The organism is Streptomyces sp. SLBN-8D4, assembly GCF_049739545.1.
Taxonomy (GTDB): Bacteria; Actinomycetota; Actinomycetes; order Streptomycetales; family Streptomycetaceae; genus Streptomyces; species Streptomyces canus_C.
In genome coordinates this window covers 1135764-1192076 of sequence record NZ_JBMGQC010000001.1, presented here as the reverse complement: position 1 = coordinate 1192076, position 56313 = coordinate 1135764, and the positions used below count along the sequence as shown (strand labels likewise).

Sequence of the window (56313 nt, the reverse complement as noted above, 5' to 3'; positions counted from 1 at the left end):
CGGCACCACCGCCGCACGCCACCTGCGCGCCCTCGGCCACACCGGACCGGTCACACTGATCGGTGCCGAGGAGCACGGCGCGTACTCCCGCCCACCCCTGTCCAAGGCGGTCCTGAAGGACCCATCCGCCGACCGGACCCTGGGCCTGGCCCTCGACGGCCTCGACGCCGACGTCATCCGCTCGCCCGCCGTCGCCGCCGACACCCGCCGACGCTCCGTCACCACCGCCGACGGCCGCCAGATCGACTACGACGCGCTGATCGTCGCCACCGGCGCGGACGCCCGCCGACTCGCCGCCCCCGGACAGCGGGGCGAACTCGTCCTGCGCACCCTGGAGGACGCCCGCCTGCTCCGCGCCCGCCTGGCGGACGCCGGTTCGGCGCTCGTGCTCGGCGCCGGTTTCCTCGGCATGGAGGTGGCCGGCGCCTGCGCCGCCCGCGGCATCCCGGTGACCGTCGTGGACGCCGACCGGCCGCTGGAACGCATCCTCGGCACCCACCTGTCCGCCGAGATCACCGCACGTGCCGCAGCACACGGCATCCGCTTCGTGCAGGCCACCGGCTTCGCCACCCTGACCGGTGACCCCGTGGGCGGCGTGGCGCTCCCGGACGGCACCGAGCTCACCGCGGACCTGGTGGTCACCTGCGCCGGAGAAGTACCGTGCGTCGGCTGGCTGACGGGGACGGGCCTCGCCGGCCGCCTCGGCGTCGGCATCGACCAGGCCTGCGCCACCACCGTGCCCGGCGTGTTCGCCGCCGGTGACGTCACCTACCTTCGCGGCGACGGCACACAGCCCGACCGGCGTGCGCCCTTCTGGTCCAACGCCGTCGCCCAGGCCAGGACCGCGGCGGCCTCGGCACTCGGTCTTCCTCCGCCGGGATCAGCGCAGGACGACTACTTCTGGACCGAGGTCGCCGGTCTCACCGTCAAGATCGTCGGCCGTCTGCCGCTCCTCGGTGAACCGAGCACGGTGCAGGGCAGCGTGGCCGACGGACGCGCACTGCTGACCTGGAGCCATGCCGACGGAACGTCGACGGCGGTCGCCTACGGACTGCGCAAACCGGTCACCGCACTACGGGCCTTGGCCGCCACCTCGCTGCCGCCGTCACCGTGACGGCGGCAAACACACAGAGGCGCTGTCAGGTCACGTTCCGCCCGGCCGGAGCCATGAGAACAGGGCGCGGCGGCCGGACAGAGCAACCGGCGCGCCGTCCGTTGCCGAGGCCCGCCGGGAACTCGGTCACGGCCACGGCAGCGGAAGATGACGGAATACTCCACGGGCCGGCACGTCGACAGCTCCGTCAACGTGCACATCATCCCCGGTCTCGGATCTCGGAACCTCAACTCGGTCACGCTGATCGTGATCGGACGCTTCCTGGACGAGCTGGAGAGGGACGGGGTCGGGCGCGGGAACGTGTACGTGAGGGAGGCGCTGCGGGCAGCCGACGAGTTCCTTGCCCTTGAGATCGTCATGATGGTGGGTAGCGGCCTGCGCAATGGCGAGGCCGATCGAGAGTGGGCGCGAAGGGCGGTCGCCTCGCGTCGGGGGCTCCATAAGGCTTCAGCCGAACGACGGCCCGGTTGACGGCGTCCGTCGCGCGGTTTCCGGCGCGATCGGGTACTCAGGAACGGTGAACGAGGACGCGACCGACCCCTTCGTGCATGTCCGGGGCGCCGGTGAGAACAACCTGCGGAACATCGATGTCGACGTTCCGCGGGACGCGATGGTCGCCTTCACCGGCGTCTCCGGTTCGGGCAAGTCCTCGCTGGCCTTCGGCACGCTCTACGCGGAGGCCCAGCGGCGCTACTTCGAGTCCGTGACACCGTATGCCCGACGGCTGTTGCAACAGGTCGGCGCACCGCACGTGCAGGAGATCACCGGACTGCCACCGGCCGTCGCCCTGCAGCAGCGACGCGGCTCGCCCAGCTCGCGCTCGACGGTCGGCACCATCACCACGCTGTCCAATCTGCTGCGCATCCTGTACTCCCGCGCCGGCACCTATCCGCCCGGGGCCGCACGGCTGGAAGCCGAGTCGTTCTCACCCAACACCGCGGCCGGCGCCTGCCCGAACTGCCACGGACTGGGCGTCGTGCACGACGTCGCCGAGGACCTGCTCGTCCCGGACCCCTCGCTGAGCATCCGCGAGGGGGCGATCGCCGCCTGGCCGGGCGCCTGGCAGGGCGCCAACCTGCGCAGTGTCGTGAACGGCCTGGGGATCGACATCGACCGACCGTGGCGCAGGCTCAGGAAGAAGGACCGGGACTGGCTGCTGTACACGGACGAGCAGCCCTCCGTGTACATCGAGCCGGAGGAGGACCGCATCGACTACGGCTACCAGGGCAAGTTCTGGAGCGCCCGCAAACACGTCATGCACGTCCTCGCCGACTCCAAGAGCGAGAAGATGCGTGAACGGGCGCTCCGGTTCGTCAGGAGTGTGCCCTGCCCCGAGTGCCACGGCAGCGGACTGCGGCCCGAGGCGCTCGCCGTGACCTTCGCCGGACGTTCCATCGCCGAGATCAACGCGATGCCGCTCACCGAGGTCGTGGCGCTGCTGCAGCCCATCGCCGGGCGGTCCGAGGCCGACGCCACCACGTCGACCGCCCGATCCGGGGAGACGACCGAGGTCGCGGTCCGGATCTGCGGCGATCTGGTCGCGCGGATCGACGTACTGCTCGACCTGGGCCTCGGATATCTCAGCCTCGGGCGCCGCTCCACGACCCTGTCGCCCGGCGAGGCGCAGCGCCTGCGCATCGCCACCCAGCTGCGCTCGGGGCTGTTCGGCGTCGTCTACGTCCTCGACGAACCCTCCGCCGGCCTGCACCCGGCTGACGCGGAACCGCTGCTGGACGTGCTGGACCGCCTCAAGGCGGCGGGCAACTCGCTGTTCGTCGTGGAGCACGACATGGACGTCGTACGGCGGGCGGACTGGGTGGTCGACATCGGCCCCGGCGCGGGCGAGGGCGGCGGACGCGTGCTGTACAGCGGCCCGGTCGCCGGTCTCGAGCGGGTCGATGAGTCGGCCACGAGCCAGTACCTGTTCGGGCGCGCCCAGCCGCTCGACCACCGTCCGCGCACACCGCACGGCTGGATGCACCTGAGCGGCGTCTCCCGCCACAATCTGCGCGACGTCTCCGTCGACGTACCGCTCTGCGTCCTGACGGCGGTGACGGGCGTGTCCGGTTCCGGGAAGTCGACGCTGGTGACGCAGGTGCTCGCCGAGGTCGTCCGCGGCCACCTCGGACTCGCACCCGAGGAACCCGACGAGGCGCAGCTGGAGGTCGACGTCCAGGACGCGTCGGGGGTCGAGTCGTTCGACCGGCTGGTCCTGGTCGACCAACGGCCCATCGGCCGGACTCCCCGGTCCAACCTGGCCACGTACACGGGGATGTTCGACGCGGTGCGCAAGCTGTACGCGGCGACGGACGAGGCCAGGGCGCGCGGCTACTCGGCCGGGCGGTTCTCCTTCAACGTGCCCGAAGGGCGGTGCGAGACCTGCCAGGGCGAAGGATTCGTCGCGGTGGAACTGCTGTTCCTGCCCGGCACCTACGCGCCGTGCCCGACCTGCGAAGGCGCCCGGTACAACGCCGAAACGCTGGAAGTCACCTACCAGGGCAAGAACATCGCGGAAGTACTGGCGCTGTCCGTCGACGCCGCCGCCAAATTCCTGTCCGCCGTCCCGGCCGCCTCCCGCAGTCTGGAGACGTTGCGCGAGGTGGGGCTGGGGTATCTGAGGCTGGGCCAACCCGCGACGGAACTCAGCGGCGGTGAGGCGCAACGCATCAAACTGGCGACCGAACTGCAGCGAGCCCGCCGCGGGCACGCGCTCTACCTGCTCGACGAGCCGACGGCCGGGCTGCACCCCTCGGACATCGCGCTGCTGCTGCGACAGCTGCACCGGCTCGTGGACGCCGGCAACACGGTCGTCCTCGTCGAGCACGACCTGGACACGATCGCCACCGCCGACTGGGTCATCGACCTCGGGCCGGGCGGCGGCGACGCGGGCGGGCGGGTCGTCGCGGCGGGCCCGCCGGCCAAGGTGGCGAGGGTCCGCCGCAGCGCCACCGCGCCCTATCTCGCGGCCCGGCTCGCGCGCTCCTGACGACAGAATCGCGATCGCGAATCCCCGAGCACCTGCGGCGCGATCCGCCGGGTGGTCTCGCGCACCAGCGCGGTGCGCGAGTACGCCGACTTTGCGGCAACCGGGGGACCCGACCTGCCGCGGCAGTCCCGCAGCCCGGCGTGAGCGGTTGCCTGTGACTGAATGACCCCATGCACTTTGTGATCGCGGGTGGACACGGAAAGATCGCGCGCCGGCTGACCCGGCTGCTCTCGGCGCGCGGCGACAACGTCACAGGGCTGATCCGCAACCCGGACCATGCCGACGACCTGCGCGCGGACGGCGCGGAACCGGTGGTGTGCGATCTGGAGCGTGCCTCGGCGGACGAGGTGGCCGGCCACCTCGGCGGCGCCGACGCGGCACTGTTCGCCGCAGGCGCCGGACCGGGCAGCGGCGCGGCCCGCAAGCAGACGGTGGACCGGAACGCGGCCATCCTCCTTGCCGACGCGGCCGAGCGCGCCGGGGTGCGCCGCTTCCTGGTGATCTCCGCGATGGGCGTGGGCAGCCCGCCGCCGCCCGGCACCGACCCGGTGTTCGCCGCCTACCTGAAGGCCAAGGGCGAGGCGGACGCCGACATCGCCTCCCGTCCGGGACTGGACTGGACGATTCTGCGCCCGGGGCTGCTGACCGACGACCCCGGCAGCGGCCGCGTCACGCTCGCCGAGCACACCGACCGCGGCCAAGTACCGCGCGATGACGTGGCCGCGGTGCTCGCCGCCCTGCTCCACGAGGCCAGGACCGCCCGGCGCATTCTCGAGCTGATCAGCGGGTCCACCCCGGTCGAGGAGGCGGTACGCGCCGTGGCCGGCGGCTGACGCCGCGCAAGGACACCTCGACGTAGTTGTGAGGGAAGGTGCCGGGGCCGTCGTAGTGGCGTTGCGCGGCTCTCTGGCACTGTCACCGCTTCCTGGCCCGGCTGCCGTCCAGCAGTCCGTGCAGGTGCGCGGCGGCGTTCTCGATGTCCGCGTATTTCTGCTGTGCGGCGCGTACCTCGGCAGAGAGCACACCGCAGCGGTGGACACGATCGAAATCGCCGTAGGGGAACTTGTACCGGCCCTTGGTCTCCTCTCCCATCTCGTCATCGATGCCCAGGTACCACCTGGCGTACTCGTTGAATCCGTGTTCCTCGAGGTAGGCGTTCTCGTCCGCTGCCGAAGGCCGGTGCTCGCTCCACTCGTCCCGGTCGTCCAGGACGATCCGGCCCTCTTCGGTCAGTTTCCTTGCGTGGTTGAACGCCCTCGGGTTCAGTTTCACCGTCATGCCGTTCACCGCCCCATCGAAACAGTCGTGTTCAGAGGTCGGCTGCTGCCGCCCGGATATCCTGCCGCGCCTGCCCCATCAGCTCGTCCAAGTCGCCGGCCTCAGGAGCGAGTTCCCGCGCGCGGGGCGCGATCTGCTGCAGCCATGCCGCAGTGGCCAGCGCCAGTTCGACGGCCTCCCGGGTCCGCTCCTCGCCGAGCAGTTTCTCGACCTTGAAAGCAATGCTCGCGAGCGTGTCGTCATCGGTGGCAGGCACCAGGTAGGGCTCCAGGCCCGGCGGATACGGTGTCCGCTCCCGGTACTCACGCATCGCGGTCACGACCGCGGGCACCGCGCTGTACTCGTCGAGGAGGCCCATGAAGACGTACAGGCGGGCCACCAGCCGTGGCAGGCCGGGGTGCCGATCCAGCCAGGCCATCAGCTCACGCTGATCACCGAAGTGGTCCGTGATCTGCGACATCGCCTGCGCGACCCGGCTGGGCAAGGTCCAGTGGAAGGGCAGCAGCCGCGCCACCTGATGGGCGAGCGCCGCCTCGCCCTCCGCGTCCAGCGTGCCGGCGACGAATTCGGCGACCTGCCTGTGGTCCAGTCCGTAGCCGGCCGGAGCCGCCCGGTCCTGTGAGCTCTGCGACGAGTCGTGGCGCAGACGCAACAGCTGTGTGCCGATCTTGCTCAGTGTCCGGTTCCGCATCGTTTCTCCCAGCGCTCGCGATGTGTTCTTCATCGTCCGGAGAGCTCATGCGCTGCTGATCCGGCGGGTGCCGGATACTCCGCCCGGCTTGCCGGGCCGGTCCGGCAGCGCGTAGCGGCCGTCCGGCAGGTGGCGGGCGCGGGACTGCCCGACGGCCTCCGCAAGGCCCCTGCGAAGCGCCCGGGTCCCCACGACCGGCCATGGACGGCCTGCTTGAGCCCTTCGCGCGTGGCGGGAAGCCGCGCCCCGAACTGCGCGGCGCCGTCGACGGAGAGCCGGTTTCGTAGCCGGTGCAGGAAGGCACGCAGTGCGGCGTACGAATGCTTCCGGCGTTCCTTGGGCCAGCCGTTGGCCTCCTCGTTTCGTTGCCGGAGCGCTCGACGGTTCTGGACCGTTGTCCCGCACCGCCGGGCTCCTCGGCTCAATGACCGCCGCTCTCGTTGATCTCGGCGTCCACCCCTCCGGACGAAGGCGTCGTCGGTCTCTGTGACGTCCGCGAATGGGGGCCACGCGGCTGCGGACGTGACGCCGCCCACCGTGGACTCGAGCAATCCGTTCATCCTCCTTCAGTGGTTCGCCGGCCGCCATCGCCTGCTCGACCCACGAACGCAGGACGTGCGCGGTGCCGCGCAGGCCGCCGGCGAGGTCGCGGGCGACCTGTCCGCGGGCGCGCGGGGCTGACCATGCGGCAGGGGCCGCACCAGGTGGCCCACACCGGGTTCCTACCGGTGCACACGGGGAGCCCCTCGTCGAGCACTCCCCAGGGTCACGAACCGGGTGGCTCCACGCCTGCGTCTGGCGAGTCAGGAATGCACAGGTCCAGTCGCCCCACGGGTACGAGAGAAGGGATGATCCACACATAAGCCGGCCCGTGAGCGGCTACGCGACATGCCGCTCGGTTCCCCTGTTCGGCACTCCGGACGAAGTCGAGATCCTGCGCCTGGCCATGGCCCACATAGCCGCCGTGGGGCCATACAGCGCCGAGGCCGGATACCTCAAGGTGGGCGGCGGCCCGGTCCCCAGTCCAGGGGACGGGCAGATGCCTGCCTTGGCCGTGAGCCGGAGGGTGCGGGAGCCGGCCGGGCGGGACGGCAACGTGACCGGACCCCGCAGGCCCTGGGGCCCCGGGGATACCGCGTCGCCACCATCGATGCGCACCGCATCGGGTGCGCACTGCACGGCGGCGGTGTGGACCGACTGCCGCACGGCATGCACCAGGCGCCCACGGCGGCGCGGTACTGATGCGCACCAGCCTCGTGATGCACCGTGAGAGCCCGCTCCGGATACTCGGGAGGACGTTTTCGGCGAACCGGATGACGGTGTTGACGATGCCCCGGATTGCGCTGGGGACCGTGTCCACTCCTCAGCCGCTTGAAGCACAAGCCCCTCCACCCCGGCCGCCGTCCACGCCGGCCAATCCGGCGTCAACGTGAACGGCGCCGCCAGGCCGCGGTCCGCGAACGACGCCTCCAGCGCCGCCCGAACGGCCGGCCGGTCAGGTCGTCGCCTCGGTCGACCACGTCGAAGGCCACGAAGCGCGCCCGCCACTCGTGCGGTGCCTGGGGGACTCGTCCCGCGTCCGGCGAGCCGCTGCCGCAGCCGCTCGAACGCGGCCTGTCCCGCTCCCGCACCCCGGCTCGCCATGGAGAGCGCGGTCGACCGGCTCGTAGGTCAGCCCAGCACTTCTTCGATCGGGGCGTCGGCGTCCACGTAGCGCACGAGCTTGCGGTTCGCGAATTCCACGAGGCCCACGTCGCCGAGTTCGCGCCCGTAGCCGGAGCGCTTGATGCCGCCGAAGGGCAGCTCCGGTCGGGACGCGGTCGGGTGGTTGATCCATACCATGCCCGCCTCCAGCCGGTCCGCGACTCCGCGAGCACGTTCCGGGTCGGCGGCGAAGACCGCGCCTCCCAGGCCGTAGGGGGAGGTGTTGGCCAGTGCCACGGCCTCGTCCTCGTCGGCGACCCGGTAGACCGTGGCGACGGGGCCGAAGAGCTCTTCCCGGTAGGCCCGCATGTCCGGTGTGACCTCGGTGAGAAGGGTCGGCTCGACGAAGGCACCCGGCAGGTCGGGCCGCCCGCCGCCCAGCACCACCGTGGCTCCCTTGTCCACCGCGTCATGAACCTGCTCCATCAGGAGTTCGGCCGAGGCCTCGGAGGACAGCGGGCCGAGCGTGGTGGCGGGGTCGGCCGGATCTCCCGGTTGCACCTCGCTCATCCGGTCACGCAGCCCGGTGAGGAAGGCGTCGTAGACGTCGGCAAGGACGATGAAGCGCTTGGCCGCCACGCAGCACTGCCCAGTGTTGCCCATCCGGCCGAGGAACGCGGCGTACACGGTGCGCTCGAGGTGGTGACCGTCCAGCACGACGAAGGGATCACTGCCACCCAGCTCGAGGACGGACTTCTTGACATTACGGCCGGCGATCTCGCCCAAGCTCACACCCGCCCGCTCGCTTCCGGTCAGTGACGCTCCCTGCACTCGAGAGTCATCGATAATTTTCCCGACGTCTCTGCCCCGCACGAAAAGATTGGTGTAGACCCCGCTCGGCAGACCCGCATCCGTGAACAGCTGCTCAAGTGCCAGTGCGGACTGGGGGCAGCTGCTCGCGTGCTTGAGCAGGATCGTGTTGCCGAGGACGAGGTTCGGACCCGCGAATCGGACGACCTGATACAGCGGGAAGTTCCAGGGCATCACACCGAGAAGGACGCCGACCGGCTCGTTCACCAGCACGGCCGTGCCCTCGGGCACCGGCAGGGCTCGTTCTTCCAGCAGCTCGGGACCGTGCTCGCCGTAGTAGGTGAGGATGTCGGACGCGAGGTCGACCTCCGCACGGCTCGAGTTGATCAGCTTGCCGACCTCAAGGGTCAGGAGGTGCGCCAGTTCCTCCTTGCGCTCCCTCATGAGCCGGCCGGCGCGGTGCACGAGGGCTCCCCGATCGGCCGTCGACCGGGCACGCCAGTTCGGAAAGCTACAGTGCGCCGCGTCTATCGCGCGCCCTACGTCCTCCGTGCTCAGCGCCGGGAACTCACGAACCCTTTCGCCGGTGTACGGGTTGACCGTGGCGATGGGGCTTCCCTGGGCAGTGACATGGGCGTCCATGACGCCTCCCTGGAGTCGGGGCACCTCGGGTTTCCACGCCCGGACCCGCTCACACGTGCTGATTCGTCCCATGCCACGGCAAGCTGTGGCACCTGGGTCCTCCATGCGAACGCTTGAGCGACACACCGGCAGTGGGAACCGATCGACCGCACCGAGGGCGGCACCTCAACTGGTCCCTCATCCCCATCGTGGCGGGCACCGTGATCGAAACCTCCTTCATGGCCACAGCACTCGGCCCAGACCCGCAGCTGGGGGCTGCCCCACCGGTCGCGGACCAAGTTCTGCTGCGTCGGCGCTCTCATGGCGTGGCTCTTTGCCCTGTGTGCAATACGACGAGCTCAACATGGTCGGCGAGGCCCTGCACACCACGGAGCGCGGAGGCGCCAAGGTGTGGGTAGTCGTGGTCACCGCCGTCCGTGCGCGGGCGCGGGCCGGGTCAGCGTGGCAGGCTTGCAGAGGGTCCGCGCCGTTCGTCGCAACACAGCAGCGAAGGAGGACGACGCATGGATGAGCAGGAATTCGCACATACCGTCGCCGAGCGCACCGGACTGGGCCGGCAGGAGGCGGCCGACCTTACCTGGGCCACGCTCGAGACGCTGGCCCACAGGCTGAGCCCCGGGGAGGCCAGGGACCTGATCACCGAGCTCCCGAAGGGCCTCGCGGAGGCGGTCCGCCGGGGAACCACGGACCGCATCGAGCGCTTCGGCCACCACGACAGCGTGCAGCGCGTGGCCGAACGCACCATGCTCAAGGAGGAGGAAGCCGACAGGGGGGTGCGGACGGTACTGGCCGTGCTCCGGGAGGCGATCAGCGAGAAGGAGTTCAACGACCTGATGTCGCAGCTCGGAGCGGACTTCTCCCAGGCCCTCGAATCCGCCGGGTGACTCCGGGGCCTTCGGCACGGCGCCCGTGTCAGGCGCCGGCGGCCCGGACGCTGCCTGTGCGCCGGGGCGCGGTGGACGACGCCCGCGGACCGCCGGTCCCTCGCGGCCGCCACGACGCGAGGCGCACACGAAGGCGTGGTCATGACGGCTGACGTGCCCGAGACCTCCTCCGCCAGATCCGTGCGTGTCGTCCTGTTGGCCCACCCCGGTCTGCCCTCGGAGATCGCCCGGGCTCTCGCCCCCGGTTGCCCGACCTTTTCCGCCACCGGCCCGCTCGGCCTGCTCGATCCGCTCGATGTGCCCCGCCAGGGATGGCGCGGGCCCTTCGAAGCCCTCCGGAGGCATGATGGCGCCAACGGTCATCCTGCCGCCGGGATATGGGCGCCCGGTAGTCGGCGAAGACTTCCTCGGCGCTCATCCCCTCGGGTACGTACCAGTGCGTCTGCGCGCCTGCCGTGAGCTGTCCGGCAACATCCGGCTCGCCCGCGATCACCTCGGGAATCGCCACGACCGCCCCTCATCTACGTGAAGAAGGCCCTGACAGCCGCTGACGAAGATCTCGCGCTTGAGATCGTCATGATGGTGGGCTGCGGCTTGCGGAACGGGGAAGCCCGGGCGGAGGTTCCCCCCCTCCGCCACGCTCGGTGCGGGAAGAGATGGAGCGGTACGAGGAGAAGCGCGGCACCACGAAGGAGGGCTATCTGCTGCGCGGTCCGAGCGGCTACTACACGGAGCCGATGGAACGCCGCCGTGTGCAGAGGCCCGCACGCCGGAGAACAGGCGGCCCATCGCGCCGTGCCGCAGCCGGTCAGATCGACAAGGCACTTCCGAGATGCAATCTTCCCATGCCGCGGCGGCGGATCTCATCCGCGTTCGATGACCCGAACCTGATCGCGTACGGCGGGCTGGAGCCGGTGGTGCGGCTGGCCGAGCGGTGCGGTCTGCCCAAGCTGGCCGGCGAGCACGTCCGGCTGCCCGCCTCGAAGGACGGTCGTGCCTGATGTGGTCCTAGAAAAACCCCATCATCGCAGGTCACGAGGCACTTCTTCGTTTCTGGGTGAACCATCCACCGGCATCAAGCCGGGGTGATCCGGGCTCAGCGCACCAGGAAAGGGGGGTTCTGACAGTACCTGCATCACCAGGGTCTCCCAGATGTGTACAACGCCTGTCAACCTGGCGTGAGTCGAAAGCGCCGACAGCACTCCATGGACACGCACGGCAGCTTTACCTCCATCAGCTCAATTCAGCTGCTGCCCCGAATGCGTGACCGTGTCGGCACATTCTGACACGACAGAAGGAACGGATACCAATGACGGACAACCAATTCACCACTCACACGGAACTTTTCGATCTGAGTGGGAAGTGCGCACTTGTCACTGGCGGCACCAAGGGAATTGGGATGATGATTGCGCGCGGCTTTCTCCAGGCGGGCGCCCGCGTCGTCATCAGCTCACGTAATGCGGACACGTGCGCGGAGGCACAGCAGCTGCTATCCGAATTCGGCGACGTCCGAGCAATTGCCGCCGACCTGTCCAGGCACGACGAGTGCCAGCGCCTCGCTGATCTCGTCATGGCCGACTCGGAACGCCTGGACATCCTCGTCAACAACGCGGGAGCGATGCGTAGCGAGCCGCTGGAGGCGTTCCCGGACGAGGCCTGGGATGCAGTGCTCGACCTCAACCTCAAGTCGCCGTTCTGGCTGGTGCAGGCACTGCTTCCCGCACTTCGCAGGGCGGGAACCGCCGATGATCCGGCACGGATCATCAACATCGGCAGTATCGCCGCCATCCACGTCGCCCAGGCGCCCACCTACTCGTACGCCAGCAGCAAAGCGGCTCTCCATCAGCTCACCAGAGTGCTTGCCCGGGAGCTGGGTCCACAGCACGTCACGGTGAACGCGGTAGCACCGGGAGTCTTCCCGTCGCAGATGATGGGGGCCACGCTCGATGCCATCGGCGACAAGATCGCGGCGGCGGCCCCACTGCGCCGGCTCGGCCGCGACGACGACATGGCGGGTGCCGCCGTGTTTCTCGCCAGCCGGGCTGGGTCCTACCTCACGGGTGCCGTCATCCCGGTAGATGGCGGCACCGCAACGACTGCAACGGGTACTCCCCCCGTCATGGGCCACTGACTAGTACGCCTGAACGGGCCTACGGTAAGGGGATGGCCACGATGGATCCACGCACCGAGATCCGGGAGTTTCTCAGCTCGCGTCGCGCCCGCATCGCACCCGAGCAGGCGGGCCTGCCCGCTTACGGCGGCAACCGCCGGGTCAAAGGTCTGCGCCGCGAGGAGGTCGCGCTGCTCGCGGGGGTATCGGTCGACTACTACGTGCGTATGGAGCGCGGCAGCCTCGCCGGTGCCTCCGACGGAGTGCTCGACGCGTTGGCCTCTGCCCTGCAACTCGACGAGGCCGAGCGCGACCACCTGTTCCACCTCGCGCGCCAATCGAGGGCGCCCCGCAGTCCACGCCGGCGCAGGCCTGCCGTGGCGGTGCGCTCGACGCTGCAGCAGGTGCTCGACGCGATCTCCGATGCGCCTGCCTGGATCGGTAACGGCCGTTATGACGTGCTCGCCATGAATCAACTCGCTCGCGCGCTGTATTCACCGGTGCTGGCCGATTCGCGACGGCCCGCGAACACAGCGCGGTTCGTCTATCTGAAGCCCGAGGCGGCCAGAGTTTTTTTTGTCGATTACGACCAAGTCGCCGGTGCCGTGGCTGCGAAGCTGCGCATGGAAGCCGGCCGCAATCCGCACGACGAGGAGCTGATCGCCCTGGTCGGCGAACTGTCAACGTGCAGCGAGCTATTTCGGCAGCGGTGGGCATCTCAGGACGTGCGGCTGCACCGGTCCGGCCGTAAGCGTATGCACCATCCGGCCGTGGGCCAGCTCGACTTGGACGTCGAGTCCCTGGAACTGCCCGCCGAACCCGGCCTGCACCTCAACATCTACACCGCACCCGCGGGCACACCCACCGCTGACAATTTGGCGCTCTTGGCGTCGTGGGCGGCCACCCAACAGACGCTGGCGACCGAGCTCGAAGCAGACAACGGATAGTCCAACCCCTTCAGCCGTACTAGGATCCGTTTCCCCGACCAGCGCGGGCAGACCGCATCGCTCGGCCACCCGCACCACCGGCTCCAGCCCGCCGTACGCGATCAGGTTCGGGTCATCGAACGCGGATGAGACCCGCCGCCGCGGCATGAGGCACTTCTTCGTTTCTGGGTGAACCATCCACCGGCATCAAGCCGGTGGATCCGGGCTGAGGCAGGCTCGCGACGACCAACCCAGCAGCGAGGGTGAGGTCGCGGTTCGGCGCCAGGGCCCAGGTGGCGCCTCTGAGACACCACTGCGGCTGTGTGGAATGGGACGTGGCACTCCGCACCGGGCAGAACTTCGCGGTGGGTCAAGTCGGGCCTGACCACCTTCCAGCTTCTCGGCTCAGTGTGGCTCTCGCCATGACCTGGGCGAACGGGTCACAGGCGGATGATGACCAGGGCGGTGTCGTCGGAGGTGCCGGTTCGCGGCAGGAGGTCGGCCAGAAGGGAGTTCCGCACGGGCAGTCCGGCGAACCTCCTGATCGGCGCCTCCCGAACGGCCTCGCTGGTCGTGGTCGGCTGGCGGATCCGCCGCCACCCGTTCGGAGCGCACATCTGCCCCGTCACCCATGCCGTCCTGCGCCACGCCACTGCCTCTGTCGCCGTCGTCGCGCACGACTGACACCCCGCCGAGGAGGCGGCGGGTCGGCCGACCAGCTGGACGGCGTATCAGGGACTACCGGTGGGATCAGGCGTTCACCTTTTCCGTCTTCATGCCGTGTCGCGGCCGGTGAGTTGCGGCTCGACGTCCACGACACCTTCGACGGCGCGCACCAGGCGTACGGCGATCGGGACGAGCGCGGTGTCGCGGAGGTGCCCGCGCAGGGTCACGACTCCCTCGTGCACGGTGAGGTCGACGGCGTGCCCGGCGGTCGGATACAGGTCGGAGACCACCGTCCGGCGGACCTCGTCCGCTATCTCGTCGTCGGGCCGCAGGAAGACCTTCAGCAGATCGGCACGGCTGACGATGCCCTGGAGCATGCCGATGTCGTCGACCACGGGCAGCCGCTTGACGTGCCGGACGGCCATGATCCTCGCGGCCTGGGCGAGGGTGGCGTCCGGGTGGACGGTGACGGCGGGGGTGCTCATCAGTTCCTCCGCCCTGGTCGCACCGGCCTTGGCGACATCGGCCAGGCGCTGTCGCTGCTGGGAAAGGCTCTGCTCCTCGTCGCGGAACTCCTCCTTGGGCAGCAGGTCGGCCTCGGAGACGACACCGATCACGCGTCCCTCCCCCTCCAGCACCGGCACGGCGCTCACCTTCCACTGCTCCATGGTGCGCACGATCTCCTTGAAGGACGCGTCCCGTCCGACGGCCACGACCGTCTGCGTCATCACATCGCTCACGTTGTACGGAGTCCCGGTCACTTCCTGCCACCTCGTCTCGTGTTCGTCCTCCGGCTCATGTGGCCAGTCCGGCGCGGCGTGACGCCCCTGGCTCCCCGGCGGTGGAGGTGTCGTCCACCCGGTGCTGCAGCTCCGCGGAGACGTCGACCACCCCGTCCACGCCCTGACACAGGCGTATGACGACCGGGACGAGCGACTTGCGCTCGACGGTGCCCTTCAGCGACACCCGTCCGTCGACGACCCGCACGGTGACCGCACCAGGGGTGATCCTGAGCGTGCGCAGGAGTACCTCTCCCGAGATCTCCTCCCGGATGGCGCTGTCGCCCCGCAGGAACACACGCAGCAGATCGGCCCTGCTGATCAGACCGACCAGCCTGTCGGCCTCGTCGACGACCGGCAGCCGTTTGACGTGGTGGCGCTCCATGACCTGGGCGGCCTCCACCGCCGTCCACTGCGGCATGGCTGTCACGGCCGGGCTGTTCATCAGTCCCTCTGCGGTGGTGGCCTCGGCCTTCGCACGGTCCGCGGGCTCGGGACGCAGGACCGGCAGCAGCCCCGCCGGATCCAGCTGGGCGGCCTCCTTGCGCAGCAGGTCCGCCTCTGAGACCACGCCCACGGCGTGTTCCTCGTCGTCCACGACCGGTACGGCGGTGATGTCGTGCTCGGCCAGCAGCTTGGCGACTTCCTTGAAGCCGGTGTCCCGGCGCACCTTGATCACCGATGTGGTCATGAGGTCGCTTACCGTCCGGTGCCACATGGCTCCCGCCTCCTCGTGTCGCGTGCGTTCCTCCTTCCACTCTCCGCCCGGCACGTGTGAGCCGCATGGGCCGGACGGCCCCGATGGCACGGCAATGCGGCGACGGCCTTCACCACGCCGTCCGGGCCGACGCCGGGAACCCGCGGCGTGCGGCACTCCGCTGAAGGAGTGAGGCTGGATGGAGAGCGGACAGACGGCGGCGCGGAGAGCACCTGGAGGCGCCATGGGCGGTGCGGACGGACGTCGGCCGATCGTCGTGGGGGTCGACCCCGATCCCTCGAAGCGGCTGGCTCTCGCCTGGGCCGCCGACGAAGCGGACCGGCGGGCGCTGCCGCTGCGGCTCGTCCACGTCAGGGGAGTGCCCTTCGGCGGATACCGGTCAGGGAAGGCACGGCGGTCCTGGGAGCAGTGGAGTCAGGCGCTGCAATCCGTCGGGGAACGGGTGCTCAAGGAGGCGGTCGCCTTCGTGGAGTCCCGGCAGCCGGCGGTGGAGGTGCCGGCGTCGCTGGCGGACGGGGAGCCTGCGTGGGTCCTGCGCGAGGAGGCGCAGAGCGCCTCCATGGTCGTGGTGGGCTCCTGGCACCCGACACCCGGCGTGAACTGTTCGGATCGGCCTCGGTGGCGCTCCCGCTCACCGCCCATGCTCCCTGCCCGGTCGCGGTCGTCCCGGAACCCGAGCATGTCACGCAACAGCCCGCCTACTTCGTGGTCGGCGTCGACAGTAGCCCGCATTCCACGGCGGCGGTAAGTGTTGCGTTCGAGGAGGCGGCCCTGCGCGGTGCGGCCCTCAGGGCCCTGTACGTGTGGCATCCTCGGCTCCTCGGCGTCCTGGACGAGGACGCCGCACTGCGGGAGTGCCGCCGGGTGCTGTCCGAGACGGTCGCGGGCCGCACGGCGACGCACCCGGAGGTGGACCTGCACCATGAAGCCATCCGCGGACACCCGGTGCGGGTCCTGACCGAAGCCTCGGAACACGCGCCCGACATGGTCGTGGGCACTCGCGGGCACGGCGGGTTCACGGGCATGCTGCCGGGTTCGGTGAGCCAGGGAGTGCTGCACCACGCCCGCTGCCCCGTCATCACCGTCCCGGTGTGAGGGCCCGGACGGCACCTCACCTGCCCCGGACGGCCCTGGTTTCATCCGCCGGGCCGGCACACGATGACAGGGCACCGCCGATTCCGTGGTGCCGAACCGGCGAGACGGCCGCCGAAACCCTGGAGCCCGTGATGGAAGCCCCACCCAAGGCCCTCCGCGCGATCCGGTCAGTAACACCGGCGACGAGGATCCGGTCACCTCACAGGTCCGCGTGATGCGCACCGGTACAGATGCGTCGACCGGCGCGCAGAAGAGCGCGGCGGTCAGTGACGCTTCTGCTTCCGCTCCGGCTGCTCCGGTACGACAGCTCGCCGCTGCCGACGTCTTCTCCGCACTGGACACCACACGGCGTGGCCTCGCGCCGGCGCAGGCGGCGGAGCGGCTGGAGCGGTACGGGCCCAACGAACTGCCGCGGACGCGACGCCGTCCCGTATGGCGGGACTTGGCGGCGCAGTTCACTGACCTTTTCGCGGTGGTCCTGCTGGTCGCCTCGGGGATCACGTTCTTGGCGTACGGACTTCAGGAGCCGCGTGACGCGGGCACCCTGCAGCTGGCGGTGGCCATCCTGGCCGTCGTCGTGCTGAACGCGGGCATCGGTTTCGCGCAGGAGTACTCGGCGGAGCGCACGGCGCAGGCCCTGGCGGCGATGGTGCCGCACGCCTGCCGGGTGCTGCGCGGCGGGGAACGGCTGGAGGTGCCCGCCCGGGATCTGGTGCCGGGGGACGTGGTGGTGCTGGAGGCCGGGGACGCCGTGTCGGCGGATGGCCGGGTGGTCGAGGCCCACGAACTGGCGGTCGACAACGCGCCGTTGACCGGGGAGAGCAACGCCGTGGGCCGCACGGCCGAACCGGTGGCGGCCGGGCCCGCGCTTCAGGCCCGCAACTGCGTCTTCATGGGGACCGATGTGGTCGCCGGATCCGGGCGTGCCGTGGTCGTCGCCACGGGTGTGTCCACCGAGTTCGGGCGGATCTACCGGCTGGCCGCCGCCGCGCCACGCCAGAAGACCCCGCTTCAGCACCAGGTGGCCGTCATGGCGCGCCGGGTGGCGGGGGCGGCCCTGGCGACCGGGGCCCTGATGTTCGCCGTACGTCTGCCCACCGGCGAGTCGGTCCTGCCGGCGTTCGTGTTCGCGCTGGGGGTGATGGTGGCGCTGGTGCCGGAAGGGCTGCCCGCCACCCTGTCGGTGTCCCTGGCGATCGGTGTACGGCGGATGGCGCGCCGTCAGGCCCTGATCAAGCAGCTGCTGGCGGTGGAGGCGCTCGGATCGACCACCGTGGTGTGCACCGACAAGACCGGGACGCTCACCCAGGCCGAGATGACCGTCACCCGGGTGTGGGCGGACGGCGTGACCCATGACGTGACGGGTGTGGGCTACGCCCCACGCGGAGAGGTCGCCGACGCGGCGCCGGTGCGCGAGCTGCTGAGAGTGGCGGGCCTGTGCTGCAACGCCCGGCTGGTGCCGCCCGCGGGCCCTCCGGAGCACTGGAGGGTGCTCGGCGACACGACCGAGGGCGCGCTGCTCGTCGTAGCGGCCAAGGCCGGTCTGGACCCGGACGCGGAGGCGGCCGCGACCCCCCGGGTGACGGAGTTCCCCTTCGACTCGGACCGCAAGCTGATGACCACCGTCCACAAGACCGCGACGGGTCACCAGGCATACGTCAAGGGAGCCCCCGTGGAGCTGCTGACGCGCTGCACCGACGCGGAGCGGGACGGACGGCAGGAGCCGCTGACCGAGCGCGAACGGGTGGCGGTCGTCGCGGCGAGCGACGCACTGGCCTCCCAGGGGCTGCGAGTGCTGGCCGTCGCACGGCGCGAGGTGGACGGGCCCCACCCCGCGCAGGACGAGGCCGAGTCCGGACTGACCCTCCTGGGACTGGTCGGCATGCTGGACCCGCCGCGCCCGGAGGTCACCGATGCGGTCGCCGCGTGCCGCCGGGCCGGCATCCGGATCGTCATGGTCACCGGGGACCATCCCCTGACCGGGGAGGCCGTGGCCCGCCGGGTGGGGATCGTACGGCGGCCCGATCCTGTCGTGGTGACGGGTACCCGGCTCGACGCGATGGACGACGACGAGCTCGACGCACTGCTTGCCGAACCGTCCGAACTGCTGCTGTGCAGAGTCAGCCCGGAGCACAAGATGCGCGTGGTCACCGCCTTCCAGCGGCGGGGCGAGGTGGTGGCGGTCACCGGGGACGGTGCGAACGACGCCCCGGCGCTCAAGCGTGCGGACATCGGTGTGGCGATGGGGGCCGGGGGCACCGACGTGGCCCGCGAGGCGGCGGCGATGGTCCTGCTCGACGACTCCTTCGCCTCCATCGCGGCGGCCGTCCGGCTCGGCCGCGCCGTCTACCAGAACATCCGCAAGTTCCTGGTCTATCTCTTCAGCCACAACATCGGCGAACTGGTCCCGATCCTGGCGGCCACCTTCGCGGGATTCCCACTGGTGCCCATCAGCGCGGTACAGATCCTCGCCATCGACCTGGGCTCCGACGTACTGCCGGCCCTGGCCCTGGGCGCCGAGCCGCCCGAACCGGACGTCATGGACCGTCCGCCGCGCTCCCGCCGGGAGCGGCTTTTCTCGGCCGCCGTGATGGGACGGATCCTGTTCCTCGGCGGCATCCAGGCGGCCTGCGTCACCGCCGTCTTCTTCTGGCACGTCGTCGCCTCGGGGATCCCGTTCGACGACTTCACCAAGGACACGCCCGTCTACCGGGAGGCGATCACCATGGTGCAGGCGGGGATCGTGCTCAGCCAGTTCTTCAACGCGCTCGCCGTGCGCACCGAACGGCAGGGCATCCTGAAGGTGGGTCTGCTGTCCAATCCGGCCCTGCTGGCGGCCGGTGGGTTCGGTGTCGCCCTGATGGCCGCGATCAGTTACCTGCCCGCGTTGCAAGCGGTCTTCAACACGGCCCCGCTCGATGCCGTCGACTGGGCCGTCCTGGCCGCTCTCGGCACCCTGCCCCTGTTCGCGGACGAGATTCGCAAGGCGTGGCTGCGCCGACGCGACGCGCGCCGGAAAGGAGCCCCACGGTGAAAGTGATCGTCGTCGGTTGCGGACGGGTGGGCGCCGGTCTCGCCGCTCTGCTCGCCTCGGAAGGGCACGATGTCGAGGTCGTCGACCGGCGCCCCAAGGCGGCCCGGCGGCTGCCCGACAGCCCCCGCATCCGCTTCCACGAGGGCAACGGCTTCAGCCGCGCCGTCCTGCGGGCCGCCGGGATCGAGCACGCGGACGCCTTCGTCGCCGTCACGTCCGGCGACAACAGCAACATCGTCAGCGCGCGCACGGCGAAGGACACCTACCGGGTCCCGATCGTTCTCGCCCGCATCTACGACCCACGGCGCGCCGACATCTACCGCGACCTCGGCATCCCCACCATCGCCAGCGTTCGCTGGACCGTGCACCAGCTCCACCGGATGCTGCTGCACCGCCACCTCAGCCCCGAACTCGGCTTCGGCAACGGCGAGACTCTGCTCGTCCGCTCGGAGGTGCCTGCCTACCTCGTCGGCCGACGGTTGGCCGAGTTCGACGTCGACGGCGAGATCCGCGTCGTCGAGGTCACCCGCGCGGGCAGCTCCCTCATCCCCGCGCACGGCACGTCCGCGCAGGCGGGCGACCTGGTCACCTTCGCTGTCGCCGCCACCGCGCTCGGCAGGCTGCGCGGCTTCCTCGACAAGGAGCTGGGAACGTGAACGTGCTCATCGCCGGCGCGGGACGGCTCGGCACCCAGATCGCCCAGGTGCTCTCCGCAGCCCGCAACGAGGTCACACTCATCGACACCGACGACGACCGCCTGGCCGAACTCGAAGGCCGCGTCCCGGTGCAGCTGGTGGCGGGCGACGCCTGCGAACCGGCCCTCCTGGAACACTCCGGAGCCCTGACCGCCGACCTCGTCATCGCCACCACCGGCGACGACGAGGACAACCTCGTCATCAGCCTCCTCGCCAAACGGCAGTTCTCGGTGCCCCGCGTCGCCGCCCGCGTCAACGACGCCGACAACGCCTGGCTCTTCGACGAACGCTGGGGCGTCGACGTCGCCGTCCCCTCCGCCACGCCGCTGATCTCCCTCATCGAGGAGGCCACCGGCGCCACCGACACCGTCGCCCTGCTCCGGCTCAGCAAGGCAGGCGTCGAGGTCATCGAAACGGCCATCACAGCGCAGTCCAGGACGGCGGGCCGGGCCCTGGGCGACGTCGTGCTGCCCGAGGGAACGGTCGTCGCCACCATCGTCCGCGACGGACAGCCGACCGTACCGGACCCGGCGGAGCGGCTGCGCCCCGGCGACGAACTCCTCCTGGTCTCGCACACGGCGACCGAGCAGGAGATCCACGCTGCCTTCCAGTGACCCCTCACCGCTCGGTGGTCCGGGTCGCCCACCGCCGCCGTACACCGTCCTCGTGCTCGGCCTGCTCCAACGCCAGGTCGGCCCGGTCGAGCGCCTCCCGCAGGCGAGGGATCCAGTGGCGCCGCAGGGCGCGGACCCGGTACCGGGTGCTCACCACCTCCGCGCCCACGAGCTCGGCGGCGGTGCGGGCGGCGGCGTACTCGGCGGCGGCCCGCACGGCACGGGCGTAAGCCGCTTCGGCATGCACCAGAGCCGTGTTGGCGGGGGCGGCCGCGGTGGATGGACGGGCGGGGACGGACACGGAGGCCGTCGCCGGGTGGCGTACGCCCATGGAGGTGGTCCAGTGAACGGCGACCTCGGCCTGAGTGATGCCCGACGCAGCCGCGTCGAGGGCCTGTTCCCCGCTCAGGAGCAGCCCCCGCAGCAGCCAGCGCTCGGCCTCGGGCAGCAGCTCGCGCCAGGCGCGGGCGGCCACAGCCTCCGCGCTGACCAGCAGCTCGTGCTCGGAGCGCAGGATGCGGAGCTTCTGCTCCAGGAGGTCGGCGCCGCGCTCGGCGACGTCGAGACTGTGCCGAAGTCGCATCCGTCCCGCCCGGCCGGGCGGCGTACTACGGGTGCCGGTCATCGGGTCGCCTCCGTGTCAGGGGCATCCTTTGCGCCACGGGCGTCGAGGAGGCGCGCAGGAAGCATGGAGAGCTGACTGCGGGGCAGCGTGAGGAGGGTCCGCCAGCCGCGTTCCAGCGCGTCGTCCAGTGCGCGCGGCTCGTCGCTCCGCTGGTCGGCGAAGTCCCGCAAGAATGCCTCGTCGAAGTCCAGGTAACGGCGGTCGGTGGGGCTCAGGGCGGCCTGGCCGACCAGGTCCGCCAGGTCACGAACCTGCCGGGCGCGGGCCAGAGCGGCCAGCAGCTGGGCCGCGACGTCGAGGTGGTCCTCGCGGGTCCGACCGGGACCGGCTCCCTTGCGCATCAGCCGGGACAGGGAGGACAGCGCGTCCAGCGGCGGATACACACCCCGCGCGTGCACCGAGGGCGAGAGCACGATCTGCCCCTCGGTGATGTACCCGGTCAGGTCGGGCACGGGATGGGTGATGTCACCCGCGGGCATGGTGAGCACGGGCAGCACGGTGACCGACCCGGGCCGCCCCCGGACGCGTCCGCAGCGCTCGTACAGGGAGGCCAGGTCGCTGTAGAGATAGCCGGGGTAGGCACGGCGGGCGGGTATTTCCCCGCGGGCGGCCGAGACCTCGCGCAGGGCTTCGGCGTACGTCGTCATGTCGGTCATCACCACCAGGACATGCCGTCCCTCGGTGAAGGCGAGGTGCTCGGCGACGGTGAGCGCGATCCGCGGCGTGAGGATCCGCTCGATCACCGGGTCGTCGGCCGTGTTCAGCAGCAGGACCAGCTCCCCGGCCGCGGACCGTTCCTCCAGGGCGTCGCGTACGAAGGAGGCGTCGGCGTGGGTGAGTCCCATGCCCGCGAACACGACACTGAACGCCTCGCCTGCGGCGATGGCCTGCGCGGCGATCTGGGCCGCCAGCTCCAGGTGCGGCAGCCCGGCCACCGAGAACACCGGCAGCTTCTGACCCCGCACGAGGGTCGTCAGGGTGTCGACGGCCCCGACGCCGGTGAGTACCGGCTCGGACGGCGGCTCGCGCCGTACAGGGTTGAGGGGAGCGCCGCCGACCTCGGCCGTGTCGGCGCCGAGGACCGGCGGGCCGCCGTCGAGAGGCTCGCCCCGGCCGTTGCAGACCCGGCCCAGCCAGTCTGTGCCGACCGGGACGCGCAGCGGGCTGCCGGAGAAGGCCGCGCGGACGCCCTCCGGGTCCATGCCGGCGGTCCCCTCCAGCACCTGTACGACCGCCAGCTCGCGGTCGGCGTCCAGGACCACGCCGTGGCGCCGCTCGCCCGAGGCCAGCGTGATCAGCGCGTACTCGTCCCAGCCGACCCCCGCCACACCCTCGACGACCGCGAGCGGCCCCCGCAGCTCACGTACCGCCGTGTACTCGACACCGCCGGACGCACTCACGACCGCACCTCACTCAGCCTGGCGAGCATGGCGTCCCGCCGCGTCAGCACACCCTCCGCGTCGTGCGGACCGGTGTCCTCCCGGGCGCGCACCAGCGCACCGAAGTCGATCTCCTCCACCGAGGCCGCGGGAACACCGGAGTCCACCAGCGCGCGGCAGCGCTCGGCGACCGCCAGCACGGCGTCGGCCAGGGCGGCGGTCTTCTCCGGCCCGCAGTACGCGTCCCGCTCCGACAGAGCGCTCTGCTGCAGTACGCCCTCCCTGACCAGCGTCCCCGCGAGCACGCCGATCCGTTCCCGCGCGGGCAGCGCGGCGATGCCGATCAGGTCCACCAGATCGGCCAGCCGGTCGGCCTCCGCCAACACGGCACCCACCCGCTCGCGGCGCCGTTCCCACTCCGGATCACCGGCCGCCCGGTGCCCGGCGGCCAGGACGGGTACGTCCCGGGAGAAGGACCCGGCCCAGGCCACCGCCGGGTAGTGGCGGGAGTAGGCGAGATCGCGGTCGAGGGTCCACAGACAGCGCACGAAGCGCTCGGTGTGCGCGGTCACCGGTTCGGTCATGTCCCCGCCGGGCGGTGACACCGCTCCGATCACCGTCACCGAACCCCGGTCCCCACCCAGCGTGGTGACGGCGGCGGCCCGCTCGTAGAAGGCCGCGATCGCCGACGCCAGCCCGGCCGGGTAGCCCTCCTCGGCGGGCAGCGCGCCGGTCCGGGAGGCGAACTCGCGCAGCGCCTCGGCCCACCGGGAGGTCGAGTCGGCGATGACCACCACGTCCAGGCCCATGTCCCGGAAGTACTCGGCGACCGTCACCCCCGTGTACACACTCGCCTCACGGGCCATCATCGGCATGTTGGAGGTGTTGGCGATCGTCACCGTGCGGTCCGCGAGACGTCCGCCCGTCCGCGGGTCCTGGAGCTCCGCGAGTTCGGTGATGACGTCGGCCATCTCATTGCCGCGCTCCCCGCAGCCGACGTAGACGATGACGTCCGCGTCGCACCACTTCGCGATCTGCTGGAGCAGCATGGTCTTGCCCGTCCCGAACCCGCCCGGCACCGCCACCGTGCTGCCCCGGGCAACCGGGAAGAGGAGGTCGACCACCCGCTGCCCGGTGTTCAGCGCCTCGTGGCTGTCGACGCGCTCCCGCACGGGGCGGGGCCGGCGCACCGGCCAGAGGGCGCCGACGGTCACCTCGGTGCCGCCCACGACGGCCGCCACCGCGTCCCCCGTCAGCTTTCCGCCATCGGAGATCCGCTCCACGGCGCCCCCGCAGCCGGGCGGTACCAGGACCTTCACCCCTATCGGTCCGGCGTCGCGGATCTCTCCGACGGCCTGCCCCGCGGAGACTTCCTCGCCCCGCGCCACCAAGGGGGAGAAGGTCCAGGAGCGTTCCTCGGCCGTCGCGGTCCGGGTACCGGGCATCAGCCAGTCGCCGGCCCCGGACAGGGGACGCAGCAGCCCGTCGAAGATCCCGCCGAGCAGATCCGGACCGAGCCGGACCGACAGGGGCCGCCCCTGCGGCGTCGCCGTCTGTCCGGGAGCGAGCCCACCGGTGTACTCGTACGCCTGCACGGTGACCACGTCGCCGCTGATGGCCACGACCTCCCCGGGCAGCCCGGCGCGGCCGATCGAGACGAGGTCGTACATCGCGGTGCCGCCGGTGTACTCCAACTCGATCAGCGGCCCGGTGACGCGCAGGATCCGGCAGGCGGCCGGCCGACGCGTCCCGTCTGACTCCGTCACGGCTCCCACAGGCTCCGCACCTCCCCTCCCAGCCGGTCCAGGGCGCGGTCTGCCAGCGCGGCCAGCGACAGATCGACCCACCGTCCCGGTGCACGGGCGACCACACCACCGCCGGGGTGCTCGGTCACCTCGGTGCCGGGACCGAGGAGGACGCCGGCCAGCCGCTCCAGCCGCTCCCGCAGGCCCGGGTAGCCGGTTGTCCGGCGCAGTTCGCCGACCCGTTCGGCGGTCTCCCGGCGCAGTGCCTCGTACGCCTCCCGGTGGGTGGCGAGCATGAGGGACCGGGCCTCCCGGCGGGCCCTCACCAGGAGGTCACGGGCCGCTGCCGCGCCGTCCGCCTCGCCCTGGCGACGCGCCTCTTCGAGAATCGCCCGGGCCTCGGCGCGGGCCCGGTCGAGCTGAGCGGCCGCCTCCTGCTCGGCGCGGGCCAGGACGGCCTCCGCGTCGGCGTGGGCCTCTCGCAGCAGCTCCACCCGGACCGGCCCGAGCGCTTCCGTCGCCCGGTCGGGGGCCGGGCTCGTCATGGCGGCATCACAACCATCAGCGGGCGGCCACCCGTGCGCTCGCCCGGTTCCGGCCCCAGCGCCTCGGCCGCGGCCGCGGTCAGGATCACCAGGTCCACGTCGTCAGGCAGGCTCCGCCAGCCCCGGAGTACCACGTCGGGGGCGTCCGCGACCAGGACGACCGCCCCAGCAAGGGCCAGACCTGCCACCCGGGACCGCTCCCCGAGGGCGGCGACGCGTCCCACGGTCACGCCTTCCCGATCAGGATGACCGCCACGACCAGCCCGTAGATGGCGATGCCCTCGGCCAGACCAACGATGACCATGGCCCGGCCGAAGAGTTCGGGCCGTTCGCTGAGCGCCGCGAGGGCGGCCGCACCGGTGTAGGCGACGGCGACGCCCGCCCCGATCGTCGCCCCGGCCACCGCGATCGCCGCGCCGATCAGGGCCGCGGAGCCCGACCCGGACTCCTGGGCCGCCGTGGTGGCGGCCTGCGCGGATCCGCCGCCGAGCGCCAGGGTGAGCACCACGGTGGCGGCGACCAGGAGCACGGCGTCGGCGGCGACCGTCCACCACAGGGCTCTGCGGCCCGAGCGCCGCAGCACGAGCCGTATGGCGACGAATCCCGCCAGAACGAGGGGCAGGGCCAAGAACCAGGTGATCACGACAGCTCCTTCCTCGCTGGGCCGGGGCCGGCGGTCACTCCGGCCGGGGCCGGCCCCGGGATGTGCTCGATGGGCAGCCGCCAGGGCCTGAACGGGCGCCCCTCTCCCTCGAAGAGCCGGGAGAACAGTTCGTAGAACTCCAGACGCAGCGCCTGAACCCCGGCCACGAGCGCCTCCAGCGCGAACGTCAGGGCGTTGCCCACGAGGAACACCAGCAGGGCGGCGACGCCGCCGACCGGCCCCCGGCCCGCAAGAGCCGTCGTACCGTCCCAGACGATCGCGCCGAGCGCGGCGTGGGTGAGACCGAAGGCCGCGAGCCGCGCGAAGGACACTACGTTGGAGCCGATCCTGACGACCGAGTCGAAGAGCTGGATTCCGGTCTGCACCGCACCGCCCGGACCACCGGCCGTCTCCGCGTACAGCTTGGCACCGGCCAGAGACAGGCCGGTGACGGCGATCACGGCCCCCACCACCGCGTAAGGCACCTGCCCGAGCCACGCGGCCCCGACGGCGGCGGCGAGGCCCAGATAGAGCGCCGCACCCGCGACGCCGGTCGTCGCGTAAAGGGCCACCGTCGGTCCGCCCTCCCGCCAGCGGTTCACGATCCCGGCGGCGTAGGCGGCGGCCAGCAGGACCGCACCGAGCCCGACGGCGGTGGCCAGCAGCCGCATCGGCTCCTCCAGCGGCTCCAGCCACAGCACGGGCAGCACCCCGGTCGGGCCGAAGAACTCGCCGTACGCCACTCCGGCCAGGGTGGCGGCCAGCCCGGCTCCGGCGACGAACGGCCACAGCGGGCGCAGTGCCGCCGTCCGGCGCGGCCGGCCCGCGCGTAGCAGGAGGGCGACGACGATGAGAAGCAGCCCGTGCCCGGCGTCGCCGAACATCAGGCCGAACATCACCACGTAGACGATCCCCGCCGGGAGCGTCGGGTCCACGTCGGCGTAAGGCACGGTCCCGTAGGTGCTGACCAGCGGTGTGAAGGAGCGGCGTACAAGCAGGCTTGGGGGTGCGGGGCGGGCGCCGGTCAGCAGGGTCGGCGGATCGACGCCGCGCGGAGCCCGCAACGGCACCAGCGCTCCTCCGGCACCGGCGACGCGCGCTGCCGTGGTGCCGACCTCCGTCTCGGGGCACCAGCCGGCCAGTGCGGCGACCTCGCCGTGCCGGACGGCGCTGCCGAGGCGTTCCTCCAGTTGCGCCTCACCCGCCAGCAGGTCCGTTCTGCCCGCGCGCTCAAGCGCGTCAAGGTCGGGCGGGGACTCGCTGAGGACGGGGCGCGTGGGCTCGGCGCGCAGCCGCTGCAGACGCGTCGCCGCAGGTCCGCGGAGATCCGGGCCGCTGTCCCCGGCCAGATCGACCTCTACGCAGCCCGCCTCGGCGATCCGCACCAGGCTTTTCCGCAGCGCCTTCTCGGGGGCCACGACGGCCACCCTGCGCATCCGGACCGGGATCACCGCCTCACCCCGGACCATCGGGCACCTCCACCACCGGCCGGTCACCGGGGCCACCGCCCCGCGCGGCCAGTTCCAGCGCGCCGCGGGTGCGCCAGGCGTCGGCCGACAGCAGGGCCACAGCCCCCACCACCGGCCCCGGACCGAAGGAGGACCGGCGCAGCAGTTCCCGGCCGTCCCGCTCGACGACGTCCCACCACCGTGCCTCCGCCCGCCACAGGTCAGCCGCCTCGTCCACGTCGTCCAGCACCCAGCGCGTGTCGGCGGGCAGCGTCTGTCGGAAGTCGGCGTACGACCCCGCCCCCACCGCTCGCGGGCCGAGCAGGCGAGCGGACCGCTGGACGGAGACGTTTGGCAACCGGCGCCCGACGACGAACACCTCGCGGCCGAACAGCAGAGCGAGCCGGGCCGCCGCCCAGCGTGCCGCGTCGGGAACGGCGGTAGCGAGACGTACGGCGGCGGAGACCCGCAGGCCGGTGGCGAGCGCGGCGGGGGAGTCGCCCCCGGGGTCGCCCCAGTCGGAGGCCGCCAGCGCGGTGCGCAGCTCCGACGGTGTGCGGCTGCGGGCGAGCCGGGTCCAGGCGATCGCCAGTGAGCCGAGGCGGTAGGGCGGGGGATGGGGGCGTTCCCTGTCTGCCGCGATCTCGCTCAGGTGGTGTTCGGTGTTGGAGATCTCGAACCCCGCGGCGAGTGCCCTGACAGCCTGGGCGCCAGTGGCCGGCTGCCAGCCGGCGAGGACCCGCAGATGCCACAGCAGTGCCGCCGAGACCGCCCGCTGGGCCTCGGCCGGTGTCGCACCGGGGGTGATGCCGTGCCGGTACGGGGTGGCCGCCAGATAGCGCAGGGCGTCGTCGAGGGTGCGGGACGCGGCCACCTCCCCGATGCCGTCGGGGCCCAGGCATCTGGTGCGCAGAGCCCGTGCCCGGGCCACTCCGGCCACCCAGCCGGCGCCCATCAGGAACCCGCCTCCGGTGACGGGGGCGGTACAGGCCCCGCGGTGATGTCCTCCACCACCAGCGCGAGCGCCCGCTCGGCCAGCGCGGGCATCCGGCTTCTGGCCCGGTCACGTACAGCGGCCGCCTCACGTTCGGCCTCGGCGCGCAGTTCCGTGGCCTCGGCCTCGGCGGCACGCAGCGACCGCTCGGCGGCCAACTCCCGTGCCCGGCGGGCTTCCTCACGCGCCTCGGCCACGATCTCCTCGGCTAGGACCTGGGCCTCGTGCAGGCGTGCCACAACGGCGTCGTCGGCGCGCTCGCGCACGCTTTGGGCGTCCGCCTCCGCCTGTTCGAGCAGGGCCAGGGGAGGTGCGAGTTCCGCGCGCAGTTCGGCGGAACGGTCCGCGGGGACACCCCCGGGGGCCGCCCGGCCGGGTGATGCCACCGGTCGGAACCGTGTCAGAAAATCCCGGAATCCCGTCATGAACTCACCTCAAGGAGACCAGTCCCCGCTTCCCAGTCTCCTTGGTAGGCGATGCCGTGTCGCGTCGCACCGGGCCGACCGTCCCGCGACCGGGGCCGTTCGGCCCGGAGGCCGCGCCTGGCTATCGATGCGAGACTGAGCCCGTAGGTGGACGGCACCCCCAGGAGGCAGCCGTGAGCGACTTCGAGCACCGTTCCGCGGAGAAGGAAGCCCGCCACACCATGCCGGGCCGCCCCTGGACCCCCCAGGAGGAACCGCGCCAGGACGCGCTGCGCCGCTACCTCGCGGCAGTCGCGGGCGCCGCGTCGGCTCGGGGTGCCGAAGCGCCCGAACCGACCGTTGAGGAGGCGAAGTCCGAGCAGCCCGCTCCGGCCTCCCGGACACCGTCCGTGCCCCGCGTGCGCGACGTCATGCACGTGCCGGCGGTCTCGGTCCCCGGCGACATGCCCTTCCTTGACGTGGCGCACACGCTCGCCCGTGAGCACGTGAACGCCGTACCGGTGGTCGACGCCGAAGACCACGTGATCGGTGTCGTCTCGGAGTCGGACCTGCTGGCCAAGGCCGCCGTCATGGCGGAGCCGCGTCGGCACGGCCCTGTCGGCAGACTGTGGCAGCACCGCCTGTACGAGAAGAGCCACGGGGACACAGCCGCTACTCTGATGACCTTCCCTCCGGTCACAGTCCACCCTGCGGAACGCGTGTCGGACGCGGCGTGGACAGCTGCCCATGCGCGGTTGAAGCGGCTTCCCGTGACCGACCTTCACGGCCGGCTCGTCGGCGTGGTCAGCCGACAGGACCTGCTGCGCGCCCTGATCCGCGACGACACCGAGATCCAGGCCGAGGTCGAGTCCCTCGTCGGGCAGCACCTGGTGGATACCCGTGCCGTCGACGTGGCCGTGAAAAACGGCGTGGTGACATTGACGGGGCGGCTGGAGAAGGACCTCATCCCCGAACTGCTCGCGCCGGTACGGGACATCGACGACGTGGTCGAGGTCGTCGACGCCATCGTGGCGGTGTGAGCCGACAGCGTCCGCCCGTCGGTCCGTCGTTGGCAGACGCCGGATCCTTCGTGGGTCGCTCTCAGGGGGCGAGGGAGAAGTAGTTCTCCTCCTCCTGCGTGAAGTGCAGTCGCAGGACGGTGTTGAGGCCGTAGAGGCAGGAACGCAGGTCGTCGAGTTGTTCGGGGGCCAGACCGCCGTCGGCGTGGGCCAGTTCGAGGTGGGTGGCGATGCGCCGCGAGAGGCGTTCGATCTCGGTGTGGGCGCGGCTCATGGTGGCGGTGGCCTCTGGGCCGCCGAGGGTGGGGGCGAGCGCGGGATAGAGCTCGTGTTCCTCGGCGTACTCGTGGGGCAACAGCCGTTCGACGAGCAGGCGGTGGGTCTCCTCCACGGCGGAGAGTGCTGCGGAGCCGGGGGTGTCGGAGAGGCGATCGGCCGCGTCGCGTACGACGTCGAGGACGTCCTGAAGGTCGTGGTGTTCGTCGGCGAAGCGGTGGATGAGGGCCTCGGCGGCGGGGGTGACGGCGGGGCGTGCGGCCTGGTCGACGCGTAGGGCCCGCAGGGCGTTGAGGATGACGGCGACGTCGATGCCCTCCTGGAGCAGCGCGCCGACGGCGGGCGGGAGCAGGCCGGCCGCGGCCGCGGCCATGGCGACCAGAGACATCAGCATGCCGCCGAGTGCACTTTGCACGGCGATGCGGCGAGCGCGCTGGGCGATGGTGACGGCGTCGGCGAGGCGGTCGACGCGGTCGGTGGTCAGCACGATGTCGGCAGCTTCGGAGGAAGCGGTGGAGCCACGCGCTCCCATGGCGACGCCGATGTCGGCGGCGGCCAGGGCGGGGGCGTCGTTGACTCCGTCGCCTACCATCACGGTGACGGCGTGCTCGCGTTCGGCGCGAACGGCAGCGACCTTGTCGGCCGGACTGAGCTCGGCACGCACGTCGTCCAGACCGAGGACGGCGGCGACTTCCTGGGCGGGAGCGGCGCGGTCACCGGTGAGCATCAGCAGCCGTCGGATGCCGGCCGCGCGCAGGTGACGCAGGGTGCGCGGGGCGTCGTGGCGCAGGGGGTCGCGCAGCAGGACGGCGCCGGCCGGCTCTCCGTCGAGGGTGAGCCAGGCGACGGCCGCGCCGTCGAGGAGGGCACGGTTGTCCACCGTCCCGGCCCAGGCGGGCCGTGCATGGTCGGCGTTGAGGCGCCCGATGGACACGCGGTGTCCGTCCACGGTGCCGGTGGCGCCTCGGCCGGGTTCTTCCGTGACGTCCGTCGGGGCCGTCAGTTCCAGTCCGCGTTCTCTGGCGGTGTCGACGATGGCCTGGGCCAGGATGTGGGGGGAGTACTGGTCGAGTGAGGCCGCCAGACGTAGTACTTCCGCGGGCTTCAGGCCGGGGGCGGCGGTGACGTCGAGGACGCGCGGGCGGCCCCGGGTGAGGGTGCCGGTCTTGTCGAGCAGGAGGGTGCGGGCGCGGCCGAGGTTCTCCAGTGCGCCGCCGTCGCGGACGACCACGCCGAGACGGGAGGCGCGGGAGAGACCGGAGACGATGGCGACCGGGGCGGCCAGCAGCAGTGGACACGGCGTGGCGACGACCAGGACGGCGACCGCCCGGACGGCAGAGCCGCTGATCAGCCACGCCAGTCCCGCGACGACGAGGGAGAGGGGCAGGAACCAGGCGGCGTAGCGGTCGGCCAGCCGCACGACCGGCGCGGACTCGGCCCCGGCCTGCTGGGCCAGCCGCACGATCTGGGCGTATGTGCTGTCCCGCTCGGTGGCGGTGGAGCGCAGTTCGAAGGCGCCGCCGGCGTTGACCACGCCGCTGCGCACTCCTTCACCCAGGAGCCGCTCGACCTGGACGGGCTCGCCCGTGAGCACCGACTCGTCGAGGACGGCGGTGGCGCTTTCCACCCGGCCGTCGACGGGAACGACTTCACCGGGACGGACGACGAGCAGGTCAGCGACGACGACCTGTCCCAGCGGCACCGTGGCCACTCCCGCGCCCGTGCGCCGGTGCGCCGAGCGTGGCGCGTGTTCGAGCAGGGCCCGCAGGTCGTGGGAGGCGCGCCGCTGGGCAGCGGCTTCCAGAGTGCGCCCGGTGGCGAGCATCAGCGCGATCAGGGCACCGGCCAGGTACTCACCCACGGCCAGGGTCCCGCCGAGTGCGAGCACGGCGATCAGGTCCACGCCCGCGTGTCCGCGCCGCAACGCGGCCAGCACCCACCACACCGCGGGGACGACGGCGGCCACGGTACCCAGAGCCCAGAGCAGGTCAGCGAGGTCAGGGGCGCCGGCGAGCCAGGCGATGCCGCCGCCGGCGAGGGCGGCCGCCGTGACGACCAGGAGGACCGGTTCCAGCCGTCGGGACACTCCTGTGGCGGTCAGGTGATGCAGTCGCGCTGCGAGAGTGGAGTGGTTCATGGCACACCTCGGGAGATCCGGCACGGCGACCGCCGGATCGTTCTCCCACCATCCCACCGCGGCACCCGGCCCCTGCGGAAGGGGACGTCCGGCCCTGCTTCCGGGCCGGACGGACGGTGCGAGACATCCTCGGAGGAAGCTGTGAGGTTCCTGTGCCAGGCCGGCGCGCCCGATCTGCACGGGGAACCTCGACTCGCTGAAGGAATTCGCCGATGATCCTGGTCAACGGCCTGCCCGCACACATACTGCTCGTGCATTTCGTCGTGGTCCTCGTTCCCCTGACCGCGCTGGCACTGGTGTTCTGTGTGATCTGGCCCAAGGCGGCACAGCGCATGGGCGTTCGTCCTGCCGCTGCTCGCCCTGGTCACGCTCGTGAGCGTTCGACCACGGCCCGGCCACAGCCGTCCACCACGCCCCGCAGTTTCCGGGCCGTCCGAAACCCGGCGCCGCCGCGTCCGGTGAGCCCGGCCGCCTCGACGGTGTCCACCAGCGGCCCCGGCATATCCGTGGTGAGGGGCGGTGGTCCGTGGCGTCGCAGGTGATCGGTCAAGGTGGCCGGTCGCCCGTTGGCGTGCCATCCCGCCGGCAACCGCGCGCTGGAGCCGTCCGGCCCGGGGGTGCGGTGGTCTGGGGTGAAGGATGTCGCGGTCGAGGAGTTCACCGTCCGCCTCCGATCAGGAGCGCGGTCGTCGCGGCGCGCTGGGACCAGCCGGGCTGGAGCGGCCCGGTGGCCAGGAACGCGGTCAGCACCACCGGTACGGCAGTCGCGGTCACGGCGGCCACGAGGCGACCGGCCACCCGTCCCGGACCGGCCTTCGCCAGGCGCCACCACACGGCAACCACCATCGAGGCCAGGCATACGGCGTAGAGCCACAGCTGGAGGGGAAGTCGGGTGTCGGTGCCGGTTCCGGCGCCGTGGAAGAGGGCGAGTGGCCAGGCGGCGTAGGCCAGCCAGTGCACGGCTTTCCAGCGGCGCACCCCCAGCCGGAGCCGCAACGCGCTGGTGACCAGCACCGCGAGCAGCAGATCGACCGCGGCCGTGCCCAGCCCGAGCCACAGCGGACGGTACGACGCCCCGAACGGGACGACGGACACCGCCCACCCCAGGTGCACGAACGGATCGAGCACCGCCGTCACCACGTGCACGGCGAGGAACACCAGGGTGAGCAGGGACAGGTTGCGGTGCAGCAGCCCGATCTCGAACCGGCCGATCCGGCGGGGTGCGGACCGCCCGCCGGAGGCGATCCCGAGCACCACGGTGGCGGTGAGCAGGATCAGCGCGAGGGTGCCGCCGGCCCGGCTGGCGTACCACAGGGGGCTGCCGGTCAGGGCCAGTGTCGTCATCGCGGACCTCCGGGGTCGGGGGCCGGGGAGTCGGGCGGCCAGCCGCCGAGGCGTACCACGGTTCCTTCGACGCCGACCAGGCGGGCGGGCAGGCCGGTGGAGCGCAGCCAGTCCACGGCCCGCTCGCCGAGCACGACCGCCGCCGTACTCGCGGTGTTGGCGTCCACGCAGGTGGCGGCCGCGACCGTGACAGTGCGCCAGACGGGCGCGGCCGGTTCCCCGGTGACCGGGTCGACGATGTGGTGCAAGGTGCGTCCGCCGCGCCGCCAGGCACGCACCCGGATGCCGGAGGTCGCCAGCGCCCCGCCGGTCAAGGCCACGGCGGGCCCCGGCTCCGTCACGGGCTGCGCGTGGTCGTCGGCGAGAGCGATCCGCCAGCCGGCCTCCGGAGCCGGCCCGGCCACGGCCAGGTCGCCGCCGAGACCGACCAGCACCCCGCAGCCGGTCGCCGAGGCGGCCTGCCGGACGGCACGGTCGGCGGCGAGGGCTTTGGCGGTGGCGCCGAGGTCGAGGCGGGTGTGCGGGGGCAGCCGCAGCCGCCGGGTGCGCGGGTTCCACCCGACTTTTTGCCAGCCGGGCGCGGGTCGGCCGACGGGCACGGGGTGGGCGTCGTCGGGGCGTACGGAGGCGAAGGTACGGTCGTAGCCGAGGGCGATCACCGCACTGCCCACAGTCGGGTCCACGGCGCCGCCGGTGATCCGAGCGGCCCACAGGGCGGCCTGCAGCGCCTCGGCGAAGCGTTCGCTCACTGTCGTCGGGCCACCCGCGTGCAGGTTGACGCGAGTGAGTTCGGAGTCGGGTCGGAAGCGACTGCACGTCAGGTCAACGGCGCGGAGTTCGGTGCGCAGGACCTCTTCCGCGACGGGCAGGGCGCTCGGCTCGGTCACGAGCAGGGTGGCGGTCGTGCCCAGGGCGGGAAAGACGGCCTGGGCGGGGGAGGGGGCCGGCGAATGTGTGGTCATGACGCCCCCGTCGTCGTGTGCGGCTGCTGCTGGGTGGGAGCCGGTGGTCGGACAGGAGGCTGCGGCGTCGGTTGAGCGGCAGGGGCCGCGCCCTCGTCCGCGTCGTCCTCGTGAAGGTCGCTCCCCTCGTTCCCACCCGTCGCCGGGGCGGAGGAGGACGTCGCGGGGTTCTGCACGGAGGGGGCGACGGCCGGCGCGGGAGATGCCGAGCCTCCTGGCAGCAGGTGCGTGTAGAGGCTGCCCAGCCCCGCCGCGCCGGCCACGGCGCCGACGGTGATCCACCGGGTCAGGCGGCGACTGCGGCGCAGGCCGCGATCGCGCGCGAGCGGGGAACCGGTCGGCGGGGGCGTCGGCGTGAAGTCGTCGGGCGAGGATGCCATGGCGGGGCTCCTGGAGGGTCAGCGGCCGGATCGGCTGCGTTGCACCTCCAGGCTGTGCTCACGGTTTCGAGGAACTGGCTCACGTCTTCTTCGGATCCGGTAAAGATCTCGGTCCTCCGGCCCGCGCCCGTCCGCGTTCCGACCACAGCGGCAGCTCCAGTACGACGGTCAGCCCGCCACCGGGGGTGTCCTCCAGCCGCACCGTGCCGCCGTTGACGGTGACCAGGCGGTGGACGATGGCGAGCCCGAGCCCGGTACCGCCGGCCTCGGGGTTGCCGAACCGGCGGAAGGCGACCGCCTTCGCCTCGGCCGTCATCCCGGGACCGTCGTCCCGGACATACACCCGGGCGGTGGCTCCGGCCGCACGGCGATCGAGGCTGATGCCCGCGCCGGACGGCACGGCGTCCACGGCGTTGGCGATCAGGTTGTCGAGGATCTGCTCCAGGTGGCCCGCCCCCAGTGCGACGGGCGGTGCCGCACCGCCGGACTCCGCGGTCAGCCGGACGCCGCGCTCCTCGGCGACGGGCGCCCAGGCGGCCACCCGTTCGGCCACCACCTCGTCGATGCGTACGGCCGTCGGGCGGGGTGTGGCCTGCTCGGCTCGCGCCACCGCCAGCAGCCCGTCGACCAGCCGGGACAGCCGGGAGATCTCCTCCTGGGCGGCGGCAATATCGGCGGCGGTGGCGTCGTCCGCGCCGGCGGCCAGGACATCGAGGCGCAGCCGCAGCGCGGCCAGCGGGGTACGCAGCTGATGGGACACGTCCGCGATCACGGCCCGATGGCCGTGCACCAGGGCTTCCGTGCGCGCCGCCATGGTGTTGAAGGTGGCGGCGAGCCGACGTACCTCCGGCGGACCCGTTCCCACGTCTGCCCTCTCGTCGAGAGCGCCCTCGCCCAGCCGCTGGGCCGATGCGTCCAGTCTCGACAGGGGTCGGCTCACCCAGCGGGCCAGGCGGACGGACAACAGCACGGAGGCGGCAAGTCCCACGACACCGATCGCTGCGGACCAGCCCCAGATCGCGGCGATCCGGGCATCGAGCGGAGCGGCGGAACGGGCCAGGACGACTGCGCCGGCGGGCTCGCGCACGTCACCGGCCGGTTCTGCGGCCAGCAGGCGCCCCTCGTTCTCCGGGGGTTCCGGCTCGCGTCCGTGCAGTACGTCCGCCACCAACTCCTCCGCCTCCTCACCCTGTGCCGCCGCGCACGGCGTGCTGGCCACCAGGCGCGCGGAGGCGTCGTACACGGCGGCGCAGTCCCCCGTCCGGGCCGCGGCAGCCAGCTCCTTGCGCATGAGGGTGGCCGGCTTGCCGTCGGAGAGGTGTTCCTCGGCCGCCGCGGCGATCACACGGGTGGCCGCGCGCTGGCTGTCGCGGTAGGCGACGTGCTCGCGTGCCGTCAGCGACACCGCCAGCGGCACCACCGCCAGCACCAGCAGCACAGAGGTCAGCGCCACAAGCGTCCAGGCGATCCGGCGGGTCACGACTACTCCGGTGATGCCTGGACCGGGCCGAGCCGGAAGCCGTGCCCGTAGACCGTCTCGATCAGCCCGGGCACGTCGAGCTTGCGGCGCAGCGCCGCGATGTGCACGTCCAGCACCTTCGTCGGCCCGTACCAGTGGGCGTCCCACGCCTGCTCAAGGATCTGCTGCCGGCTCAGCACCCGGCCCGGATCGGCGGCCAGGCACTCCAGGATGCCGAACTCCTTCGGCGTCAGCGCCACCGCACGTCCATCCACCGACACCAGCCGGGTGCGCAGGTCGAGTGCCAGCGGCCCGTGCCGGACGATCTCCGGCCCGGCCGGGCGCCTACGGCGCAGCACCGCCCGGATCCTCGCCAGCAGCTCGGCCAGCCCGAACGGCTTGACCAGGTAGTCGTCGGCCCCCTCGTCCAGGGCCACCACCCGGTCCGCCTCCTCGCCCCGCGCGGTCACCGCGATGATCGCGGCATCGGACCGGGCACGCAGCCTCCGGCACACCTCGACCCCATCGATGTCCGGCAGCCCCAGATCCAGCAGGACGACATCGGGAGAGGCGGCTGCCAGGGCGGCGCCGCCGCTGCGGACATCCTCGACGGCGTAGCCGGCCTGCCGCAGCCCGCGCACCAACGACTCCGCGATACCCCGGTCGTCCTCCACGACCAGCACACGCGTCTCCTCAGCCGCGCCGGTGACCTGAGCGTTCATCCGGGTTACCCGCCTCCTCGACGATGCGACCGACTACACCGATCCTTCTCCCAGCCTCCACTCCCGTCGGGCCTGGGCGGCAGGGGCCATTCGTCCCCTGCCGACACCGCCGGCACCTGCTGTCCGGCGGCTGGGCAGAGGTGCCATCAGGGCAAAGGCGCTGAGCGCGCGAGAAGGAAGTCGGCGCTGTCGGACAGCGTGGTCAGACGGGTCGTGTCCTCGTCCTCGATCCGGACGCCGGACCGTTCGCTGAGGACCTCCACGAAACTCAGGAAGTCGAGGGAGTCCATCTCCAGCACGTCGCGGAAAGCGTCGTCGGGGCCCAGTGCGGCGATGTCCGCGCCGGGTACGACACGGGAGATCGACTCCCTGACCATGTCGAGTGCTTCGGTTCGGTTCATGTTCACAGCTGCTCCGGGTTCTGCAGGAGTCGAGTGACGGCCGTGAGGTAGCGGGCGCCGACGGCGCCGTCCGTCGCACGGTGGTCGGCGGAGAGGGTCGCCGTGACCACGGGACGTACGCCGAGCAGGCCGTCGGCGGCCCATGGCCGGTCGACGACCCGGCCGAAGCCGACCAGGGCCACCTGCGGCGGGTAGATCACGCCGAAGACGCTTTCGACCCCCTGATCACCGAGATTGGTGACCGTGATCGTGGCGTCGGACACCTCGGAACCACGCAGCCTGCCCGTCCGGGCCCGGGTGACCACGTCCTTCAGGGCGGCCATCAACTGGGGGAGCGCGAGCATGTCGGCGTTGCGCAGCGTGGGGGCGACGAGCCCTCCGCCGCGCAGGGACACGGCCACGCCGAGGTGCACCCCCTCACCGGCCGTGAAGCGGTCGTCGGCCCAGGAACCGTTGAGTTCGGGGACCTCCTGCGCGGCCAGCGCCGCAGCCTTGAGCAACAGGGCCGCGGGCAGGAGTCGTTCGCCGACCGGGCTGCGCCGATTGTGCTCGTGCAGCCATTCCGTCGCGGCGGCCATGTCCACGGTGGTGGAGAGGTAGTAGTGGGGGATGTCCCGGTTGGCGCGGCTCATCAGGCCGGCGATCGCCCGGCGCATGGCTGTCGCCCGGTCATCGGACGGCGGCGCGGTGGCGGGGTGTTCAGGGGGAGGACTCACGTCCGCAGGACTGGGTGGGGTGGGTCTCTCCGGACCGGGCGCCGCGCGGCGTACGTCCGCGGCCCGGACGGCCGAGTCTTGGCCCGTCCCCGTCACTGTCGCCAGGTCGATGCCGAGTTCCGCGGCGAGCCGCCGGGCGAGGGGAGTGGTCCGTACACGCCGGGGACGAGCGGTGGACCTGTCAGCCGTCGCCTTCTCGACGTCGGTCCGGGTGACGCGTCCTCCCGGTCCGGTGCCGCGCAGTGCCTCCAGATCGATGCCACTGTGCTCCGCGAGGTGGCGGACCAGGGGACCCGCTTCGAGGTGGCCGCGGTGCAGGGCCGTGGCGGGCGGGGTGGCCGGGACGGGCGTTGGGGGCATGGGCTCTGGTTCGGCCGCGGGGGATGGCGGAGGGGCAGACGGTGGAGGCGAGGGGGGCGGTGAAGCCGGCGCCGGCTCGGTGGGCTCGCTCTTCTTCCGTGTGTGGCGAGCCGTCCGCTTCCTCGGTTTTCCCGCTCCGTCCTTCCCGGGCGTCCCGATCACCGCGAGCGGTGTGCCCACCGGCACTGTCGCCCCGGGCTCGACCAGCAGCTCCGCCATGGTCCCGGTCTCGAAGCACTCCACCTCGATCGTCGACTTCGCGGTCTCGACGACCGCGACCGGATCGCCCTTGTGGACGGGGTCACCCGGCTGCACCAGCCATTGCAGAAGGGTGCCCTCGTCCATGTCGGCGCCGAGGGACGGCATGGTGAACTCGGCCATGGTCAGTCCACCGCCCGGTGGGCCGCCGCGACGATGTCGGCGGTCTGCGGCAGGGCGGCCTCCTCCAGTTGCCGGGCGTACGGTATCGGGACCTCGGCGCTGCACACCCGCTCGACGGGAGCGTCCAGTTCGTAGAACGCGTCCTCCGCTATCCGGGCGGACACCTCGGCGGCCAGGCTTCCCGTCCGCCATGCCTCGTCGACGACCACGGCGCGGTGGGTACGGGCCACGGAGGCGATGATGGCCGTGACATCGAGGGGGCGGAGCGTGCGCAGGTCGATCACTTCCGCGTCGATGTCCTCGGCGGCCAGCTCGTCCGCCGCCACGAGGGCCTTGGACAGCGAACCCCCGTACGTGATCAGGGTGATGTCGGTACCGGGACGGCGGATCGCGGCGTGGTCCAGGTCCACCGGTCCGGCGGACGGCGGGAGTTCACCGGAGACGTTGTAGAGGCTGCCGTGCTCGAAGATCAGTACGGGGTCGGGGTCGGCGAGCGCCGGGGCCAGCATGTGGCGGGCGTCCTCCAGGGTGGCGGGGGCGAGGACGCGGATGCCGGGGATGTGCGCGTACCAGCCCTCCAGGCTGTGCGAGTGCTGCGCGGCGAGTTGGCGTCCGGCGCCCGTGGTCATGCGGATGACCAGCGGTACCGTCAGCTGTCCGTTCGACATGTGCAGCAGGGTGGCGGCGTTGTTGAGGATCTGGTCGAGGGCGAGCAGGCTGAAGTTGACGGTCATGATCTCGACGATCGGTCGCATCCCGGCCAGGGCGGCGCCGATGCCGGCGCCCACGAACGCGGACTCGGACAGAGGGCTGTCGCGGACGCGTTCGGGGCCGAACTCCTCCAGCAGACCGAGACTGACGCCGAAGCAGCCGCCGTAGCGGCCCACGTCCTCCCCCATGAGGAAGACACGGTCGTCGGAGCTCAGTGCCTCCCGAAGGGCCTCGCGCATGGCCTCCCGGTACGTGGTCTTCGCGGCCGTCGTGCCTGTGCTCATGGTCAGGTCACCGCCTCCGCTGGGGCGCTGGTGACGTGCTGGAGCAGGTTCTCGACCGGTTCCTCCGGCGCCTGTTCGGCGGCTTCGACGGCGTGGTCGATCTCGGCGGTGATCCGCCGCTCGATCCGGGCGACGTCCTTGTCGACCGGCGCTCCGCTCTCGCGCATGCGGTCCGTGAGCAGGGTGATCGGGTCGCGGGACTTCCACCGCTCGATCTCCGCCTTGTCGCGGTAGCGGTCGGGGTCGTACATCGAGTGGGCGCGGAAGCGGTAGGTGCGCAGTTCCAGGAAGTGTGGGCCGGTGCCGGTCCGGATGCCCTCGACGGCCCGCCGGGCGGCCTGTTCCACGGCCTCGACGTCCATGCCGTCCACGGACCAGGCGACCATGCCGTAGGAGGTGGCGCGCATCGCCAGGTCAGTCTGTGCTTGGTGGCGCTCCAGGGCGGTGCCCATGGCGTAGAAATTGTTCTCGCAGATCAGCAGCAGGGGCAGGTTCCACAGGGCCGCCAGGTTCGCCGTTTCGTGGAACTCACCCTCGGCGAACGCCCCGTCGCCGAAGAAGCAGCAGGTGACGCGGTTCTGTCCGCCCATACGGTCGGCGAGCGCGAGGCCGGCGGCGAGGGGAAGCCCGCCGGCGACGATGGCGTTGCCGCCGTAGAAGCGCCGGCTCGCGTCGAACAGGTGCATGGACCCGCCCCGGCCCCCGCTGCACCCGGTCGTCCTGCCGTACATCTCGGCCATGACCGCCTCCGCGCTGATGCCGCGCGCCAAGGCGTGGCCGTGCTCGCGGTACGTGGCGACGACCGCGTCCTCGGGGGTCAGCGCCTCATTGACGCCGACGGCGACGGCCTCCTCGCCGATGTAGAGGTGGACGAAGCCGCGGATCTTCGTGGCGCTGTACAGCTCCACGCACCGCTCCTCGAAGTGCCGGATGCGCAGCATCGCCTCCAGCAGGTCGCTGCGGTGCCGGGTGTCCGCACCGGGCTCGGCCTTCGAGGCTTTCGCGGTCTTCCTGGCGGCTTTCCGGGGCGTCGGGGAGGTACGGGTACGGGCGGGACGGGCCAGGCTCATGCGGATCCCTCCAACGTGGACAGGTCGCCGGTGGGCAGCCCGAGTTCGCGTGCGCGCAGCAGTCGGCGCATCACCTTGCCGCTGCGCGTCTTGGGCAGGTTCTGGTCGAACGCGATCTCCCGGGGAGCCACGGCGGGACCCAGCTTGCGGCGACCGAAACCGAGCAGCTCCCGCTCCAGGTCGGGGGTCGGCTCCACCCCCGGGCGCAGGGACACGAACGCCTTGACGACGTTCCCGGCGACCGGGTCCGGCCGTCCGATCACCCCGGCCTCGGCCACCGACGGGTGTTCCATCAGCGCGCTCTCCACCTCGAACGGCCCGATGAGATGCCCGGCCGACTTGATCACGTCGTCGGCGCGTCCCACGAACCAGTACCAGCCGTCGGAGTCCCGGCGCACCAGATCGCCGGTCAGGTACCACCCGTCGGCGAACGCGGCGTCGTAGCGTTCCATGTCGTGCAGATAGCCGCGGAACATCGACGGCCAGCCCGGCCGCAGCGCCAACTCGCCCTCGACGCCGGGGTTTCGCACTTGCGTCACCTTGCCGTCGATGACCAGGGCCCGGCCGTCCTCGCCCTGCTCCAGTACGGTCGCCTCGACGCCCGGCAGCGGCCGTCCCATCGAGCCGGGCCTGATCTCGCAGGCCGCGAAGTTCGCGATCATGATGCTGCCGGTCTCGGTCTGCCACCAGTTGTCGTGCACCGGCAGGCCCAGTACGTCCCGGCCCCATACGACGGCCTCCGGGTTGAGGGGCTCGCCGACGGAGGCGATGAAGCGCAGGGCGGACAGGTCGTGTGAGCGCGGCAGGTCATAGGGGCCCTGGCGCGGTGTGGCGCGCATCAGCATGCGCAGGGCCGTCGGGGCCGTGTACCAGACGGTGACGCGTTGTTCACCGAGGATCCGGTACCAGCGCCGTGCGTCGTAGTCGCCCTCGTCGACGACCACCGTCACGCCGTGGACGAGCGGGGCGATGACGCCGTACGACATGCCGGTGACCCATCCGGGGTCGGCCGTGCACCAGTACACGTCCTCGGGATGCAGGTCGAGTGCGTATGCGGCCGTGGCGTAGTGGGCGACGACCGCCTCGTGGACGTGGACCGCGCCTTTGGGGGTGCCGGTGGTGCCGCTGGTGAAGTGCAGCAGGGCCATGTCGTCGGGCGCGGTCGCAGGGATGGTGAAGGTGTCGGGTGCGGTGGACATCAGGTCGTCGAAGGACGCGGTGCCGGGCAGGTCCGCGGCGCCGGGTCCGACGATCAGGACGTGCTCCAGGCCGGGCAGCGACGCGCGGCGCTCGGCGACCTTGCGCCGGTAGAGGGCCGCGGTGGTGACCAGGACCCGCGCGTCGCCGAGACGCAGCCGCTGCTCCACCGGATCGGGGCCGAACACTGAGAAGAGCGGGCACAGGACGCTGGTGTTCTTCAGCGTGCCCAGCACCGTGGTGTAGAGCTCGGGGCAGCGGCCGAGCAGGGTGAACACCCGGTCCCCGTGGCCGACGCCGAGGGACCGCAGGACATTTGCGAAGCGGGCGGTACTGCGGGCCAGTTCGGTGTACGTGAGGGTGGAGACGGTGTCGTCCCGGGCCACGCATCTCAGCGCGACCTTGTCCGCGTGAGCGGAGGCCGCGTGCCGGTCGACCGCCTCGTGGGCCATGTTCAGGCCGCCGCCGGGAAGCCCGGCCAGTTCCTTTCGCGCCTGCGGCCAGGTGAAGGCCGAGCGGGTCAGGTCGTAGTCGGCGAGACGCGGCGGCACCGCGGGGTCGGTGTCCTTGGGGATGGTTTCCCAGTGCATCGGCGCTCCTCTCGCGGCACTGCCCCCGAACTTTCGTCAGCGGTGCAGTACGACCTTCAGGGCGCCCGTGGTGGTGCCGTGGGCGAACGCCTCGTAGGCGTCCTCCATCCGGTCCAGGGGGAAGGTGTGGGTGACCAGCCCTGAGACGGGCAGGTCTCCGTACCTCATGAGCCCCAGCAGCCATGGTGTGGAGGACGTGTCGACCTGGCCGGTGCTGATGGTCACGTTCTTGCGCCAGAGGGATTCGAGATGCAGCGTGACCGGCTTGCCGTGCACACCGATGTTGGCGATGTGCCCTCCGGTGCGGACAGCGCGGGTACTCAGCACGAAGCCGTCCGGTTCTCCGGACGCCTCGATGACGACGTCGGCTCCCGGACCCTCGGACAGGTCGGCGATCACCTTCCCGGGCAGCTCCGCGGCGTCGACGCCCACACGCGTGGCCGCCTCGAGCCGCGCGGTGGACAGGTCCACCACCACGACCCGGCGGGGCGAGTAGAGCCGCGCGATGATCACCGACGCGAGTCCGACCGGCCCCGCACCCACCACGACGACGGTGTCGCCGGGGCTCACATGCCCATTGCGTACCCCGACCTCGTAGGCGGTCGGCAGGACGTCGCAGAGCAGGACCGCCTCGTCGAGCGGGACGTTCTGCGGCCGGCGGTGGGTGGAGTGGTCGGCGAACGGCACCCGCACCAGCTCGGACTGCGTTCCGTGGATCTCGTTGCCCAGGATCCACCCGCCGCCTGCGCTGCACTGCCCGAGCGTGGTGTTGCGGCATTCCCGGCAGCGGCCGCAGGCCGAGACGGCCGACACGATCACCTGGTCGCCGGGGCGCAAGTGGTGGACGTCGCGTCCCGCCTCCACCACCTCGCCGACGGCCTCGTGGCCGAGGACGGTGCCCGGTTTCACCTCGGGGAGGTCGCCCCGCAGAATGCGCAGGTCGCTGCCGCAGATGGTGGTGACGTCGACGCGGACGATCGCGTCGGTCGCGTCTTCGATCGCGGGGTCGGGGACGGTGTCCCAGGAAATCTGTCCCGGGCCGTGGTAGACGAGTGCTCGCACGCTGGTCACTCCCTCGCTCCCCCCACTCAACGGTCACTCCGGCCGGGCGCCTGGGCAACCCGGGCCTCGGGCCGTCGGACTGCTCAGGCGGTTGCCACAACGCCGACCAGGGAGAGCCAGTCGGTCAGCGCGGCCGGGTCGGCGGCCCCGCAGCGGAAGCCGACGTGGCCGTCCGGGCGGACGGCCAGCAGACCGCGCCCGGGGCTGTTCGTCAGCCGCAGGACGGTTACCCGAGGATCGGTCACCACCTCGGGCGGAGGGTCCGCGTCGCGTTGAAGCAGCAGGTGGACTCCGGGGCGGGCCAGCAGCGCGTGCAGCCGTTGCGGAGGTCCTCCGACGCTCACGGTCGCGTCCGGCAGACGGTCTCCCGGGCGAGGAGCACCTCGAAGGCGAGGGGTTCCGTCGACCGACAGGGGGCTGCGCCGGTAGTTCACCCGCAGCTGGGAGATGACACGGATGGCCTCGGCCAGCAGCCGCCGCCGGCCCAGGACGGCCGGGATGACCGGGGCCGCGAGGGGGGCTGCCACCGCGCGCGCCCACGAGGGGATCCGGCCGGTCGACGTCTCCGCCCAGAACGCCGTGTGGGTGAGGAGCATCCGTTCGCGGGCGGCCGGCCTGCGCTCGCCGTCGTAGGAGTCGAGGAGTACCTCGGTGCCGGGACCCAGGCGGCCCGCTGTGAGGCCGAGCTTCCAGCCGAGGTTCACCGCGTCCTGGATACCGGCATTCATGCCCTGGCCCGTGGCCGGCGAGTAGTTGTGCGCGGCGTCGCCCGCGAGGAAGAGCCGCCCCCGGCGGAACCGCCGGGCGAGTCGGCACTGCAGCGGCACCCGGGCGGACCACGCGAGACGCTCGATGAGTGCCTCCAGCCCCGCGTTGTCCATGAGGTGCTGGAGTTCGGCCTGCGGGACGGGCGGTCCGGGCTGGCCGAAGTCGCGCCCCGCCCCTTCGCGGGAAGCCCGGGTCGCGAGCAGCCGCCAGGGGGCCTGCTCACCGAGCGGGAAGAGGAACAGCAGCCCTTCGCGGCCCGCGAAGACCTGGGCGCCGGAAGGATCGTACGTACCGCCGAAATCGACGTCGGCGAGGACCACCTCCTCCGCGTAGGGCCTGCCGTGCCACCCGATGCCGGCACACTCGCGCACCGTACTGGCCGGGCCGTCGCAGCCGGCCACGAAGGCGCAAGGGACGACCTCCTCCGGGCTGTGCGCCGAGCGCAGCACAGCCCGGAGGGTGTGCCCCTCGTCGCGGACGGCGACCAGTTCGCTGCCCCGCTCGACTGGCACCCCGCGGTCGGCGAGTGCCCGCGTCAGCACGCTTTCGACGTCTGCCTGCCGTACGAGTGAGAGATGCGGGAACGCGGTGTCGGGCAGTGCCAGGTCCCCGAGTCCGGCTTCGACGACATGGGAACCGAGATGGAGGCGGGCCGTAGGGGCGGTGTCAGCCAGATCCAGCAGGGCCTCGGTGACGCCGAGCGGGCGCAGGACCTCTAGCGTGCGGGGGTGCAGGATGAGGGCCCGGGAGGGCCGGAACGGCTCGGGGCGCCGCTCGACCACCCGGACCCGTGCCCCATGATCATGTGCCTGTAGGGCCAGAGTGAGCCCGGTCGTGCCGGCGCCGACGACGAGGACGTCCACGGCGGCCGTCATGTCCCGGTCCGTATGCGCCACCAGGCCGCCTTGGCCATGGCGCCGGACGCGACCTCTCCGACCAGCCCGGGGTCGGCGATGACGTCGTCCCGGCGCACGCCGGGCAGGACCGTGTACCGGATCGAACCGGGCACACTGACCAGCGCCAGAACGCGCCACAGGGAGCGCGCGTAGTGCTCGGCGCGCTCGACGCCGTCCCACTCGTACACGCCGCGGTAGCGGCCCTGCTCGTCGTGGGCCAGCCACAGCTTCGAGGCGAAGCCGGGGAAGCCGACGAACAGGGGCGTGTTCAGCAGGCTCTCCAGACGGAACAGCGTGTGCGTGCGCCCGTGCACCAGGCGGAGCCTGAAGGTGATGACCAGCGTGCACGGGTCCTTCGCCAGTCCGCTGCCGAGCCGGGTCTCCCGGTACACCCGGGCCGAAGTGCCGTCCGTGAAGCGCAGCCGCGTCCCGAGCCGGTCCTGGGTCAGGTGGATGTGGTGGCGTGCGAGCAGCGGGAAGGTCGAGGCGAAACACGCGGCCACGGCGCGCCATGCCTCGCCCGGGGGAAGCGGTCTCTGTTCGCCCATGGTGGCCTCCAGCTGCGTGCCTAGTCCGGTTCCATGTAGGGGCGGCGGAAGACCGGCGCCTGGCCGGTACCCCATGGCCGTACGGTGGCCAGCGCCCGGGAGACAGCGTGTTCCAGCGGCCCGCTGGTGTCGACGGTGACGGCCTCGGGCCACGCGGCCTCCCTCGCCGCCATGGCGGCGGCGACGTCGAGGTCGGCGTCGGACGGCCCGGGAGCACGTGTGCTCAGGCGGGCCGCGGCGACCTCGCCCGGTACCTGACAGTGCAGGGCCGTCAGGTCGGCGCTGGTGAGCTCGGCCACGCGCTGTGCCGCCGTACGCTGCTCGGCTGTGGACCAGGTGGCGTCCAGTACGACGGACTCACCGGCCGACAGCAGGGCCGCCGCGCGATCGAGCAGGGCGGCGTACGTCCGCGCCGTCCACTCGGGCGTGTACAACCCCTCTCCGTAGCCGGCCGCCGCCGACCGCTCCGGGGGAATGCCCGCCAGTTCCTTGCGGAGGCGGTCGCTGCTGAGGAGAGTGGCCTCCAGCCGGTCGGCGAGCGCACCGGAGAGGGTTGACTTCCCGCTGCCGGGCATCCCGCCGACGAGCGTCAGTCCGACGGGGGCGGTACGCAGGTGGCGCAGGGTCGTCGCAACCAGCCGCCGTGACGCCGACTCCGCGCCCGGCGCTCCCTGCCCCGCCTGGATGAGCGACACCTTGGCGCGGACGAACGCGCGGTAGGCGACGTAGTGGTGCCACAGCGACGGGGGCGCCGGGTCGCCGGAGTACTCGCTGTAACGGGCGAGGAAGAAAGCCGCCGCCTCCGGAGCGCCCAGTTGTTCGAGGTCCATGGCGAGGAAGGCGGCGTCGTCGAGACCGTCGACGTACCGGAGGCGGTCGTCGAACTCAAGGCAGTCCAGTACGCGGGGTCCGTCGTCGAGGCAGAAGACGTCCTCGGCGAGCAGGTCGCCGTGGCCGTCGACCACCCTCCCCTGCTCGATGCGGGAGTCGAACAGCCCCTCGCGGCCGGTGAGATAGCGGCGCACCAGCCGTTCGACCTCGGGGACCCCGTCGGGCACGGAGCCCTCGCCGGTCAGTGCGCGGATCTGCGCGAAGCTCGCCTCCCAGCGAGAGGACAGCGCGTCCCGCGTGCCCTGTTCGTCCACCTCCCGGCCGCGGGGCGCCTCGGCGTGCCACGTGGCGAGCCGCCGCGCCACGGTCCGCAGCACGTCGTCGAGCGGGGCACCCCTGCGCACCAGCCGGGACAGTCGTCGGTCCGCCGGCATTCGGCGCATCACCACGATTGGTTCCGGCGCCTCGGATTCAGGGGCCGAGACCTCGCCCAGGCCCAGGTAGACGTCCGGCGCGAAGCGGCGGTTGAGGGCGACCTCGCGTTCGCATGCCGCCCTGCGGGCTGTCCGCTCGGTGTAGTCGAGGAAACCGAGGTTCACGGGTTTCTTGACCTTGTAGGCGCGGTCGCCGGCGAAGAACAGGATCGCGGTGTGGGTCTCGCACACCTCGGCCCGCGGCGGGCGGGGGCCGGGGTGGCCGGGCTCAGTCATGGGGGACGACGGCGACGGGGCAGCGTCCGTGGTGGAGGGCGGCGTGGGCGACGGGGCCCAGGTGGGGTGCCACACCGTGCCGGTGCGCGCGACGGCCGACGACCAGCAGCGCGGCGCCCTCGGCGGCCTGGACGACGGCCTTGGCGGGGCTCGCCAGACGGATGCTGTAGTTCACCTCCACCTGCGGGTACTTCTCGTGCCAGGGTCGGAGCGCCCTGCTCAGCTCCTTCTGCGCGTCCTTCGTCAACTCCTCGGTGACGGTGTGGTCCGCACCCCAGGGCGTGCGCGCGTGGAGCGGCACACTGCGGCCGTGCACGGCCAGCAGGGACACGTTCCGGGCCGCCGCGGTGTGAAAGGCGAAGTCGAGCAACTCCTCACCGGAGTCGCGCAGTTTCAACGCAACCACCACGCCACTCGCGGGTGCGGGGGACGGCCCCTCCTGCGTCGGCTCCGCGCGGACCAGGACGACCGGCCGCTCGGCACGTGCCACGACCGGCATGCTGACGTCGCCCATGAAGTAGCTCTCGACGGCCTCCAGCCCCCGGGAGCCGAGCACGAGCATCTCGGAATCCGAGGCGGCTCGGAGCAGTGCCTCCTGGGCGTCCTCGGCAACCAGGCTCCCGACGACGGTCAGGCCCGGATGGCGGGTCTGCAGCTCCGCCTGTGCGGTGTGGACGAGACGCTTCGCCCAGTAGTTCTGGTCGACTTCGCCCGGCATCCGGGCCGGTTCCGGCGCCAGCAGCGGCCACGCGTGCAGCAGCCGCAGGGTGAGCTTGCGCTTCTCGGCCTCGTCGGCGGCCCAGCGGGCGGCGGAGAGGCTCTCGGGTGAGCCGTCCAGGCCCACGGTGACGACTGGCTGCATGGCGGCGGCCTCCGTCTCGTACGAAGCTGGAGATGACGGTGGATGACAGTGACCGGGTCCGGTGGCGCCTTAGGACCGAACGTCGCCGACATGCCGGGCGTGGTGCGTTCTCTCCCTTCGAGAAGTACCCCAATCCCCTCCGACGCGCATGTGGACCAGAGAGGACGAGGAGCCCGGAGAACACGCACCCGGTACGAGAGGAGACCGGAGCGGTGACCATTCCCCTGGTCGTCGGCGTCGACGGGTCCGAGGCGAGTCTGCAGGCCGTGGACTGGGCCGCGGAAGAGGCGTTCCGGCACGGGGTGCCGCTGCACCTCCTGCATGCCGCGGCCGGGGAGTCCGAGGCGTCCGACGTGATCGCGACGGCCGCGCTCCGCGCGGGGCAACGTGCTTCCGCGGTACGGCTGTCGAGCGAGGTGGTGCCGGAGGAGCCTGCTTCCGCCCTGGTCGACCAGGGGCGCAACGCCTTCGCACTGGTGCTCGGGTCCAGGGGGCTGGGTGACCTCGCAGGGATGCTGCTGGGCGGGGTCAGCCTGGCCGTGGCGGCGCGGGCGGACTGTCCGGTCGTGGTGGTGCGCGGCGCGGCGGAGCACCGACAGGCCCGGTTCGGAAGGGTCGTCGTCGGCGTCGAGGAGGGCGAAGGCAGTGGCACGGCCGTGCGGTTCGCGTGCCGGGAGGCGCGGGTGCGGCGTTGCCCGCTGGTGGCGGTGCACACCTGGAGTGGTCGACCGGGTCGTCACACGGTGCCTCCGCCGCCGAACTGGTACGTCCCGGAGGCCCCACGGCGCCCTCCGGCCCAGGTACTCGACGACGCGCTGCGTGAGGCGGCGGATGCGTCCGGCGAGCCCGTGGTGACCCGTCGGGTGATCGAGGGCCCGGCCCGCCGGGCGCTGCTGGACGCCGCGTCGGAGGCGGACCTGCTGGTCGTCGGCGCGCGCAGGCGGCAGGGCCACATGGGCCTGCAACTGGGGCTGGTCAACCACGCGCTGCTGCACCACGCGCCCTGTCCCGTCGCGGTCGTGCCCCAGATATGAGGTGGCTCCCCGGGGCCAGAGGGCCGGCCCACCAGGGACCTTCGGCCCATGACCCGAACCCATTGGTGTCCGAAACTGGACCAGAGGCGGGGGGAAGCGACCAGCGACCCGCTGGAGGCCGACCCATGAACGTGCAAGGATCGCCGTACGCATCCGGTTCGCCCTCGCCGCGCGGCGAGCACCTGCCACCACGCGCGAACCCGTTGAGGCGTCCGTCCGACAGGTTCGAGTGGTGGTTCCGTCGTCTTCTGACGATCCTCCTTGTCGCGGGGCTGCCCGTGGCCGCCTACGGCGCGGGGATGACCGCATACCAGGCGTCGATGCGCACCGTCCGAGCCCAGACGGCCGAACGGCACGAGGTCACCGCCCGCCTGACCGGGGACGTCAGGCGGGAGAAGAACAGCGTGGCGAAGCAGCCGGCGCAAGTCCGCTGGACTGAGGCAGGCGGCGTCGTGCGGACCGGAGCCGCCCTGGTGAAGCCCGGAACGTCCAAAGGCACCGCCGTGCGCGTGTGGGTGGACCGGAACGGAACCGTCACCAGTCCGCCGACGAACACGCTCAACGCGAAGACCACCGGGTGGCTGCTGGGCGGCGCGGTGGCGTTCGGCATGGCCTACAGCTCCTACGCGCTCTGGCTGGGCACGCGTCTGCTGCTGGACCGCGGAAGGTACGCGCAGTGGGAGGCCGAGTGGGAGCGGGCGGAGCCGCTGTGGTCCGCGCGTTTCCGCCGGTGACGAGCCGACGACCGGAAGCAGACCGCGCAAGCAGAGGAGGTGGCACCCATGTCGGACGCGACGACCACCGATCTGTACGAAGTCACGATGGCGATGTCCTACCTGCGGGAGGGGATGACCGCCCCGGCGACATTCAGCTTGTTCGTACGTGATCTGCCTCCCGGGCGCGGCTTCCTGATCGCAGCCGGGCTGGAGTCCGCCCTGGACCACCTGGCCGGCTTCCGCGTCGGGCCCGAGGACGCCGACGCCTTCGCCGCCGCGCTGCACCGGCCACCGCGAGACCTGGAGCCGCTCCTCGGCCTGGAGTTCACCGGCCGGGTGCGGGCGGTGCCGGAGGGACGGGTCGTGCTCGCGGGTGAGCCCCTGCTGGAGGTGACGGCGCCCCTTCCACAGGCGCAACTGGTGGAGACGTACGTGCTCAACCTGCTCAGCCATCAGACGGCGGTCGCCTCGAAGGCCGCGCGCTGTGTGCTCGCCGCGGCCGGACGCCCGGTGGTGGATTTCTCGCTGCGGCGTACCCACGGCCCGCAGGCCGGATTCCAGGCCGCTCGTCTCGGCGCACTGGCCGGTTTCGCCGGCACCAGCAACGTGGCCGCGGCCACCGCCCTGGGCATACCCGCCGTCGGCACCATGGCCCACTCCTACGTGGAGGCGTTCGCGTCCGAGGACGAGGCGTTCCGGGCCTTCGCCCGCACCCACCCCGGCCCGGTGACCCTGCTGGTGGACACCTACGACACCGAGGAAGGCGTCCGCGTCGCGGCACGCGTCCTGCGGGACCTGGACCGCGGGCCCGGCTGCGCCGTACGGCTGGACAGCGGCGACCTCGGAGCCCTCGCCGCACGCACACGGGCAATCCTCGACCGGGCCGGCCGGCCGGACGTGCAGATCGTCGCCAGCGGCGGTCTCGACGAGTACGCCGTGGACGACCTGGTGCGCTCCGGAGCACCGATCGACACCTACGCCGTCGGCACGCGCGTCGGGGTGTCGGCCGACGCACCGTATCTGGACTCCGCGTACAAGATGGTGGAGTACGACGGCCGCCCCGTGATGAAGCTGTCGTCGGCGAAAGTCACGGCACCCGGCCCCAAACAGGTTTTCCGCAGTCCCGGCCACGCGGACGTGATCGCTCTCGCCGACGAGCAGCCACCGGACGACGGCGTCGCGCTGCTGGAGACGGTGATGGAGAACGGCCGGCGCACCGCCGCGCGGCCCCCGCTCGACGAGTGCCGGGCGAGGTGCGCCGCAGACCTGAGCGACCTGCCCTCCGCGGCCCGCCGGATCCGGACGCCGGTCGCACCCCGCGCCACGACCTCGCAGCGGCTGAACACGCTCACCGCCCGCGTCCGGCACGGCATCGAGGAGCAGCTCGCGTCACAGCGGTCGGTACCGACATGAGGAGGAAAGCGATGCCGCATACCTTGGAATGGAAGGTCCGTCTCCACCTCTTCGAGGACGACGACGGAACGACGAAGGCCCATCTGGTGCTGGACACCGGCACCACGGAGCTCACCGGCCACGGCGCCGCGCACTGCCATCCGGCGGATGCCGATGTCCCGGAGATCGGTGACGAGTTGGCGGCCGGCCGTGCGCTGAACGACCTGGCCCGGCAACTGCTGCAAGCCGCCGAGCGCGACATCGAGGGAGTGGGCGCACCCCGGCCGAACTCGCGCGAGAGCGCCGCGTGGTCCCTGTGAACCCGCATGCAAGGCCCCATCCGAGGCCGAAGTCCGTGAAACCGAGGAGGGAACACTCATGACACACCCCGCACGACACACCAGCGGCGCGCTTCCGGCTGCCATGCGTGAGCTGGACGACCTCCGCACCAGGGTGGACCAGCTGATGCACGCCGCCTTCACCGGCGGCGGATGGCCCGCGTTCGGCGGGACCGAGCCTTGGGCGCCCATGGCCGACATCGAGGACGCCGAGGACGCCTACCTGGTGGAGCTGGAGCTGCCCGGTATGGACAAGGACCAGATCACCGTGGAGGTCTCCGAGGGCGAGCTCGACGTCCACGGTGAGGTCAAGCAGCGGGAGCACTCCGGGGCGGTGCGTCGGCACACCCGGCGCATCGGCCAGTTCGACTACCGCGCGACGCTGCCTCCGAACGCCGACACCGAGCACATCAGCGCGGATCTGAGCAACGGCGTCCTCACGGTCAGAGTCCCCAAGACCGAGAAAGGGCAGACCCAGCGCATCGAGATCACCGGCTGAGCCCGGACACCCACGCCAGGCACAGCACCATCCGGGAAGAAGGGGCGTTCACCATGCGAGCTCACCTCGGCGACCAGCTCGTCATCGAAAGCACGAAGTCCGGCGCCGCCCGGCGCGACGGGGAGATCGTGGGACTCCATCACACCGACGGCACACCGCCGTACGACGTGCGCTGGTCGGACACGGACGAGGTGACGCTCGTGTTCCCCGGGCCCGACGCGCACATCCACCAGCTGGAGCACGGAGGGCCTGGGACGCCTCACGTGCCTGTCGCACCGGACGCTGCCGAGGCGGAGGCAACCTCCCGGGCAGTCCCGCCGGCCGGTGCGGCCAACCCCGGTGACATCGGCCGGCGCGTGGCCGCCGAGCGCCGCAGACAGGGACGCGGCCGCGAGGAGACGGCCCGCCGCGCCCGGATGTCGCCCGGCTACCTCGCTTACCTGGAGGAACACCCCGCCGACCCGAGCGTGGCGGCCCTCATCAGACTGGCCGACGCCCTGGGTACGACGGCCGCCGCTCTGCGCGGAGGAGGCATCGACCTGCCACCGGGCCAAGGACACGCGCTGCTGCATCCACGGCTTCGGGACCTCGGACCGGACGAGTGCCGCGCCCTGCTGTCCACCCACGGCGTGGGGCGCGTCGCGGTGCCGTCGCCCGACGGCCGTCCGGCGGTCGTCCCGGTCAACTACGAGGTCGTCGGGGAGACCATCGCCTTCCGGACAGCCCCCGACTCGCTGCCCGCAGCGGCCGTCGGGACGGAGGTCGCCTTCGAGGTCGACCACGTGGACGACGCCCTGAGCCGTGGCTGGAGCGTGCTCGCCGTCGGACCCGCGAGCGTCGTCACGGAACCCGACGCCGTGCGCGGTCTGGCCGAGCGGGCCCACACCACACCCTGGCCGGGTGGCGAACGCGAGATGTGGGTGTCGATCCGCCCCACGAGCCTCACCGGCCGCAGGATCACCACGGCAGACCAGTAGGCGGCTCCGGACGGGGATGCGCCGACGACTCGCGAGGGAGTCCGCAGTGAACCCACGAGCACCGTCCGACGAGCGGGTGAGGTCGCTGGTCCATGACGCCACCGCGGCCCCGTCGATGCACAACGCACAGCCCTGGCGCTTCCGTTACCTCCGGCATGCCCGTACTTTCGAGCTGCGTGCCGACTTCGAGCGCACCATGCCGCACGCCGACCCCGACACTCGTGGCCTTCATCTCGGCTGCGGCGCCGCCCTGCTGAACCTGAGGGTTGCCACCGTCCACGAGGGCTGGCACCCGGAGACCGCGCTGCTGCCGGACCTCGCCGACAGGGCCCACCTCGCGAGCGTACGGCTGGCGGGCCATGCCGACGGCGAGCGTGAACTCGGCGCGCTGCACCCGGCGATCCACCAGCGGCACAGCAGCCGTAACCCGTTCGAGGAGAGGCAGATCCCCGAGCCCGTGCGTGAGGCTCTGCGCGCCGCCGCGCGTGCCGAAGAGGTGACGCTGACGTTCCCCACCTCATGGCATCTGCGGGAGGTCCTGGAACTCTTCCTGGAAGCAGAGGCCCGCAACCTCACCGACCCGGGCAGCGACCAGGATCTGGCCCGCTGGACCGTCGGCGACGACCTGCGTGTGGGCGCCGCCGACGAGGGTGTCCCGTCCTACGCGTACGGGCCGCGCAAACGCGGGGGAAAGGCACCCATGCGGGACTTCGCGGGCTCCCGGCAGGTGGCGGGACGACACGCCGCCGACTTCGAACAGAATCCACAGCTGGCCCTCGTCAGCACGGTCCACGACCGCCCGGAGGACTGGCTCCGCGCCGGCCAGGCAATGGAACGTGTGCTGCTGCTGGCGACCCTGCACGGTCTGTCGAGTTCCTTCGCCACCCAGCCCCTCGAATGGACGGACCTGCGCTGGCCCCTGCGCGATCCGTCGACCGGAACGGGCTTCACCCAGGTCGTGCTCCGCCTGGGCTACGGCCCGGGGGGTCCCGGCGCCCCGCGCCGCCCGGTCTCACAGGTCCTCGATATTCGGCCATGACCGAGGAACCGGCAGATCACGCGTCCCCTGCTCGGTCGGAGGCGGCCTCCTCGCCGCTGAGCCTGGCCTCGACGTCGACCACGCCCTCCACGGCGCGGACGAGGCGTTCGGCGACCCAGGCGAGCGACGGGTCGTGGACCTGTCCACGAAGGGTGACGATCCCGTCGTGCGCGGACACGTGGATCGTGCGACTGAGCGCGGGGAATGGGTACGACACCACCTTGCGGCGCACTTCCTCCTCGATGTCCTCGTCCGGCCGCAGGAAGACCTTCAGCAGGTCGCCACGGCTGACGATGGCCCGCAGCCGCCCCACGTCGTCGACCACAGGCAGACGCTTGACGTGCTCCACGGCCATGATCCGGGCCGCTTGGGCCAGGGTGACGTGCCGGCGACCATGATGGCGGGGACGCTCATGACCTCCCCGGCGGTCACCGCTCCCGCCTTGGCGAGGTCGGACGGGCTCCGCAGCTGCTCGGCGTGGGCGAGGTCGCGGTCCCGGAACTCCTCCTTGGGCAGCAGATCGGCCTCGGGGACCACACCGACGACCCGCCCGTCGGCCTCCACGACCGGCACGGCGCTGACATGCCCCTCGGCCAGGGCCCGCACGATGTCCTTGAACCTCGTGTCGCGCCGGACGGCCACCACCGGGTAGGTCATCACGTCACTGACGATGTGTGGGGTATCGGGCATGTCTGGTCCTTGAGGGTCGCAGGTTCGCCCCATGTCCCCAGCATCACGGGGCCCCGGACCACCGCAACCCGACCCGGGCCGCCCCGACCTGTGTCGCGGTGGCTCGCGGGCGGTGCGACGGTATTCACAGGGGCTCTCTCAGCAGCCGGACGGGAAGGCGGTGGCGGCGATGGAACTCCCGCTGGTCGTGGGCGTCGACGGATCGGACTCCAGCCTGCTGGCGGTGGACTGGGCGGTGGACGAGGCGGCGCGGCACGGACTGCCGCTGCGGCTGCTCCATGCCTTCCGGTGGGAGCGTTACGAGCGTGCCCTGCCGCAGTTCACCACCGGTCGTCGCGCAGGGGAGGTGATGGCGCAGAACATCGTCGCTTCCTGCGCGCAACGGGCCGGGCTCCGGGAACCGGAGGTGAAGGTGTCCGAGGAGGTCCTGCCCGACGACGCCGTGTCCGCCCTGCTGCGCGCTGCGCCCGACGCGTTCGTCCTGGTCGTGGGGGAACGCGGACGGGGTGAGGTGTCCGGGCTGCTCCTGGGGTCGGTCAGCCTGGCCGTGGCTGCGCGCGCGGCGTGCCCGGTCGTCGTGGTCCGGGGTGCGCCCCCCAACATCCGGGGGTCCCTCGGCCGCATCGTGGTCGGCGTCGGCGACGCGGCCGAGCGCACGGGTGCCGTACGGTTCGCCGCCCGCGAGGCGCAGGCACGCGGCTGCGCCCTGACAGCCGTACGGGCATGGCGCCGCCCGGCCCACGAGCACGGCGACGATCCTCTCGTCGCGGACGACGCCGCCCAGGCGCTCGACGAGCGGGCCTCCACCGAGTTGGAGGACGCACTGCGCGAGGCTGTGCGGGAACACCCCGACCTGTCCGTCCGCCGCCACACCGCCGAAGGCCCGGCCCACCGCGTCCTGCTCGACGCGGCGGCCGACGCCGACCTGGTCGTCGTCGGAGCCCAACGCAGGCACGGTCACTTCGGCCTGCAACTCGGCAGGGCCGCCCACACCCTGCTGCACCACTCCGCGTGCCCGGTGGCCGTCGTCCCCCAGCGGGTCTGAGACCCACGCGTGGCCCGTCCTGCCGAGCCGAGAAGAGAGCGCGGGATGTCGGAGTGGACGTGGGAGTGGAAGGGCTACGACCCCGCGGGCGAGCGGCTGCGGGAATCGCTGTGCACGCTGGGCAACGGCTACTTCGCCACGCGCGGAGCGGTGCCCGAGTGCCGGGCAGGTCTCGTGCACTGTCCCGGAACCTATGTCGCCGGGTGCTACAACCGCCTGGAGTCGACGGTGGCGGGACGGCAGGTGGTGAACGAGGACCTGGTCAACCTCCCGAACTGGCTGTTTCTGCGGTTCCGGGTGCGCCGCGTGGGAGGACCGTGGGGGGCTTGGTTCACCCCGGACACCCATCCCGTCCTGGACCATCGGCACACCCTGGATCTGCGCCGTGCCACGCTCACCCGCACCTTCCGCCACCGGGGGGACGGGGT

The 56313-nt window shown here is 72.0% G+C and carries 52 protein-coding genes and 3 pseudogenes (2 of these 55 running past the window's edge); 24 read left to right on the top strand and 31 right to left on the bottom strand.

Features of this window, described 5'->3' with window-relative positions; genetic code table 11:
* The 4 genes from RKD20_RS05530 to RKD20_RS05515 all read left to right on the top strand — a co-directional run.
* On the top strand, positions 1-1114 hold the 3' portion of the coding sequence (locus tag RKD20_RS05530) for an NAD(P)/FAD-dependent oxidoreductase (RefSeq protein ID WP_424876680.1). Its footprint begins 44 nt before the window's first position; the window shows 1114 of its 1158 coding nt (coding positions 45-1158); the start codon falls outside the window, past its left edge; its stop codon occupies positions 1112-1114.
* A gap of 147 nt (positions 1115-1261) precedes the next feature.
* Complete coding sequence (locus tag RKD20_RS05525; protein ID WP_424876679.1) at positions 1262-1585, top strand: hypothetical protein; 324 nt, start codon at positions 1262-1264, stop codon at positions 1583-1585.
* A 46-nt stretch (positions 1586-1631) separates the two neighbouring features.
* Positions 1632-4100 (top strand): excinuclease ABC subunit UvrA, encoded by a 2469-nt coding sequence (uvrA, locus tag RKD20_RS05520; RefSeq protein ID WP_424876678.1) that lies wholly within the window; start codon positions 1632-1634, stop codon positions 4098-4100.
* 170 nt (positions 4101-4270) lie between these two features.
* Positions 4271-4933 carry an SDR family oxidoreductase gene (locus tag RKD20_RS05515; RefSeq protein WP_424876677.1) on the top strand — a complete coding sequence of 221 codons (663 nt, stop codon included), beginning with the start codon at positions 4271-4273 and terminating at the stop codon, positions 4931-4933.
* A gap of 82 nt (positions 4934-5015) precedes the next feature.
* On the opposite strand, the gene RKD20_RS05510 is transcribed toward RKD20_RS05515, so the two are convergent.
* Together RKD20_RS05510 and RKD20_RS05505 are read right to left on the bottom strand one after the other, a co-directional pair.
* Positions 5016-5378, bottom strand: a complete 363-nt coding sequence (locus tag RKD20_RS05510) for a hypothetical protein (protein ID WP_424876676.1) — start codon at positions 5376-5378, stop codon at positions 5016-5018.
* A gap of 31 nt (positions 5379-5409) precedes the next feature.
* Positions 5410-6069 carry a hypothetical protein gene (locus RKD20_RS05505; RefSeq protein ID WP_424876675.1) on the bottom strand — a complete coding sequence of 220 codons (660 nt, stop codon included), beginning with the start codon at positions 6067-6069 and terminating at the stop codon, positions 5410-5412.
* A gap of 537 nt (positions 6070-6606) precedes the next feature.
* On the opposite strand from RKD20_RS05505, the gene RKD20_RS05500 reads away from it, so the two are divergent.
* Positions 6607-6750: a hypothetical protein gene (locus RKD20_RS05500; RefSeq protein ID WP_424876674.1), complete on the top strand. Its 144-nt coding sequence runs from the start codon at positions 6607-6609 to the stop codon at positions 6748-6750.
* A 990-nt stretch (positions 6751-7740) separates the two neighbouring features.
* Here RKD20_RS05500 and RKD20_RS05495 read toward each other — a convergent pair.
* Complete coding sequence (locus tag RKD20_RS05495; RefSeq protein WP_424876673.1) at positions 7741-9165, bottom strand: NAD-dependent succinate-semialdehyde dehydrogenase; 1425 nt, start codon at positions 9163-9165, stop codon at positions 7741-7743.
* A gap of 503 nt (positions 9166-9668) precedes the next feature.
* On the opposite strand from RKD20_RS05495, the gene RKD20_RS05490 reads away from it, so the two are divergent.
* The 5 genes and pseudogenes from RKD20_RS05490 to RKD20_RS05470 form a co-directional block, all read left to right on the top strand.
* Entirely contained in the window at positions 9669-10049 is a 381-nt protein-coding gene (locus RKD20_RS05490) for a DUF2267 domain-containing protein (RefSeq protein WP_424876672.1), read from the top strand.
* A 644-nt stretch (positions 10050-10693) separates the two neighbouring features.
* The gene (locus tag RKD20_RS05485; RefSeq protein ID WP_424876671.1) at positions 10694-11050 is read left to right on the top strand and encodes a hypothetical protein; all 357 of its coding nucleotides are present in this window, start codon (positions 10694-10696) and stop codon (positions 11048-11050) included.
* A 308-nt stretch (positions 11051-11358) separates the two neighbouring features.
* Positions 11359-12180, top strand: coding sequence for an SDR family oxidoreductase (locus RKD20_RS05480; protein WP_424876670.1), 822 nt, complete (start codon positions 11359-11361; stop codon positions 12178-12180).
* A gap of 41 nt (positions 12181-12221) precedes the next feature.
* Complete coding sequence (locus RKD20_RS05475) at positions 12222-13106, top strand: helix-turn-helix transcriptional regulator (RefSeq protein ID WP_424883148.1); 885 nt, start codon at positions 12222-12224, stop codon at positions 13104-13106.
* A gap of 495 nt (positions 13107-13601) precedes the next feature.
* Positions 13602-13769, top strand: a pseudogene (locus RKD20_RS05470) (universal stress protein); the annotation flags it as partial.
* An 89-nt stretch (positions 13770-13858) separates the two neighbouring features.
* On the opposite strand, the gene RKD20_RS05465 reads toward RKD20_RS05470, so the two are convergent.
* Both RKD20_RS05465 and RKD20_RS05460 read right to left on the bottom strand, forming a co-directional pair.
* Positions 13859-14512, bottom strand: a complete 654-nt coding sequence (locus RKD20_RS05465) for a CBS domain-containing protein (RefSeq protein WP_424876669.1) — start codon at positions 14510-14512, stop codon at positions 13859-13861.
* 34 nt (positions 14513-14546) lie between these two features.
* The gene (locus RKD20_RS05460) at positions 14547-15248 is read right to left on the bottom strand and encodes a CBS domain-containing protein (protein ID WP_424876668.1); all 702 of its coding nucleotides are present in this window, start codon (positions 15246-15248) and stop codon (positions 14547-14549) included.
* A gap of 223 nt (positions 15249-15471) precedes the next feature.
* On the opposite strand from RKD20_RS05460, the pseudogene RKD20_RS05455 reads away from it, so the two are divergent.
* From RKD20_RS05455 to RKD20_RS05440, 4 genes and pseudogenes are all read left to right on the top strand, one after another.
* Positions 15472-16343: pseudogene (locus RKD20_RS05455) on the top strand (universal stress protein).
* A 214-nt stretch (positions 16344-16557) separates the two neighbouring features.
* A complete protein-coding gene (locus RKD20_RS05450; RefSeq protein WP_424876667.1) occupies positions 16558-19377 on the top strand; it encodes a cation-translocating P-type ATPase in 2820 nt (939 codons plus the stop codon).
* Positions 19374-20033, top strand: coding sequence for a potassium channel family protein (locus RKD20_RS05445; RefSeq protein ID WP_424876666.1), 660 nt, complete (start codon positions 19374-19376; stop codon positions 20031-20033). The genes RKD20_RS05450 and RKD20_RS05445 overlap by 4 nt, the downstream gene beginning before the upstream one ends.
* Positions 20030-20686 carry a potassium channel family protein gene (locus tag RKD20_RS05440; RefSeq protein ID WP_424876665.1) on the top strand — a complete coding sequence of 219 codons (657 nt, stop codon included), beginning with the start codon at positions 20030-20032 and terminating at the stop codon, positions 20684-20686. Before RKD20_RS05445 ends, RKD20_RS05440 begins: the two co-directional genes overlap by 4 nt.
* Positions 20687-20690: 4 nt before the next feature.
* On the opposite strand, the gene RKD20_RS05435 is transcribed toward RKD20_RS05440, so the two are convergent.
* From RKD20_RS05435 to RKD20_RS05395, 9 genes are read right to left on the bottom strand one after another with little or no spacing between them, the layout of a single operon-like run.
* On the bottom strand, positions 20691-21311 hold the full coding sequence (locus RKD20_RS05435; RefSeq protein WP_424876664.1) for a V-type ATP synthase subunit D: 621 nt from the start codon (positions 21309-21311) through the stop codon (positions 20691-20693).
* Positions 21308-22711 (bottom strand): V-type ATP synthase subunit B, encoded by a 1404-nt coding sequence (locus RKD20_RS05430; RefSeq protein ID WP_424876663.1) that lies wholly within the window; start codon positions 22709-22711, stop codon positions 21308-21310. Before RKD20_RS05430 ends, RKD20_RS05435 begins: the two co-directional genes overlap by 4 nt.
* The gene (locus RKD20_RS05425; protein WP_424876662.1) at positions 22708-24456 is read right to left on the bottom strand and encodes a V-type ATP synthase subunit A; all 1749 of its coding nucleotides are present in this window, start codon (positions 24454-24456) and stop codon (positions 22708-22710) included. The genes RKD20_RS05430 and RKD20_RS05425 overlap by 4 nt, the downstream gene beginning before the upstream one ends.
* Positions 24453-24980: a hypothetical protein gene (locus RKD20_RS05420; RefSeq protein WP_424876661.1), complete on the bottom strand. Its 528-nt coding sequence runs from the start codon at positions 24978-24980 to the stop codon at positions 24453-24455. Before RKD20_RS05420 ends, RKD20_RS05425 begins: the two co-directional genes overlap by 4 nt.
* A complete protein-coding gene (locus tag RKD20_RS05415) occupies positions 24977-25210 on the bottom strand; it encodes a hypothetical protein (protein WP_424876660.1) in 234 nt (77 codons plus the stop codon). Before RKD20_RS05415 ends, RKD20_RS05420 begins: the two co-directional genes overlap by 4 nt.
* Positions 25207-25623 (bottom strand): ATP synthase subunit C, encoded by a 417-nt coding sequence (locus RKD20_RS05410; protein WP_424876659.1) that lies wholly within the window; start codon positions 25621-25623, stop codon positions 25207-25209. Before RKD20_RS05410 ends, RKD20_RS05415 begins: the two co-directional genes overlap by 4 nt.
* Positions 25620-27092: a V-type ATPase 116kDa subunit family protein gene (locus RKD20_RS05405; RefSeq protein ID WP_424876658.1), complete on the bottom strand. Its 1473-nt coding sequence runs from the start codon at positions 27090-27092 to the stop codon at positions 25620-25622. Before RKD20_RS05405 ends, RKD20_RS05410 begins: the two co-directional genes overlap by 4 nt.
* The gene (locus tag RKD20_RS05400) at positions 27079-28026 is read right to left on the bottom strand and encodes a V-type ATPase subunit (protein WP_424876657.1); all 948 of its coding nucleotides are present in this window, start codon (positions 28024-28026) and stop codon (positions 27079-27081) included. The genes RKD20_RS05405 and RKD20_RS05400 overlap by 14 nt, the downstream gene beginning before the upstream one ends.
* Complete coding sequence (locus RKD20_RS05395) at positions 28026-28451, bottom strand: hypothetical protein (RefSeq protein WP_424876656.1); 426 nt, start codon at positions 28449-28451, stop codon at positions 28026-28028. The genes RKD20_RS05400 and RKD20_RS05395 overlap by 1 nt, the downstream gene beginning before the upstream one ends.
* A gap of 212 nt (positions 28452-28663) precedes the next feature.
* Here RKD20_RS05395 and RKD20_RS05390 point away from each other — a divergent pair, with 212 nt between their 5' ends.
* A complete protein-coding gene (locus tag RKD20_RS05390) occupies positions 28664-29509 on the top strand; it encodes a CBS domain-containing protein (protein WP_424876655.1) in 846 nt (281 codons plus the stop codon).
* A 61-nt stretch (positions 29510-29570) separates the two neighbouring features.
* Here RKD20_RS05390 and RKD20_RS05385 read toward each other — a convergent pair whose 3' ends face one another.
* The 16 genes from RKD20_RS05385 to RKD20_RS05310 form a co-directional block, all read right to left on the bottom strand.
* Positions 29571-31901: a heavy metal translocating P-type ATPase gene (locus RKD20_RS05385; protein WP_424876654.1), complete on the bottom strand. Its 2331-nt coding sequence runs from the start codon at positions 31899-31901 to the stop codon at positions 29571-29573.
* A gap of 657 nt (positions 31902-32558) precedes the next feature.
* The gene (locus RKD20_RS05380) at positions 32559-33245 is read right to left on the bottom strand and encodes a ferric reductase-like transmembrane domain-containing protein (protein WP_424876653.1); all 687 of its coding nucleotides are present in this window, start codon (positions 33243-33245) and stop codon (positions 32559-32561) included.
* A complete protein-coding gene (locus RKD20_RS05375) occupies positions 33242-34207 on the bottom strand; it encodes an FAD:protein FMN transferase (RefSeq protein WP_424876652.1) in 966 nt (321 codons plus the stop codon). Before RKD20_RS05375 ends, RKD20_RS05380 begins: the two co-directional genes overlap by 4 nt.
* Positions 34204-34587, bottom strand: coding sequence for a hypothetical protein (locus tag RKD20_RS05370; RefSeq protein WP_424876651.1), 384 nt, complete (start codon positions 34585-34587; stop codon positions 34204-34206). Before RKD20_RS05370 ends, RKD20_RS05375 begins: the two co-directional genes overlap by 4 nt.
* 79 nt (positions 34588-34666) lie before the next feature.
* Positions 34667-36067 carry a sensor histidine kinase gene (locus tag RKD20_RS05365; RefSeq protein WP_424876650.1) on the bottom strand — a complete coding sequence of 467 codons (1401 nt, stop codon included), beginning with the start codon at positions 36065-36067 and terminating at the stop codon, positions 34667-34669.
* A gap of 2 nt (positions 36068-36069) precedes the next feature.
* Entirely contained in the window at positions 36070-36768 is a 699-nt protein-coding gene (locus tag RKD20_RS05360) for a response regulator transcription factor (protein ID WP_424876649.1), read from the bottom strand.
* 146 nt (positions 36769-36914) lie between these two features.
* A complete protein-coding gene (locus tag RKD20_RS05355) occupies positions 36915-37169 on the bottom strand; it encodes an acyl carrier protein (RefSeq protein ID WP_424876648.1) in 255 nt (84 codons plus the stop codon).
* A 2-nt stretch (positions 37170-37171) separates the two neighbouring features.
* Positions 37172-38626, bottom strand: a complete 1455-nt coding sequence (locus RKD20_RS05350) for a 2-oxo acid dehydrogenase subunit E2 (protein WP_424876647.1) — start codon at positions 38624-38626, stop codon at positions 37172-37174.
* Positions 38627-38628: 2 nt separating this feature from the next.
* A complete protein-coding gene (locus RKD20_RS05345; protein ID WP_424876646.1) occupies positions 38629-39621 on the bottom strand; it encodes an alpha-ketoacid dehydrogenase subunit beta in 993 nt (330 codons plus the stop codon).
* Between the two features lie 2 nt (positions 39622-39623).
* Positions 39624-40691 (bottom strand): pyruvate dehydrogenase (acetyl-transferring) E1 component subunit alpha, encoded by a 1068-nt coding sequence (gene pdhA / locus RKD20_RS05340; RefSeq protein WP_424876645.1) that lies wholly within the window; start codon positions 40689-40691, stop codon positions 39624-39626.
* The gene (gene acsA / locus RKD20_RS05335) at positions 40688-42478 is read right to left on the bottom strand and encodes an acetate--CoA ligase (protein ID WP_424876644.1); all 1791 of its coding nucleotides are present in this window, start codon (positions 42476-42478) and stop codon (positions 40688-40690) included. Before acsA ends, pdhA begins: the two co-directional genes overlap by 4 nt.
* Positions 42479-42514: 36 nt before the next feature.
* The gene (locus RKD20_RS05330) at positions 42515-43540 is read right to left on the bottom strand and encodes an alcohol dehydrogenase catalytic domain-containing protein (RefSeq protein WP_424883147.1); all 1026 of its coding nucleotides are present in this window, start codon (positions 43538-43540) and stop codon (positions 42515-42517) included.
* Between the two features lie 83 nt (positions 43541-43623).
* On the bottom strand, positions 43624-45204 hold the full coding sequence (locus RKD20_RS05325; protein ID WP_424876643.1) for an FAD-dependent monooxygenase: 1581 nt from the start codon (positions 45202-45204) through the stop codon (positions 43624-43626).
* Positions 45180-45752, bottom strand: coding sequence for a hypothetical protein (locus RKD20_RS05320; protein WP_424876642.1), 573 nt, complete (start codon positions 45750-45752; stop codon positions 45180-45182). The genes RKD20_RS05325 and RKD20_RS05320 overlap by 25 nt, the downstream gene beginning before the upstream one ends.
* 20 nt (positions 45753-45772) lie before the next feature.
* Positions 45773-47293, bottom strand: a complete 1521-nt coding sequence (locus tag RKD20_RS05315; protein WP_424876641.1) for an AAA family ATPase — start codon at positions 47291-47293, stop codon at positions 45773-45775.
* Positions 47286-48155, bottom strand: a complete 870-nt coding sequence (locus RKD20_RS05310) for a universal stress protein (protein ID WP_424876640.1) — start codon at positions 48153-48155, stop codon at positions 47286-47288. The genes RKD20_RS05315 and RKD20_RS05310 overlap by 8 nt, the downstream gene beginning before the upstream one ends.
* 212 nt (positions 48156-48367) lie before the next feature.
* Here RKD20_RS05310 and RKD20_RS05305 point away from each other — a divergent pair, with 212 nt between their 5' ends.
* The 7 genes from RKD20_RS05305 to RKD20_RS05275 all read left to right on the top strand — a co-directional run bounded on the left by RKD20_RS05305 (position 48368) and on the right by RKD20_RS05275 (position 54150).
* Complete coding sequence (locus RKD20_RS05305) at positions 48368-49189, top strand: universal stress protein (RefSeq protein WP_424876639.1); 822 nt, start codon at positions 48368-48370, stop codon at positions 49187-49189.
* A gap of 125 nt (positions 49190-49314) precedes the next feature.
* Positions 49315-49923, top strand: a complete 609-nt coding sequence (locus RKD20_RS05300) for an Rv1733c family protein (protein WP_424876638.1) — start codon at positions 49315-49317, stop codon at positions 49921-49923.
* A gap of 48 nt (positions 49924-49971) precedes the next feature.
* Entirely contained in the window at positions 49972-51318 is a 1347-nt protein-coding gene (locus RKD20_RS05295) for a nicotinate phosphoribosyltransferase (protein ID WP_424876637.1), read from the top strand.
* A gap of 11 nt (positions 51319-51329) precedes the next feature.
* Entirely contained in the window at positions 51330-51617 is a 288-nt protein-coding gene (locus RKD20_RS05290) for a DUF1876 domain-containing protein (RefSeq protein WP_424876636.1), read from the top strand.
* Positions 51618-51675: 58 nt separating this feature from the next.
* Positions 51676-52134 carry an Hsp20/alpha crystallin family protein gene (locus RKD20_RS05285; protein WP_424876635.1) on the top strand — a complete coding sequence of 153 codons (459 nt, stop codon included), beginning with the start codon at positions 51676-51678 and terminating at the stop codon, positions 52132-52134.
* Between the two features lie 53 nt (positions 52135-52187).
* Positions 52188-53111, top strand: coding sequence for a DUF1918 domain-containing protein (locus tag RKD20_RS05280; protein ID WP_424876634.1), 924 nt, complete (start codon positions 52188-52190; stop codon positions 53109-53111).
* Positions 53112-53127: 16 nt separating this feature from the next.
* Positions 53128-54150 (top strand): Acg family FMN-binding oxidoreductase, encoded by a 1023-nt coding sequence (locus tag RKD20_RS05275; protein ID WP_424876633.1) that lies wholly within the window; start codon positions 53128-53130, stop codon positions 54148-54150.
* A gap of 16 nt (positions 54151-54166) precedes the next feature.
* Here the strand turns inward: RKD20_RS05275 and RKD20_RS05270 are convergent.
* Positions 54167-54840 (bottom strand): annotated as a pseudogene (locus RKD20_RS05270) (CBS domain-containing protein).
* Between the two features lie 169 nt (positions 54841-55009).
* Between RKD20_RS05270 and RKD20_RS05265 the strand changes: the two are divergent.
* Complete coding sequence (locus RKD20_RS05265; RefSeq protein WP_424876632.1) at positions 55010-55885, top strand: universal stress protein; 876 nt, start codon at positions 55010-55012, stop codon at positions 55883-55885.
* 45 nt (positions 55886-55930) lie between these two features.
* Positions 55931-56313, top strand: partial view of a glycoside hydrolase family 65 protein gene (locus RKD20_RS05260; RefSeq protein ID WP_424876631.1) — the 5' end (the start) only. 2017 nt of this gene lie beyond the right edge of the window; the window shows 383 of its 2400 coding nt (coding positions 1-383); its start codon is at positions 55931-55933; its stop codon lies beyond the right edge, outside the window.

Excerpts from the sequence above, each read along its gene's own strand:
- acsA (WP_424876644.1), bottom strand. The coding sequence starts at position 42,478 with ATGCACTGGGAAACCATCCCCAAGGACACCGACCCCGCGGTGCCGCCG.
- RKD20_RS05265 (WP_424876632.1), top strand. The coding sequence starts at position 55,010 with ATGGAACTCCCGCTGGTCGTGGGCGTCGACGGATCGGACTCCAGCCTG.
- RKD20_RS05375 (WP_424876652.1), bottom strand. The coding sequence starts at position 34,207 with ATGACCACACATTCGCCGGCCCCCTCCCCCGCCCAGGCCGTCTTTCCC.
- RKD20_RS05275 (WP_424876633.1), top strand. The coding sequence starts at position 53,128 with ATGCGCCGACGACTCGCGAGGGAGTCCGCAGTGAACCCACGAGCACCG.
- RKD20_RS05405 (WP_424876658.1), bottom strand. The coding sequence starts at position 27,092 with ATGGTCCGGGGTGAGGCGGTGATCCCGGTCCGGATGCGCAGGGTGGCC.
- RKD20_RS05510 (WP_424876676.1), bottom strand. The coding sequence starts at position 5,378 with ATGACGGTGAAACTGAACCCGAGGGCGTTCAACCACGCAAGGAAACTG.
- RKD20_RS05350 (WP_424876647.1), bottom strand. The coding sequence starts at position 38,626 with ATGGCCGAGTTCACCATGCCGTCCCTCGGCGCCGACATGGACGAGGGC.
- RKD20_RS05435 (WP_424876664.1), bottom strand. The coding sequence starts at position 21,311 with ATGACCGGCACCCGTAGTACGCCGCCCGGCCGGGCGGGACGGATGCGA.
- pdhA (WP_424876645.1), bottom strand. The coding sequence starts at position 40,691 with ATGAGCCTGGCCCGTCCCGCCCGTACCCGTACCTCCCCGACGCCCCGG.
- RKD20_RS05505 (WP_424876675.1), bottom strand. The coding sequence starts at position 6,069 with ATGCGGAACCGGACACTGAGCAAGATCGGCACACAGCTGTTGCGTCTG.
- RKD20_RS05290 (WP_424876636.1), top strand. The coding sequence starts at position 51,330 with ATGCCGCATACCTTGGAATGGAAGGTCCGTCTCCACCTCTTCGAGGAC.
- RKD20_RS05370 (WP_424876651.1), bottom strand. The coding sequence starts at position 34,587 with ATGGCATCCTCGCCCGACGACTTCACGCCGACGCCCCCGCCGACCGGT.
- RKD20_RS05490 (WP_424876672.1), top strand. The coding sequence starts at position 9,669 with ATGGATGAGCAGGAATTCGCACATACCGTCGCCGAGCGCACCGGACTG.
- RKD20_RS05400 (WP_424876657.1), bottom strand. The coding sequence starts at position 28,026 with ATGGGCGCCGGCTGGGTGGCCGGAGTGGCCCGGGCACGGGCTCTGCGC.
- RKD20_RS05385 (WP_424876654.1), bottom strand. The coding sequence starts at position 31,901 with ATGAACCACTCCACTCTCGCAGCGCGACTGCATCACCTGACCGCCACA.
- RKD20_RS05310 (WP_424876640.1), bottom strand. The coding sequence starts at position 48,155 with ATGCAGCCAGTCGTCACCGTGGGCCTGGACGGCTCACCCGAGAGCCTC.
- RKD20_RS05475 (WP_424883148.1), top strand. The coding sequence starts at position 12,222 with ATGGATCCACGCACCGAGATCCGGGAGTTTCTCAGCTCGCGTCGCGCC.
- RKD20_RS05355 (WP_424876648.1), bottom strand. The coding sequence starts at position 37,169 with ATGAACCGAACCGAAGCACTCGACATGGTCAGGGAGTCGATCTCCCGT.
- RKD20_RS05525 (WP_424876679.1), top strand. The coding sequence starts at position 1,262 with ATGACGGAATACTCCACGGGCCGGCACGTCGACAGCTCCGTCAACGTG.
- RKD20_RS05480 (WP_424876670.1), top strand. The coding sequence starts at position 11,359 with ATGACGGACAACCAATTCACCACTCACACGGAACTTTTCGATCTGAGT.
- RKD20_RS05300 (WP_424876638.1), top strand. The coding sequence starts at position 49,315 with ATGAACGTGCAAGGATCGCCGTACGCATCCGGTTCGCCCTCGCCGCGC.
- RKD20_RS05380 (WP_424876653.1), bottom strand. The coding sequence starts at position 33,245 with ATGACGACACTGGCCCTGACCGGCAGCCCCCTGTGGTACGCCAGCCGG.
- RKD20_RS05295 (WP_424876637.1), top strand. The coding sequence starts at position 49,972 with ATGTCGGACGCGACGACCACCGATCTGTACGAAGTCACGATGGCGATG.
- RKD20_RS05495 (WP_424876673.1), bottom strand. The coding sequence starts at position 9,165 with ATGGACGCCCATGTCACTGCCCAGGGAAGCCCCATCGCCACGGTCAAC.
- RKD20_RS05420 (WP_424876661.1), bottom strand. The coding sequence starts at position 24,980 with ATGACGAGCCCGGCCCCCGACCGGGCGACGGAAGCGCTCGGGCCGGTC.
- RKD20_RS05450 (WP_424876667.1), top strand. The coding sequence starts at position 16,558 with ATGCGCACCGGTACAGATGCGTCGACCGGCGCGCAGAAGAGCGCGGCG.
- RKD20_RS05460 (WP_424876668.1), bottom strand. The coding sequence starts at position 15,248 with ATGTGGCACCGGACGGTAAGCGACCTCATGACCACATCGGTGATCAAG.
- RKD20_RS05285 (WP_424876635.1), top strand. The coding sequence starts at position 51,676 with ATGACACACCCCGCACGACACACCAGCGGCGCGCTTCCGGCTGCCATG.
- RKD20_RS05320 (WP_424876642.1), bottom strand. The coding sequence starts at position 45,752 with ATGGGCGAACAGAGACCGCTTCCCCCGGGCGAGGCATGGCGCGCCGTG.
- RKD20_RS05315 (WP_424876641.1), bottom strand. The coding sequence starts at position 47,293 with ATGACTGAGCCCGGCCACCCCGGCCCCCGCCCGCCGCGGGCCGAGGTG.
- RKD20_RS05515 (WP_424876677.1), top strand. The coding sequence starts at position 4,271 with ATGCACTTTGTGATCGCGGGTGGACACGGAAAGATCGCGCGCCGGCTG.
- RKD20_RS05345 (WP_424876646.1), bottom strand. The coding sequence starts at position 39,621 with ATGAGCACAGGCACGACGGCCGCGAAGACCACGTACCGGGAGGCCATG.
- RKD20_RS05280 (WP_424876634.1), top strand. The coding sequence starts at position 52,188 with ATGCGAGCTCACCTCGGCGACCAGCTCGTCATCGAAAGCACGAAGTCC.
- RKD20_RS05360 (WP_424876649.1), bottom strand. The coding sequence starts at position 36,768 with ATGAACGCTCAGGTCACCGGCGCGGCTGAGGAGACGCGTGTGCTGGTC.